Annotated in this window: 57 protein-coding genes, 3 pseudogenes and 1 riboswitch (2 of these 61 running past the window's edge); of the genes and pseudogenes, 55 read left to right on the top strand and 5 right to left on the bottom strand. The window is 47.0% G+C overall.

Annotated features, from left to right (window positions below; genetic code table 11):
• The 3 genes from ACFQ2I_RS06265 to ACFQ2I_RS06275 form a co-directional block, all read right to left on the bottom strand.
• Nucleotides 1-428: the 5' portion of a hypothetical protein gene (locus ACFQ2I_RS06265; RefSeq protein WP_377562831.1), read on the bottom strand. Its footprint begins 19 nt before the window's first position; only the first 428 of its 447 coding nucleotides appear in the window; the start codon lies at nt 426-428; its stop codon lies off the left edge, out of view.
• A gap of 22 nt (nt 429-450) precedes the next feature.
• Nucleotides 451-1080, bottom strand: coding sequence for an iron-containing redox enzyme family protein (locus ACFQ2I_RS06270; RefSeq protein WP_377562832.1), 630 nt, complete (start codon nt 1078-1080; stop codon nt 451-453).
• A 357-nt stretch (nt 1081-1437) separates the two neighbouring features.
• Nucleotides 1438-2241, bottom strand: a complete 804-nt coding sequence (locus ACFQ2I_RS06275; protein WP_377562833.1) for a helix-turn-helix domain-containing protein — start codon at nt 2239-2241, stop codon at nt 1438-1440.
• 120 nt (nt 2242-2361) lie between these two features.
• Here ACFQ2I_RS06275 and pyk point away from each other — a divergent pair, with 120 nt between their 5' ends.
• The 43 genes and pseudogenes from pyk to ACFQ2I_RS06495 all read left to right on the top strand — a co-directional run bounded on the left by pyk (nt 2362) and on the right by ACFQ2I_RS06495 (nt 40945).
• Nucleotides 2362-3780, top strand: coding sequence for a pyruvate kinase (gene pyk / locus ACFQ2I_RS06280; RefSeq protein WP_377562834.1), 1419 nt, complete (start codon nt 2362-2364; stop codon nt 3778-3780).
• Between the two features lie 72 nt (nt 3781-3852).
• A riboswitch (purine riboswitch) is annotated at nt 3853-3963 on the top strand.
• Nucleotides 3964-4111: 148 nt separating this feature from the next.
• Nucleotides 4112-5059 (top strand): EamA family transporter, encoded by a 948-nt coding sequence (locus tag ACFQ2I_RS06285; RefSeq protein ID WP_377562835.1) that lies wholly within the window; start codon nt 4112-4114, stop codon nt 5057-5059.
• A gap of 81 nt (nt 5060-5140) precedes the next feature.
• Nucleotides 5141-5773, top strand: coding sequence for an SGNH/GDSL hydrolase family protein (locus tag ACFQ2I_RS06290; RefSeq protein ID WP_377562836.1), 633 nt, complete (start codon nt 5141-5143; stop codon nt 5771-5773).
• Between the two features lie 420 nt (nt 5774-6193).
• Nucleotides 6194-6475, top strand: a complete 282-nt coding sequence (locus ACFQ2I_RS06295) for a CD3324 family protein (RefSeq protein ID WP_377562837.1) — start codon at nt 6194-6196, stop codon at nt 6473-6475.
• A gap of 793 nt (nt 6476-7268) precedes the next feature.
• Nucleotides 7269-8087: an ectoine/hydroxyectoine ABC transporter substrate-binding protein EhuB gene (ehuB, locus tag ACFQ2I_RS06300; RefSeq protein WP_377562992.1), complete on the top strand. Its 819-nt coding sequence runs from the start codon at nt 7269-7271 to the stop codon at nt 8085-8087.
• A 19-nt stretch (nt 8088-8106) separates the two neighbouring features.
• Nucleotides 8107-8742 carry an ectoine/hydroxyectoine ABC transporter permease subunit EhuC gene (gene ehuC, locus ACFQ2I_RS06305; protein ID WP_377562838.1) on the top strand — a complete coding sequence of 212 codons (636 nt, stop codon included), beginning with the start codon at nt 8107-8109 and terminating at the stop codon, nt 8740-8742.
• A gap of 4 nt (nt 8743-8746) precedes the next feature.
• Nucleotides 8747-9406 carry an ectoine/hydroxyectoine ABC transporter permease subunit EhuD gene (ehuD, locus tag ACFQ2I_RS06310; RefSeq protein ID WP_377562839.1) on the top strand — a complete coding sequence of 220 codons (660 nt, stop codon included), beginning with the start codon at nt 8747-8749 and terminating at the stop codon, nt 9404-9406.
• Between the two features lie 60 nt (nt 9407-9466).
• On the top strand, nt 9467-10312 hold the full coding sequence (ehuA, locus tag ACFQ2I_RS06315) for an ectoine/hydroxyectoine ABC transporter ATP-binding protein EhuA (protein WP_377562840.1): 846 nt from the start codon (nt 9467-9469) through the stop codon (nt 10310-10312).
• Between the two features lie 43 nt (nt 10313-10355).
• Nucleotides 10356-10937 carry a diaminobutyrate acetyltransferase gene (ectA, locus tag ACFQ2I_RS06320; RefSeq protein WP_377562841.1) on the top strand — a complete coding sequence of 194 codons (582 nt, stop codon included), beginning with the start codon at nt 10356-10358 and terminating at the stop codon, nt 10935-10937.
• Complete coding sequence (gene ectB / locus ACFQ2I_RS06325; RefSeq protein WP_377562842.1) at nt 10934-12247, top strand: diaminobutyrate--2-oxoglutarate transaminase; 1314 nt, start codon at nt 10934-10936, stop codon at nt 12245-12247. The genes ectA and ectB overlap by 4 nt, the downstream gene beginning before the upstream one ends.
• A gap of 47 nt (nt 12248-12294) precedes the next feature.
• On the top strand, nt 12295-12678 hold the full coding sequence (locus tag ACFQ2I_RS06330; protein ID WP_377562843.1) for an ectoine synthase: 384 nt from the start codon (nt 12295-12297) through the stop codon (nt 12676-12678).
• 54 nt (nt 12679-12732) lie between these two features.
• A complete protein-coding gene (thpD, locus tag ACFQ2I_RS06335) occupies nt 12733-13629 on the top strand; it encodes an ectoine hydroxylase (protein ID WP_377562844.1) in 897 nt (298 codons plus the stop codon).
• 2 nt (nt 13630-13631) lie between these two features.
• Nucleotides 13632-14153 carry a DUF2179 domain-containing protein gene (locus ACFQ2I_RS06340; protein ID WP_377562845.1) on the top strand — a complete coding sequence of 174 codons (522 nt, stop codon included), beginning with the start codon at nt 13632-13634 and terminating at the stop codon, nt 14151-14153.
• 231 nt (nt 14154-14384) lie between these two features.
• On the top strand, nt 14385-14879 hold the full coding sequence (locus ACFQ2I_RS06345) for a MarR family winged helix-turn-helix transcriptional regulator (protein ID WP_377562846.1): 495 nt from the start codon (nt 14385-14387) through the stop codon (nt 14877-14879).
• A gap of 97 nt (nt 14880-14976) precedes the next feature.
• Nucleotides 14977-16623: an MDR family MFS transporter gene (locus tag ACFQ2I_RS06350; protein WP_377562847.1), complete on the top strand. Its 1647-nt coding sequence runs from the start codon at nt 14977-14979 to the stop codon at nt 16621-16623.
• Nucleotides 16624-16734: 111 nt separating this feature from the next.
• On the top strand, nt 16735-18291 hold the full coding sequence (locus ACFQ2I_RS06355; RefSeq protein ID WP_377562848.1) for an ABC-F family ATP-binding cassette domain-containing protein: 1557 nt from the start codon (nt 16735-16737) through the stop codon (nt 18289-18291).
• Nucleotides 18292-18414: 123 nt separating this feature from the next.
• Nucleotides 18415-19545, top strand: coding sequence for a tyrosine-type recombinase/integrase (locus tag ACFQ2I_RS06360; RefSeq protein WP_377562849.1), 1131 nt, complete (start codon nt 18415-18417; stop codon nt 19543-19545).
• A 1322-nt stretch (nt 19546-20867) separates the two neighbouring features.
• The gene (locus ACFQ2I_RS06365; protein WP_377562850.1) at nt 20868-21455 is read left to right on the top strand and encodes an NYN domain-containing protein; all 588 of its coding nucleotides are present in this window, start codon (nt 20868-20870) and stop codon (nt 21453-21455) included.
• Between the two features lie 260 nt (nt 21456-21715).
• Nucleotides 21716-22417, top strand: a complete 702-nt coding sequence (locus ACFQ2I_RS06370) for a hypothetical protein (RefSeq protein WP_377562851.1) — start codon at nt 21716-21718, stop codon at nt 22415-22417.
• A gap of 834 nt (nt 22418-23251) precedes the next feature.
• Nucleotides 23252-23347 (top strand): competence inhibitor ComI, encoded by a 96-nt coding sequence (gene comI, locus ACFQ2I_RS06375; RefSeq protein WP_277345901.1) that lies wholly within the window; start codon nt 23252-23254, stop codon nt 23345-23347.
• Nucleotides 23348-24266: 919 nt separating this feature from the next.
• Nucleotides 24267-24782, top strand: a complete 516-nt coding sequence (locus ACFQ2I_RS06380) for a DUF6431 domain-containing protein (RefSeq protein WP_377562852.1) — start codon at nt 24267-24269, stop codon at nt 24780-24782.
• 37 nt (nt 24783-24819) lie between these two features.
• Nucleotides 24820-26169: pseudogene (locus ACFQ2I_RS23855) on the top strand (DDE-type integrase/transposase/recombinase).
• The gene (locus tag ACFQ2I_RS06395) at nt 26162-26665 is read left to right on the top strand and encodes an ExeA family protein (RefSeq protein ID WP_377562855.1); all 504 of its coding nucleotides are present in this window, start codon (nt 26162-26164) and stop codon (nt 26663-26665) included. Before ACFQ2I_RS23855 ends, ACFQ2I_RS06395 begins: the two are co-directional and overlap by 8 nt.
• Before the next feature lie 178 nt (nt 26666-26843).
• Nucleotides 26844-27972 (top strand): annotated as a pseudogene (locus tag ACFQ2I_RS06400) (IS3 family transposase).
• Between the two features lie 292 nt (nt 27973-28264).
• Entirely contained in the window at nt 28265-28414 is a 150-nt protein-coding gene (locus ACFQ2I_RS06405; RefSeq protein ID WP_377562856.1) for a hypothetical protein, read from the top strand.
• Nucleotides 28415-28657: 243 nt separating this feature from the next.
• Nucleotides 28658-28750 carry a type II toxin-antitoxin system RelE family toxin gene (locus ACFQ2I_RS06410; protein WP_377562858.1) on the top strand — a complete coding sequence of 31 codons (93 nt, stop codon included), beginning with the start codon at nt 28658-28660 and terminating at the stop codon, nt 28748-28750.
• Between the two features lie 188 nt (nt 28751-28938).
• A complete protein-coding gene (locus tag ACFQ2I_RS06415) occupies nt 28939-29397 on the top strand; it encodes an SRPBCC family protein (protein ID WP_377562859.1) in 459 nt (152 codons plus the stop codon).
• A 401-nt stretch (nt 29398-29798) separates the two neighbouring features.
• Nucleotides 29799-30041 (top strand): hydrogenase maturation nickel metallochaperone HypA/HybF, encoded by a 243-nt coding sequence (locus ACFQ2I_RS06420; protein ID WP_377562860.1) that lies wholly within the window; start codon nt 29799-29801, stop codon nt 30039-30041.
• Between the two features lie 4 nt (nt 30042-30045).
• The gene (gene hypB, locus ACFQ2I_RS06425) at nt 30046-30729 is read left to right on the top strand and encodes a hydrogenase nickel incorporation protein HypB (RefSeq protein ID WP_377562861.1); all 684 of its coding nucleotides are present in this window, start codon (nt 30046-30048) and stop codon (nt 30727-30729) included.
• The gene (gene hypF / locus ACFQ2I_RS06430) at nt 30672-33062 is read left to right on the top strand and encodes a carbamoyltransferase HypF (RefSeq protein ID WP_377562994.1); all 2391 of its coding nucleotides are present in this window, start codon (nt 30672-30674) and stop codon (nt 33060-33062) included. Before hypB ends, hypF begins: the two co-directional genes overlap by 58 nt.
• Complete coding sequence (locus tag ACFQ2I_RS06435; RefSeq protein WP_377562862.1) at nt 33022-33246, top strand: HypC/HybG/HupF family hydrogenase formation chaperone; 225 nt, start codon at nt 33022-33024, stop codon at nt 33244-33246. Before hypF ends, ACFQ2I_RS06435 begins: the two co-directional genes overlap by 41 nt.
• Nucleotides 33243-34361 (top strand): hydrogenase formation protein HypD, encoded by a 1119-nt coding sequence (gene hypD / locus ACFQ2I_RS06440; protein ID WP_377562863.1) that lies wholly within the window; start codon nt 33243-33245, stop codon nt 34359-34361. The genes ACFQ2I_RS06435 and hypD overlap by 4 nt, the downstream gene beginning before the upstream one ends.
• Complete coding sequence (gene hypE / locus ACFQ2I_RS06445) at nt 34354-35373, top strand: hydrogenase expression/formation protein HypE (RefSeq protein WP_377562864.1); 1020 nt, start codon at nt 34354-34356, stop codon at nt 35371-35373. The genes hypD and hypE overlap by 8 nt, the downstream gene beginning before the upstream one ends.
• 19 nt (nt 35374-35392) lie before the next feature.
• On the top strand, nt 35393-35656 hold the full coding sequence (locus ACFQ2I_RS06450; RefSeq protein WP_377562865.1) for a hypothetical protein: 264 nt from the start codon (nt 35393-35395) through the stop codon (nt 35654-35656).
• A gap of 35 nt (nt 35657-35691) precedes the next feature.
• Nucleotides 35692-36252, top strand: a complete 561-nt coding sequence (locus tag ACFQ2I_RS06455) for a cytochrome b5 domain-containing protein (RefSeq protein WP_377562866.1) — start codon at nt 35692-35694, stop codon at nt 36250-36252.
• Complete coding sequence (locus ACFQ2I_RS06460; RefSeq protein ID WP_377562867.1) at nt 36249-37145, top strand: hydrogenase small subunit; 897 nt, start codon at nt 36249-36251, stop codon at nt 37143-37145. The genes ACFQ2I_RS06455 and ACFQ2I_RS06460 overlap by 4 nt, the downstream gene beginning before the upstream one ends.
• Before the next feature lies 1 nt (nt 37146).
• Complete coding sequence (locus tag ACFQ2I_RS06465) at nt 37147-38553, top strand: nickel-dependent hydrogenase large subunit (RefSeq protein ID WP_377562868.1); 1407 nt, start codon at nt 37147-37149, stop codon at nt 38551-38553.
• The gene (locus ACFQ2I_RS06470; protein WP_377562869.1) at nt 38550-38999 is read left to right on the top strand and encodes a hydrogenase maturation protease; all 450 of its coding nucleotides are present in this window, start codon (nt 38550-38552) and stop codon (nt 38997-38999) included. Before ACFQ2I_RS06465 ends, ACFQ2I_RS06470 begins: the two co-directional genes overlap by 4 nt.
• A 168-nt stretch (nt 39000-39167) precedes the next feature.
• On the top strand, nt 39168-39518 hold the full coding sequence (locus tag ACFQ2I_RS06475) for a DUF3221 domain-containing protein (RefSeq protein ID WP_377562871.1): 351 nt from the start codon (nt 39168-39170) through the stop codon (nt 39516-39518).
• Nucleotides 39519-39533: 15 nt separating this feature from the next.
• Complete coding sequence (locus ACFQ2I_RS06480; protein WP_377562872.1) at nt 39534-39701, top strand: hypothetical protein; 168 nt, start codon at nt 39534-39536, stop codon at nt 39699-39701.
• An 89-nt stretch (nt 39702-39790) separates the two neighbouring features.
• Nucleotides 39791-39940, top strand: a complete 150-nt coding sequence (locus tag ACFQ2I_RS06485; protein WP_377562873.1) for a hypothetical protein — start codon at nt 39791-39793, stop codon at nt 39938-39940.
• Nucleotides 39941-40028: 88 nt separating this feature from the next.
• Nucleotides 40029-40484 carry a VOC family protein gene (locus ACFQ2I_RS06490; RefSeq protein ID WP_377562874.1) on the top strand — a complete coding sequence of 152 codons (456 nt, stop codon included), beginning with the start codon at nt 40029-40031 and terminating at the stop codon, nt 40482-40484.
• Between the two features lie 155 nt (nt 40485-40639).
• The gene (locus ACFQ2I_RS06495; RefSeq protein WP_377562876.1) at nt 40640-40945 is read left to right on the top strand and encodes an HD domain-containing protein; all 306 of its coding nucleotides are present in this window, start codon (nt 40640-40642) and stop codon (nt 40943-40945) included.
• 107 nt (nt 40946-41052) lie between these two features.
• On the opposite strand, the gene ACFQ2I_RS06500 is transcribed toward ACFQ2I_RS06495, so the two are convergent.
• Nucleotides 41053-41841 carry a helix-turn-helix domain-containing protein gene (locus ACFQ2I_RS06500; protein ID WP_377562877.1) on the bottom strand — a complete coding sequence of 263 codons (789 nt, stop codon included), beginning with the start codon at nt 41839-41841 and terminating at the stop codon, nt 41053-41055.
• Between the two features lie 217 nt (nt 41842-42058).
• On the opposite strand from ACFQ2I_RS06500, the gene ACFQ2I_RS06505 reads away from it, so the two are divergent.
• From ACFQ2I_RS06505 to ACFQ2I_RS06550, 10 genes and pseudogenes are all read left to right on the top strand, one after another.
• Nucleotides 42059-42838 (top strand): sugar phosphate isomerase/epimerase family protein, encoded by a 780-nt coding sequence (locus ACFQ2I_RS06505; RefSeq protein ID WP_377562879.1) that lies wholly within the window; start codon nt 42059-42061, stop codon nt 42836-42838.
• Nucleotides 42838-43905 (top strand): Gfo/Idh/MocA family protein, encoded by a 1068-nt coding sequence (locus ACFQ2I_RS06510; protein ID WP_377562880.1) that lies wholly within the window; start codon nt 42838-42840, stop codon nt 43903-43905. The genes ACFQ2I_RS06505 and ACFQ2I_RS06510 overlap by 1 nt, the downstream gene beginning before the upstream one ends.
• A gap of 126 nt (nt 43906-44031) precedes the next feature.
• Nucleotides 44032-44196, top strand: a pseudogene (locus ACFQ2I_RS06515) (glyoxalase); the annotation flags it as partial.
• A gap of 98 nt (nt 44197-44294) precedes the next feature.
• Complete coding sequence (locus ACFQ2I_RS06520; protein ID WP_377562881.1) at nt 44295-44654, top strand: DUF4830 domain-containing protein; 360 nt, start codon at nt 44295-44297, stop codon at nt 44652-44654.
• Nucleotides 44655-44716: 62 nt separating this feature from the next.
• A complete protein-coding gene (locus ACFQ2I_RS06525) occupies nt 44717-45043 on the top strand; it encodes a low molecular weight protein tyrosine phosphatase family protein (RefSeq protein ID WP_377562995.1) in 327 nt (108 codons plus the stop codon).
• 33 nt (nt 45044-45076) lie between these two features.
• Nucleotides 45077-45367 (top strand): antibiotic biosynthesis monooxygenase family protein, encoded by a 291-nt coding sequence (locus ACFQ2I_RS06530; RefSeq protein ID WP_377562882.1) that lies wholly within the window; start codon nt 45077-45079, stop codon nt 45365-45367.
• Nucleotides 45368-45682: 315 nt separating this feature from the next.
• The gene (locus ACFQ2I_RS06535; RefSeq protein WP_377562884.1) at nt 45683-46162 is read left to right on the top strand and encodes a glutathione peroxidase; all 480 of its coding nucleotides are present in this window, start codon (nt 45683-45685) and stop codon (nt 46160-46162) included.
• A gap of 296 nt (nt 46163-46458) precedes the next feature.
• Entirely contained in the window at nt 46459-49545 is a 3087-nt protein-coding gene (locus tag ACFQ2I_RS06540; protein WP_377562885.1) for a cadherin-like beta sandwich domain-containing protein, read from the top strand.
• A 370-nt stretch (nt 49546-49915) separates the two neighbouring features.
• A complete protein-coding gene (tyrS, locus tag ACFQ2I_RS06545; protein WP_377562886.1) occupies nt 49916-51178 on the top strand; it encodes a tyrosine--tRNA ligase in 1263 nt (420 codons plus the stop codon).
• A gap of 224 nt (nt 51179-51402) precedes the next feature.
• On the top strand, nt 51403-52980 hold the full coding sequence (locus tag ACFQ2I_RS06550) for a right-handed parallel beta-helix repeat-containing protein (protein ID WP_377562888.1): 1578 nt from the start codon (nt 51403-51405) through the stop codon (nt 52978-52980).
• Between the two features lie 15 nt (nt 52981-52995).
• Here the strand turns inward: ACFQ2I_RS06550 and ACFQ2I_RS06555 are convergent, their stop codons facing one another.
• Entirely contained in the window at nt 52996-55236 is a 2241-nt protein-coding gene (locus ACFQ2I_RS06555; protein ID WP_377562889.1) for a helix-turn-helix domain-containing protein, read from the bottom strand.
• Nucleotides 55237-55458: 222 nt separating this feature from the next.
• Between ACFQ2I_RS06555 and ACFQ2I_RS06560 the strand changes: the two genes are divergently transcribed.
• Nucleotides 55459-57168: an extracellular solute-binding protein gene (locus tag ACFQ2I_RS06560; protein ID WP_377562891.1), complete on the top strand. Its 1710-nt coding sequence runs from the start codon at nt 55459-55461 to the stop codon at nt 57166-57168.
• Between the two features lie 22 nt (nt 57169-57190).
• Nucleotides 57191-57671 carry the 5' portion of an ABC transporter permease gene (locus ACFQ2I_RS06565; protein WP_377562893.1) on the top strand. Its footprint extends 416 nt past the window's final position, so only the first 481 of its 897 coding nucleotides appear in the window; its start codon is at nt 57191-57193; its stop codon lies off the right edge, out of view.

The raw sequence follows: 57671 nt of genomic DNA on the forward strand, positions 1-57671 counted from the left end.
TCGTCAATAAGCTTATTATGTGTTGTTCCTAAGAACGCATAAGCTTCTTTAGCAGAGACGTCAAGATCATTGTTATAGAAGCTCTTAAGGGAAGAAATGAGGCCAGACTCCTTTGCTACCCGATCCATTTGCATTTTCATCATCATAGAGCTGCATAGAACTGCGACTTTCGATACTTTAGGGATGAGATATATTTGCAATTCGTTCCAAACTTTAGTGACATCAGCGCTAAAAACAATAGGTCTGCCATTCTGAACCATGTAACGATTATCGACCAAAAGAGAAACTTCCTTCTCCGGGAATCGCTCAACTTCTTCCTTGATGCTGGTAGAAGCTTGAATAGCGTCTTCTACCGTCATGTTTCCGCGAACCTGCCAACTAACTATCGCATTAGCCCTGTCAGTATAGTAAACTACTTTTTCAGACAAAATAATTCCCTCCACAATACTATTATTCAGCAAACCAAGAACGCTGCATCTGGTCAATGGCATATACCGTGTACTTAATGAGGTGCTTCGCTTCTTCTACTTGCTGCTCGTTCATATTTGATAGGTAATGATACACATCACTATGCTCTTCATCGGCTACCGTATGGACTTCCCAGTACGTTAGATTGGACATGCCCGAGTTTTGAAGCCGTTCCAAGACATGTACATACATCATGTGAGCGAATTTCTCAGCAGTACTGTTGATAATCAATAAGGACAAGTTATCCTCCATTACAGCCGCAGCACGATACAATGCCGAGATGAAGTTTTCTGTCTCATAGCTAGGACGAGAATGCACGGGATCTTTCAACCCCAAGCCTAGCATAAACTCTCGAAGCATTTCAGGATGGTCCTTCTCCTCCTGATAGTGAGTGGAGAAAACATCATGCGGTGCATCTTGGAAGCGATCCCAACGCACTTTCAACAGTTCAGCAAAGTGATGCGACAAATGATAAAGATGCGAACACCACGTTAAATCAGAAGGCTGGACTTTTTGTGGAAATTTAACGAAGAAAGGATTGGTCTCTTTCAAATGTTTCAATTGTCCTTCAATTATTTCATTGATTTGTTCAACATAAACTGCTGTTGTCACAGGTACTTCCCTCCCAATATGTGTAAGCTCTGTTTTGAAAGTCATGTCTAATCCGGCAATTTGATTGTGACGCAAGCCAATAACCTACATGTCGAAGCACCTCCATGACTTGAAAAAACAATAGGAACATGACTCACTTCTTTAGACTCTAAAATTATGAAGCTTCGACATAAATATGAAAAAGTAATATGTAAATATCAGTATTCAAATTTATTTGTAGTTTCACAATATTTAACTATTAGCAGTTCATCAATGTACCCATCATTATTTATCGGTATAAAAAAAGAAAAATTAACCTTTTTCTGAAATTTATCTGCAAATGATCTATCTATGAGAAGTCATCCTTTTTTTAATAGCTTATTGGGAGCTTCGCTCCGTGAGCGAGACAGACGGTGGATAACCGAACGTTCGCTTGAATATCCGCTGGAAATACGATACCTCGCTGTAGCCCAAATACTCTGCAATTTCCGTTATATTGAGCAGTGATTCCCGCAGCAAATATTGTGCTGTACGCATACGTGTATGATGGATATATTGGCTAATGGTCTGGCCGGTGCCCTGGCGGAATAACGATGCTGCATGATTCGGGCTCCTGCCAATACAATCCCCAAGCTCGATTTTCGTAATTTTATTCCGGTAGTGATTCGCAATGTATTGTTTCATACGCACTACGTGATTATCGCTCTTCATCGAAGACGAAGAACTGTGATCCAGCTCTCTGTTCCATAAGGCCAGTGTATCCACCAAGAATGCCTCTACTCGGGCTGACGCATATGGTGTACCGTCTTGCCATTCCTTCCACACCATCTTTAGACGATCCACGCACATTTCATATATCCCTGGTTTTGAGATTTTAGGAGAGGGAGTGGCTAACAACGGTATAGCATCTGTTCGCCCAATATTGAATTGAATGACATATTTTTCATGAAAGACAGTCGGTATACTTTTGCCGTAATACGAAAGTTGTGCAGGGATGAACAGAAAGTCACCTCGTTCTGCCAATGTCTTCTCCCCATTCAACCAGTACAGACACTTGCCATAAGTCATGATGACAAGTTGAGCGTATGTCGCGTGATTCATGAGTGATGAACTGTCAGTAGTGAATTGTTCTTCGTACCAGTTCATCCCCTGATGCTTGTTGATGGTGTTGATAGATAGCATAATCAGTTCCTCTTCTCTCTGAATACAATAAGACTATATTTCTCTCATCATACTATAATTCATATACGGTGTCCCTTAGATGCTCTACAATAATGACAGTTCAAGTTGGAGGGATAAGCAATGAGTCACACAAAAATGGTATGCACAATGGGGCCGTCGACCCATTCGATCTCGATTCTAAAGGAAATGATAAAAGAAGGCATGCATGTAGCCCGCTTGAATATGGCGCATGGCGAGCTCAACGATCATAGCGGAAGAATCGCAATGATCAGACAAGCAGCCTCCGAGGTGTCTTCAGTTGTAGCTGTCATGATGGATATTAAAGGACCTGAAATAAGAATCGGCACGTTGGAAGAGGGCTCCTACGCCTTAAATAACGGCGATCTAATCAAGCTTGTTACAGATGATATCGTTGGCAATGGAGAGTGCGTATCTGTTAACTATAAGGACCTGCCGAAGGTAGTAAAGCAGGGCAGTCGCATTCTCCTCGACGACGGATTAATCGAACTGTCCGTGGAGCTAGTAACGGATACTGAAGTGACATGCCATGTTGTGAATGGCGGCCTGTTGAAGCCGCGCAAAGGCGTCAACCTGCCAGGTATTCGCACAACGTTGCCGGGCGTGACGGAACGCGATGAGAAGCATATCGCATTTGGCGTGGAGCAAGGCGTCGACATGATCGCCGTATCCTTCGTGCGCAGGGCGGAGGATGTTTTGCAGGTGCGTCAATTGCTGGAGGAAGCGGGAGCTTCGCATATCAGCATTATCTCCAAAATCGAGAATGAAGAAGGGGTAGACAATCTGGATGCGATCATCGAGGCATCTGACGGAATAATGGTAGCCAGGGGAGATCTGGGTGTAGAGATTCCGGCGGAAGATGTGCCGATGATACAGAAGTCTATGATTGACAAATGTAATCAAGCCGGCAAACCCGTCATTGTCGCGACGCAAATGCTGGATTCCATGCAGGTGAACCCTAGACCTACACGCGCGGAAGTGAGCGATGTGGCCAATGCGGTGCTGCAAGGAGCCGACGCCATTATGCTGTCGGGAGAGACGGCCGCCGGCAACTACCCGCTAGAATCGGTGCGCATGATGAGGCAAATCGCGGAACGAGCTGAATCAACAATACATTACAACGACCAATTCCGAGTTCAAATGAATCTGCCCTCCTCATCTGCGACAGAGGCTATTAGTCAGGCCGCGGTAAGCGCATCGCTTCAATTGGACGCTGCGGCCATCCTGACGCCTACAGAGAGCGGATTCTCGGCAAGAATGGTATCCAAATATCGTCCGAAGGCACCGATTATCGCGATCTCGGCCCACGATTATGTTCTGAAGCGGCTTAGCCTGATTCGGAGCGTCATCCCTGTGAAGGGTGAAGCAACCGCTTCTACCGACGAGATGTTCCAGTCCGCCATCCGCAATGCCTCTCGAACGAATCTGCTGCAGAAGGGCGACTATGCCGTCATTACAGCCGGCGTGCCTAGCGGCAGATCGGGAGCGACGAACTTGATCCGAATTGTCGAGGTTGAATAATCATTCAAGACGTATTGACAATGTAATCGGATCAATTAAAATAGAAACTGTTATGATGTAATCATCAATCTTTTACAATCGGATATCCTTTTTCGTATAACCCCACATAACGGTTAATGGCACAGGGTGGGGGTTTCTACAGGGAGCCTTTACTTCCATGCTACGAACGATTGTCCTGTTAATGGCGGACATGACTTTCGTAGCTTTTTTTATTTATTGGGGAAAGTGGCATTCCAATCGAAATTGTCAATGATCAAGCATAGTCCGTTATGTCTTGCATGATCGACATGTGAGAGAAGTAAACTAACGGGGAGGATGAGGAGGATGTATGATGTTAAAACCATATGCAGCTGTATTTATCGGTGCGGCCAGTTACGGGGTACTGTCGACCTTCGTCGTGCTGGCATACGACCGGGGATACTCGCTGGGCGAAGTAGTGGGCAGCCAGCAGATGGTCGGATTTCTGCTGACGGCTATGTTCGCCTGGTACATTAGACGAAGAGAAAGTGCAGGCGCGTGGCGACGGAATGAGAACATTCGCTCAGATGAACGCGGATTGACCTCTCTGACCTGGACGCAGCGTCTTGTGCTTATGGCGGCAGGCATGCCTACGGCGATTACCGGTTTGTTCTATTACCAATCCTTGCGATACATTCCTGCATCGCTTGCCATTCTGTTGTTGTTCCAGTTCACCTGGATTGGCGTCGTTGTGCAAGCCGTCCGGCAGCGGAAGCGTCCCAGTCTGCCAGTATTAATCTCATTGCTCATCTTGTTCACGGGTACACTGCTTGCTGCCGGCTTGCTGGAGAAGGGGGCTGGAAGTTTCAATATGCTCGGTATTGCCTTAGGGTTCATGGCGGCTGTCAGCTACACATTGTTCCTGCTGCTCAGCGGGAAGGCCGTACCGAAGGCGCATCCGGCTTACCGCGGCATGTGGATGATGTTAGGGGCTATGCTCTTGGTATTCGCGCTCTTCCCGCCGCGATTCCTCTTCGATGGAGGTCTGTGGAGCGATCTGACCCTGTTCGCGCTGCTGCTCGGCGTATTCGGCGCATTGCTGCCTCCGGTGCTGTTCGCCTACGGTGTGCCTCATATCGGCGAAGGAATGGCCGCTATTCTTGGTGCAGCGGAGCTCCCAATGGCTGTTCTATTATCATCGCTCATATTAAGGGAGGATGTCACGCCGCTGCAATGGGGAGGCGTCGTCATCATTGTGTTCGGCGTTGCTTATCCGGAGCTTATGCGCCGAAGAGGGAAAGGGGCCGCCGCAGTCTCATGAAGCACTGCTTCTTGACAATAATGGTAGTGAAACGTAAAATGTGGAAAGATTTTATGCTATCAACGTATGGAGGGGAGCAGCTTGTCATTGATTAAAGAGAATGAAGTTGTACTATTTCAAGGGGACAGCATTACGGACTGCGGCAGAAACCGGGAAGACCGGGGCAGTCTTGGAAACGGTTACGCCAATATGACGGCCGGGATTTTCGGTTACTTGTACCCGGAGCGGAAGGTGACATTTTTAAACAGAGGAATTAGCGGCAATCGAGTCGTTGATCTGGAGAGGCGCTGGGAGGAGGACTGTCTCTCACTAAAGCCCGATTGGGTGTCGATCTATATTGGCATCAACGATACATGGCGCAGATATGACAGCAACGATCCTACCTCTACGGAGAGCTATTATGAAGGCTACCGTCGACTCATCCGAAGTACGAAGGAACGCCTCGACGCCAAACTTATATTGGTTGAGCCATTCGTCTTGCCGGTACCCGACGATCGGCGTAACTGGAGAGATGATCTGGATCCTAAGATTGCCGCGGTTCGCGCGTTGGCAGAGGAGTTCAAAACGTTGTATGTACCTCTGGACGGACTGTTCGCCGCACAAAGCATGCGTACCGGGGCAGCGTATTGGGCGGGAGACGGCGTTCATCCTTCGCCTGCGGGGCATGCACTTATTGCTGATGCATGGCTGAAGGCAGTCGGAGCACGCAGCTAAAGCAAACAGCGGGCAGGCCTTTTCATCTTGAAGAGGTAAAGTTTCTTTTAAAGCGTTTTTTCGCTATCCGCTTTCCATGGAATGGAAGTATAATGAGGGTGTCGGGCCGATGAATGAATAGCGAAAGGAGTTGAGTATGTTGATCAATTTTAAAGAGGTGGTCTTCGCTTAATAGCGAAGACCGCCATAACGGGGAGGCCGCAAGGCCTCCTTCCATTTTGTGAGGGAATCGCGAAAAAGCTGGGACTGCACTTGAAATGGAAATCCGGCGTTGTAGATGTATCTTATATTCAATATAATGGAACCAGGAAGTTAAAAAATACGAAAGAAAGGGAGGCATTAACATGATAGTCATTACACCGCAAGTCAAGAGAATGACCGAAGGCCACATTACGAAACTGTTCGAGGAGGATTTATACCGTGAACTACAGAAATGGAAGAGACGTGCTTCCCCCTAGTTTGCTTGCCGAGCTGCAGCAATATATTCAAGGGGATCTGATCTATATTCCCAAACCGTCCAATCAACGTGCGAGTTGGGGCGAGAAGAGCGGAGCCAGACAGCTGCTTGCCGAGCGCAATCGCGAGATCTATAAATGTTATGCCGATGGAGCCACGATTACGGAGCTTGAGCACAAGTTCCACTTGTCCAGCGAAAGCATCCGCAAAATCATCGTCAAAGTGAAATGCAAGTTGACGATATGAGCGACCAATAACAAAGAACCTCCCATGTGAAATGGCGAGGTTCTTTTTCCTGTCCCCTTAATGAAGAGCGGTGGCTGGCAAATCCAATTTCGTCCGCGGGTACTTGTAATCATCCCGGTAGCATCTGGTGTCGGCATCGTATGTGGATTGCGACAATCGATGTGAAATATCGAAAACGGGCAGATGAGGATTAACGTGCAGCGTCGACCCGTAGAAGGAACAGCCTTCAAAGTTAAAATCAAGGGTAGTGATCATGAGGACACAATTGGTGAAGACACAGTTTTTGAAGCTAAAGCCGTCAAAATTAATTGTTTCGTTGTTAAAGCATTCATTCATGATTAGTTTCATTCACAACTCTCCTCTGTAAATAGTGAACCGTGTAAGCGGCAAGATCAATGTTATCAAAGCGGCTATGAAATGTTTGTCGCAAACTGCTTGTCAGAGACAAAAAGTTATCGACAGAGTGTGCCTTTTTTCTCTATAAGAAATATTTATGAATAGAACTGAGATAATAGAGATTCATATTTATAAAAAATGCTTATATAACATACATCGGATGACATGTAAAATCTTCAATTCGCGAATATAAGGAAGGATACGGCAGGAATAAGGAGGACCCGCTCCGTCAGTCCGCCTCTCCTATAGTTAGCTATATATAACCTTGATTATGCCCTTTTACTGGAAATGACCTCAGCGCAGTTTGATGGTAGCCTTTTAAGTGTCCGAAAAAAAAGTGTTAGAAAGGTTGGGGTTCAAAGTGCGAAAGTTGTGGGTGTCGCTGCTTACCATTCCCTTGCTTCTACTAGGAGCATGTAGTGGAAATGAGCAAGTAACACTGAAGGATTTACAAAAACAAGGTTATGTAACTGTGGGGTTCGCTGGCGAAAATCCATATGCGTACAAAGACGAGAACGGCAAGCTCACCGGAGAAGCAGTGGAGATCGCACGCGTTATTTTGGAGCGGTTAGGCATTGATGAGATGAAAGGCGAATTGACGGAATTTTCAGGTTTGATTGCGGGGCTGAATGCGAAGCGGTTCGATATGATTACAGCCGGGATGTTCATTAACCCGGAACGTTGCAAATCGGTTAACTTCGCAGATCCGGAATACAGCATCGGCGAAGGGCTAGCCGTAAAGGCGGGCAACCCGCTGGGACTGAAGAGCTATGCAGACATTGCCGCGAATAAGGACGCCAAGGTAGCCGTTATGGCAGGCGCAGTAGAGATAGGTTATCTGGAAGCCTCTGGCGTACCGGAAGATCAGATGGTGTTCGTCAACAATCAGGACGATGCCATTAGCGCACTGCAATCCGATCGGGCGGATGCAATGACGATGACGGGTCCGGCGTTGCAATCCCGACTGGATGCGGCGGGCGATAGCAATCTGGAGCGTGTCATGGACTTCGAGCAGCCAACGGTGGATGGCGAGAGTGTACGCGGCTACGGAGCAAGCGCATTCCGTAAGGCTGACACAGAGCTGCGGGACGCATTCAACGCGGAGCTGGACAAGATGAAGGAAAGCGGAGAACTGCTTGAAATCCTCCAGCAATTCGGGTTCACTGAACAGGAATTGCCTGGCGATATGACGGCACAGCAGCTCTGCGAAGCGTAGAGAAGTGGACTTCCCGATAATGAAATGGCTGCCTTTCCTGGTGGACGGCGCCATTATCACCATTCAGGTGACGCTGCTCGCAGGAGTCGTATCCACCATACTGGCGTTCCTGTCAGGGCTCGGAAGGCTGTCGAATATTGCCCCCATTCGCTACGTATCGCGAACCTACATGGAGATCTTCAGAGCTTCGTCGTTGCTGGTCTTGTTGTTCTGGGTATATTTCGCTCTTCCCATGATCGGGCTGGAGCTGCCCAAACTGTGGGCTGCGGTGCTCGCGATTGGTCTTAACATCGGGGCGTACGGGTCGGAAATCGTTCGAAGCGCGATTGTGTCGATTCCGCAAGGGCAGTACGAAGCATCTACTGCGTTGAACCTGACACCGCTGCAGCGAATGGTGAAGATCATTATGCCACAAGCAATCGTTCGGATGCTGCCTCCGATGGGCAATCTATGGATCGAACTGCTGAAGTCGACATCGCTCGTTTATTTTATCGCCATGTACGACTTGACGTTCGAAGCGATGATTATCCGCAATAATAATCAATCTTACGAAGCTATTATTTTCGGCTTGTTACTGGTTATTTATTTCTTGTTGTCCACTTGTGTCACCGTCACGGTTCGCTTGCTGGAACGCAAATTAACCGCTTGGAGGTGATCGTATGTGGAACTGGAATTATGTCGTCGAGTTACTGCCAACGCTACTAGACGCTCTATTGGTATCGCTGTATGCCACCATCTGCGGATTCCTTCTGGCGGTCGTGTTGGGACTCGTATTCACACTTGGCAAGCGCTCGCCCAGACGTTGGATCAACCTGATAACCAACTCCGTTGTAGAATTCGTAAGACGAACGCCGCTGCTCGTGCAACTGTTCTTCTTGTACTTCGGAATATCCAAGATGCTGCCCGTGTCGATGACGGCGTTTCTGACCGGTGTAATCGGATTGGGGGTTCATTATGCGACCTACTTGTCTGAAGTGTACCGCTCCTGTATCGATGCGTTGCCTAAGGGACAATGGGAGGCGTCAACAGCATTGAACTTATCCAAGGCGAAGACTTGGCTGTTAATCATCTTGCCGCAGGCCATTCCTCCCGCGCTGCCGTTGATGGGCAACTATTTGATCGTTATCTTCAAAGAAACGCCGCTGCTGTCCGGTATCACGGTAATGGAAATGCTGCTCCGCGTGAAAAATGAAGTATCCAAGTCTTATCTGGTATTCGAGCCGTATACCGTCATTGGCGTCTTCTTCATCGTCATCAGCCTTGCGATGTCGCTGCTATTCAACCAGCTGGAGAAGCGAATTGAGAGGCGGCATTCCTAACAGAGATTGCTGGCGGCATGCCAGCAGAGATACGACAGCAAAGAGAAACGGAAGGAGTGAATGAACGTGAGTGCAGTGTTGGAAAAAGATGAAGAGGCCGACCGGAAGACAAAGGAGTCGCATTCTGGTCGGTTGCTGGGAGAGCCGATCGTACGATATGAGAATGTGACCAAATCATTCGGCGATCTGGAAGTGATTAAAGGAATCGATCTGACGATACATGCGGGTGAAAAGCTTGCGCTTATTGGGCCGAGCGGATCGGGTAAAACAACGCTGGGACGAATGTTGATGACGCTAGAGGAGCCTACAAGCGGCATGATCACAATTGATGGCGAGCCGTTATGGCATATGAATAATCGCCGCGGGCAGCTCGTCAGAGCGAATGAAAAGCATCTGCACAGGATGAGGGAGAAGGTGGGCATGGTGTTCCAGCATTTCAACCTATTCCCCCATCTGACGGTGTTGCGCAACGTGACGCTTGCGCCGACTACCGTGTTAAAAATGTCCAAGGAGGAAGCGCATGAGCGCGCCGTCACAATGCTGCGCAAGGTTGGGCTGGAGAGCAAGCTGGATGTGTATCCCGCTCAGTTGTCCGGCGGTCAGAAGCAGCGGGTGGCGATCGCCAGAGCGCTAGTCATGCAGCCGAAGGTGCTTGTGTTCGACGAAGTGACGTCTGCACTGGATCCCGAATTGGTCGGCGAGGTGTTAGAGGTGATTAAGGAAATCGCACAGGAGACCGATACGGCGATGATGCTCATCACGCATGAGATGGACTTTGCGAAAGATATTGCTGACACAGTCGTCTTCGGAGCAGAGGGGAGAATCGTGGAGCAAGGCTGTCCGACAGAGCTGTTCGACAATCCGAAGAGCGAGCGTCTGCGATCCTTCTTGAGCAGATTTCTATAGAGCAGGTGCATTGGGCTGGGAAGACAACGATGAGGAGGCATTTATGCAACAAGCATCAGCAACAAAGCAAGATGAGCAACAAAGCAGTGAAGATGGCAAGCTACTCTATCGAATGCCAAGCGTGGAAGAAGGAGCAAAGGCATGGGAGCTCGTCAGGGATTCCGGCGTACTGGATCTGAACTCCGCATATAGCTACTTGATGCTGTTCGACCTGTTCCGCGATACCTGCTGTGTAGCAGTGGAAGAAGGAGAACTCGTCGGCTTCGTCTCGGCGTTCCGCAAACCAACAGAGACCAGTACTCTGTTCGTCTGGCAGATCGGAGTATCTGCGAAGATGAGAGGCAGAGGCGTAGGCAAGGCATTGATCAGGCAGCTTCTGCAGCGTGTCGGTACTGCGAACGTTCAGTATATCGAAGCGACGATCAGTCCAGGCAATATGCCGTCTAGCAAGCTGTTCCAGTCAGTGGCCGACGAGTTGGGAGCGGAATGCGCTATTCGCGACTATTATTCATCGGAGCTGTTCCCTGGCGATGGACACCATGACGATGAAAGGTTATACCGGATCGGTCCATTCCGGCTTCAGGAGACGACTTGGAAACAATCATTAGAGGAGGCAGGCAAATGAAACAAGTACAAGAGAAGGCATCTTCATTACAAGTATTCGATCAGATGGAATCCGAGGTGCGCAGTTATATTCGGAGCTTCCAAACGGTATTCAAAAAAGCAAGCAACGCTAAATTATGGGATAAGAATGGCACGGAATACATCGATTTCTTCGCAGGGGCGGGTTCCCTGAACTATGGGCATAACAATGAAGGTATTCGCAACAAGCTTGTCCAGTATTTGATGGACGATGGTATCACGCATAGTCTTGACATGGCGACTGAAGCAAAGGAAACATTCTTGGTCCGCTTCAACGAGATCATATTGGAGCCTCGAAAGCTTCAATACAAAATTATGTTCCCAGGACCAACGGGGACCAATTCCGTTGAGAGCGCAATGAAGACGGCAAGAAAGGTGACAGGAAGGAAAAATATTATCTCCTTCACTAATGCGTTCCACGGCATGTCGCTAGGGTCGCTTGCGGCGACAGGAAATTCCTTCAAGCGCGGCGGTGCAGGTGTCAGCCTGCCGGATACTACATTCGTACCATATGATGGCTATCTAGGGGGTTCTGTCGATACGTCGATGATCTTGGATAAGCTGCTCGATGACCCGGGCAGTGGCGTAGACTTGCCGGCAGCCGTTATCTTGGAGACATTGCAAGGGGAAGGCGGTCTGAATGAGGCTAGTGTCGATTGGTTGCAGCGCATCGAAGCGATCTGCCGCAAGCATGGCATCCTGCTTATCGTCGACGACGTGCAGATGGGCTGCGGACGTACGGGCACCTTCTTCAGCTTCGAGGAAGCGGGAATCGAGCCGGACATTGTCTGCTTGTCCAAATCGATCGGCGGCTACGGCTTGCCTATGGCTTTAACGCTAATTAAACCTGAATACGATGTATGGAATCCCGGCGAGCATAACGGCACGTTCCGAGGCAATAATCTGGGATTCGTCGCCGCGACAGAAGCGCTCTCCTATTGGAAGGATGATGAACTAGAACGGAAAATCGCCGCTGATGCGGAGATAATTCGTACGGCGCTTCAAGGTCTGAAAGCCAAGTACAGCAGTCATATCGTGGAATTGCGCGGCAAAGGCTTAATTCAAGGCCTCGTCTTCAAAAAGGCTGATGACGCTTCACGCCTTAGCAAGGAAGCGTTCAAGCATGGCGTCATTATGGAAACGTCAGGTGCTCATGACGAGGTGGCCAAGGTAATGCCGCCGCTTACAATCGAGAAATCGCTGCTGCAAGAAGGGCTAGCGCGTATTGAAGAGGTATTGTCTGACATGTACGATTCCACCGCCAGCAAAGTACAGGCGAAGGCGCGAGCTTGAGAGCGAGACAACAAACTTAGGGATAGAAGCAGGGAGAGTGACAACAAGTGATCGTAAAACATTTGGACGATGTGGTTAAAACTGAGGATGATATTCAAGCAGAGACATGGAACTCCAGAAGGCTGCTTCTGAAGAAAGACGGTATGGGCTTCTCGATGCATGATACGGTCATCAAGCCGGGGACGGAGACGTTAATCTGGTATCGGAACCATGTAGAGGCCGTCTACTGCATTGAAGGGCAAGGCGAGATTGAAGTGATTGGCGGAAAGACGTATCCGATCGTGCCGGGCACATTGTATGCGCTCGACGGACATGAGAAGCATATGCTCCGTACGGAGATAGGGATGCGCATGGTATGCGTGTTCAATCCTCCGATTACCGGTAATGAAGTGCATGACAAGGATGGCGTGTATCCGTTAGTCGAGGAATAATTCAAAAACGAGACGTAATTAAAACTATTCGAAGAGAAGGAGATGTTGGCCAGGATGAAAATGGATCAAACAGTAGTGAAAACCAAGGAAGATGCATACCCGTCCCGAATTGCCGAGCAACCGGAGCTGCTGGAACGCAAGGACCCTGTCGTACACAGCGAATGGTCCCCGGGAGCCGCGCTTACGAAGGAGCAATCCGACTTCTACGACAAGAACGGCTACTTGTTCCTGGAGGAATTCTTCTCGCAAGAGGAGATAGAGGCATGGCGCAATGAGCTGGAGCGGCTGCAGGGCGCTTATCGCGATCAAGAAGCCGCCCATGTTATTCGCGAGCCCGGCGGTAAAGAAGTTCGTTCGATATTCGCGGTGCATGAGAACAACGACATCTTCAAGCAGCTCGCTGCGCATCCCAAGCTGGTGGCGATGATGGAATACTTGCTGGGATCGGAGACGTACATTCATCAATCCCGGATCAACTTCAAGCCTGGATTCAACGGGAAAGAATTCTACTGGCATTCCGACTTCGAGACCTGGCATGTGGAAGATGGCATGCCTCGCATGCGGGCGCTGAGCTGTTCGATCGCTCTGAGCGACAACCATCCCTTCAATGGTCCTCTGATGGTCATTCCGGGCTCGCACAAGAAGTTCGTAGCCTGTGTCGGCCAGACGCCGGAGAATCACTTTAAGGACTCTCTGCGCAAGCAGGAATATGGTGTGCCAGATCATGACAGCTTGACGAAGATGGCGGAAGAAGGCGGTATCGATACACCAGTCGGGAAAGCCGGTTCTGTGCTCCTATTCGATTGCAACGTTATGCACGGATCAAACAGTAACATCTCTCCTTACCCGAGGAGCAATGTGTTCATGGTGTTCAATAGTGTAGAGAACAAGCTGCAGGAGCCATTCTCCGGCCAGAAGCCTAGACCGGATTATATCGCTTCCAGAGACTAATCATGAGTCCAGCCCTCATTGTCGCTTTAATACTGGGGATCAATATTACGTATGTCTCTATCTTCACACTGCGATTAATATTGGTCATTAAGGGCAAACGGACGATGGCAGCTATGCTGTCCATGATCGAAGTGTTCATCTACCTTGTCGGCTTGCAGATCGTGCTGGATAACCTGTCCAGCCCGCTCTACATCGGCGCGTACTGTATCGGCTTCGGGATCGGCGTCTACATGGGCAGCCGGATTGAGGAAGCGCTGGCGCTCGGTTATTCCGTCGTGCAGGTGATCGCGGATACCGTGAACACAAGCTTGCCTGATCGACTCAGAAGCTATGGATACGGCGTTACAGTGTGGCATGCGGAGGGCCGCAACGGTCCGCGAATGGTTATGCAGGTGCTGGTTAAGCGCAGTAACGAGAAGCGGTTGCTTGAGCGAATCGCGGAGGAAGCGCCTAAAGCATTCGTCATCTCACATGAGCCAAGACACTTCCGCGGCGGCTTCTGGGCGAAGCTGCTGGAGCGTTAGCTGCAATTCGCAATATCATGTTGAGTGATCAAGATATTCAACTCTGCAAGCATTGATGGACTGATTAAACAGAGCAGCATTCTTTGCTTCCCCTACCATACATGGTGGGGGATTTTTCATGTTGTCCGTCGCTTTATGGCACTTGACAAATAGATTGTTTATTACTTAATATTTAAATAGTTTAAATATATAGTTGTGAAGTGAATTGGACGGATTAGGCGGGTGATGAAGGTGATATCGTATAATAGCCGATTTCTGCAAGCCATTACGATACTGAATCGGTATTACGGAAGAGAACTGATATACGAACTGGGTGAAGGGGTCACCCGCACGCAGCTGTATATGCTTCTAATGATTAAAGAACGAGGCAAGAGCAGGCCAACGGAGCTCGCGGAGAAGCTGGATGTGAAGCCCAGTGCGGTGACGGTCATGATCGACAGATTGGAGAAGGCCGGGTACGTGGCACGTACGTATGATCAGAAGGATCGAAGAGTGATTTTAATTGAACTAACAGATTCGGGTAGGCACATGCTGGATCGGGCGCTCGAAGTTCGCAAGGAAATGGTGGGCAAGCATCTGGCGCAATTAAGCGACGATGAAACGAAGGCGGTAACGGAAATACTGGAGAAGATGGTGCAATTCATATCGGACGACGGGCAGCACGGCACAGGGTGCGGTCATGGAGCTAAATGCAAGTCAACGGGGGAAGGAACGGAGAGAAAGTAGACGTTCCGGTCCAAGTAAGTGCGTGGGTGCCTTCGCAAACAAGCAGTTGTGAGAAATATATCGAGAAACAAATGTTTACAGGATTGGGGAGAATAATATGGAGCAATTATCAAATAAAAGAAAAGTTACGATTATGCTGGCGATTATGTCCGCGATGTTCTTCGCCGCCATCAATCAGACGATTGTTGGGACCGCTATGCCGCGAATAATCGCCGAGCTTGGAGGTATGCAATATTACAGCTGGGTCATTACGATTTACTTGCTTACTTCAACGATCGCAACGGTTATGGTGGGCAAACTATCGGATATGTACGGACGCAAGCCGTTCATGTTGATCGGCATCGTTATATTCATTATAGGTGGGCTATTGACAGGATTCTCTATGGACATAGCCCAACTAATTATATACCGGGGCGTTCAGGGAATTGGGGCCGGCATCATTATGGCTTCTGTATTCACCGCTGTCGGTGACTTGTTCTCGCCTAGGGAACGGGGCAAGTGGACGGGTATTCTTATGGCCGTATTCGGCTTCTCCAGCATGATCGGTCCTGCACTGGGCGGCTGGATCGTTGAGCATATGCCTTGGAGCTGGCTGTTCTGGATCTTCCTGCCGATCGGCATTATTGCATTCGCTATGATTCTGTTCTTGTTCCCTAAGGTGGACCAGAAGTCGGATGAGCGAATCGATTACGCAGGATCCATATTCCTAAGTCTTACGATTATCGCGCTGTTGACGGGCTTCTCACTGGTCGGCTCCGGAGACGGCTTCACCTGGACTTCGCCAGAAATTATCGCCTTATTCGCAGCAACAGTTGTATTCCTGATCGTCTTCATTATGGTGGAGCGCAAGGCGAGCAGCCCGGTTCTGCCGCTTAGCTTGTTCCGTAACGACATCGTGGTCATCTCCAACATCATCTCCTTCATTATTAATGCCGGTATGATTGGCGCATTGATCTATATTCCGTTCTTCATCCAGGGTGTCGAAGGCGTATCGCCATCTCAATCCGGATATGTCACTATGCCGATGTCGTTCGCAATGGTTGTCGTCAGTGCTCTTGTAGGACGTATCATTACGAAAACAGGCAAATATAAGCGTTATGGCATTATCGGCTTGCCGATTATGATTGGCGGAATGCTTGTCATGGCCAATATGTCCGAAGTGTGGCATGCGGTCACCGCTATGACGGTATTCGGCATCGGACTTGGCCTCAGCATGCCGATCTTCACGCTGACGGTTCAAAATGCGGTAAGTCCCCGTGAGCTGGGTGTTGCTACCTCCTCGTCGCAGCTGTTCCGCAGCGTCGGCGGAACGATCGGTATCGCCGTACTCGGTTCCATCATGCAGTCCCGCATGATGAAGGAAATGAATGAGCAAGCGGCAGCTGCAGGCGGCGGAGGAGCGCTTGAGGGAATGGATCCGAAAGTGGCGGAAGCACTCGCACCGCTGCAATCGCCGGAAATACTGCTGAACCAGCCAGAGCTGGAGAAGCTGCTTCATGGCTTGCCAGAGGCGGTTCAGCCGATTGCTAACGGCATCGTCGAAATGGTGCGCACAGCGATGGCCAACTCGCTTAGCACGGTCTTCCTGGTCGGCGCCGGACTAGTCGTCGTGGCTTTCGTGCTCGTGTTTTTCTTGCGCGAGATACCGCTTCGCACAAGCAATCACATGCCCGGGGAGGAAGTCGAAGAGGCAGCGGAGCGCGAGTCAGATAAGCTGCCATCCCATATGGAGGGCGCACATTAAGCTTGATTTGCGATTTTTTTGCCGCCCGAGACCGGATTTGTAGTTGAGCTTACCTCCTATAAACCTTTATAATAGAGCGTATATGAATTTTTATAGGAAAAGGTGCAATGAATGAGCATACTAAACGTAGAGAAATTAAGTCACGGCTTCGGTGATCGGGCGATCTTCAACGATGTGTCGTTCCGCTTGCTGAAAGGCGAGCATATCGGTCTGATCGGCGCCAATGGTGAAGGCAAATCCACATTCATGAATATTATTACAGGCAAGCTGCAGCCGGATGACGGCAAAGTGGAATGGTCCAAGCGGATGCGGGTCGGCTATCTGGATCAGCATGCGGTACTGTCCAAGGGAATGACGATCCGTGATGTGCTCAAGAGCGCATTCCAGTATCTGTTCGACATGGAGCAAGAGATGAACGACATGTACGGACGGATGGGCGAGGTGTCGCCTGAGGAGCTGGAGACGCTGCTGGAGGAAGTCGGTACAATTCAAGATACGCTGACCAACCAGGACTTCTATCTGATTGATGCGAAGGTGGAGGAGACGGCGCGCGGCCTGGGCTTGACGGATATCGGGCTCGACAAGGACGTGTATGATCTGAGCGGCGGACAGCGGACGAAGGTGCTTCTGGCCAAGCTGCTGCTGGAGAAGCCGGACATTCTGCTGCTTGACGAGCCGACCAACTATTTGGACGAACAGCATATCGAATGGTTGAGGCGTTACTTGCAGGAGTACGAGAATGCATTTATTCTGATCTCTCATGATATCCCGTTCCTGAACAGCGTCATCAATCTGATCTACCATATGGAAAATCAACAGCTGTCGCGTTATGTCGGCGACTACGATCACTTCATGCAAGTGTATGAGATGAAGAAGCAGCAGCTGGAATCGGCGTTCAAGCGTCAGCAGCAGGAGATTGCGGAGCTTAAGGACTTCGTAGCGCGGAACAAGGCGAACGTCGCAACGCGCAACATGGCGATGTCCCGCCAGAAGAAGCTCGACAAGATGGATGTTATCGAGCTGGCGAAGGAGAAACCGAAGCCGCAGTTCAATTTCCAGGAAGGTCGGACAGCCGGCAGGGTGATCTTCGAAGCGAGAGGGTTAGTGATCGGTTATACCGAACCGCTGTCCCGTCCGCTTGATCTGAGAATGGAGCGCGGGCAAAAGATCGCGCTGGTCGGTGCGAACGGCATCGGCAAAACGACGCTGCTTCGCAGCATCCTGGGAGAAATTCCTGCGTTGTCCGGCGAAGTGGAACGTGGTGAAAATCTGGAGATCGGCTACTTCGAGCAGGAAGCGAAGGACGCGAACTACAACACTTGTATCGATGAGATCTGGAATGAGTTCCCTTCATTGAATCAATTCGAGGTTCGCGCAGCTTTGGCGAAATGCGGACTGACGACGAAGCATATCGAGAGCAAAATTCAGGTGCTCAGCGGCGGGGAGAAAGCAAAAGTGAGGCTGTGCAAGCTGATCAACCGTGAGAGCAATGTGCTCGTGCTTGACGAGCCGACGAACCATCTAGACGTAGATGCGAAAGATGAGCTGAAGCGTGCGCTTAAAGCGTACAAGGGTAGTATACTGCTTATTTCCCACGAGCCGGAATTTTATCGCGATGTCGTGACGGAGACGTGGAATTGCGAGTCGTGGACGACGAAGGTATTTTAATATTAGCCATATATGCTTCCGGAAGAACTGGAGAATGGCATTGTCTATGAGGCAATGTCGTTCTCTTTTTTTGTAGGTGCGTCTGTCATAATTTTACGATAATGGTATAATGGGAGGGATTATGTGGAAATTAGAGTAAGTAAAAGGGATGAGCAGTGGTTAGGCATTCGAATAGAACCATTCTCCATGGCTGCTGTAGAAAAAATCAAATCCATAGCGGGGCGAAAGTGGGTATTGGCGGAGAAACTGTGGCTCATTCCTTACAAGCTTGCGACCGTTGCTCAACTGGCGGAGCTCTTCCACGAGGATGTCATTCATATTGATGAAGTATTGGAAGAGGAGTGCTTCTTCCTTCGTGAATGGTTGGATGCTAGCAAGAAGACGGCCGCACGTTCCTCGGGGCTTCTGAAGCAGTGGGATAATGGCCATCGACAAGAGATGAGCAATGCATTAGTGGCGAAAGGATACAGCTCTAAAACGGTGAAGGCCTATAACGGACACGTAAGGCGATTATTGATTCATGTGCTGGAGGAGCGAGGGAATTGCGATAAAATTGGAGAGACCGATATTCGTCAGTATTCACTTCAACTGTTACATGACAAGAAATCGCATGCCTATGTGAACCAAGCCATTAGTGCCATCAAATTCTATTGTGAGAGAGTGCTGCTGCTGCGAATGCGCGAAGCTTACGTTAGACTGAAGAAGGAAACTAAACTTCCTGCTGTATTCTCAATCGAGGAAGTGAAGACCATCATCCTAGCTCCGAGCAATGTTAAGCATCAGGCAATATTAGCGTTGACCTATTCGTCGGGGCTTCGGGTGAGTGAGGTAGTACGGTTGCAGTCGGAGGATATCGATATTGGCCGCAAGACAGTCCGTGTTCGACAAGGGAAAGGGAGGAAGGATCGATATAGCATCTTGTCAGGCTATGCGCTGGCCATTCTTCAGAAATATATGAGACTGGAAGCGCGGGGCAAGTGGTTATTTCCGGGTAGTGAAGCGGGAAAGCACTTGACGGAGCGATCTGTGCAGAAAATGTTCGAGCAGGCGTTAACGAGATCAGGAGTAGGGAAAAAAGGAAGTGTGCACAGCTTGCGTCATTCATTCGCCACCCATCTATTGGAAAGCGGCATAGACATTCGCTATATCCAGCAATTGCTGGGCCATGAAAGCTCTCGTACCACTGAGCGTTACACACGTGTGAGCACAAAGAGCATTAGCCGAATAAAGAGTCCATTGGATTCCTTGGAGTAAACGGAGTGCTAGAGAGCTTACTACAAAGATATCCATGATGAACTACGCAAATCCTCTCTTCTTCGCGATATTAATAAAATACGTAGATAGGATGTTATGTGAAACCGGCGAAAAACAATTAAAACAAAAAAGGACTAACCCATAAATTAAATTCCTTTTAATGAGGTGGTTGCAATTATCGTAGTCTGGATTATATTAATTGGGATTTTAATCACATCGATTCTCAGCCTGATTGATGGCCTCAGAAACAGATCGAGATTTAGTATATCTGAAAGAATAACATCGTATATCATGGCGCTAGTAATTGCTATTATTTTTACATTAATCATATCTATATCTTCTAATGAATCCGATATAGGATTGTTAATAACAGTGGCAATAATGTTGACTCTTATTTTCGGGAATATGTGGTATTACGTTAAAATCGAAAAAGTGAAAAATGTATTAGAAATGAAATTTAGAATGCTAAAGTACTTGTTATTGTCTATAGTATTATTAATTATAAATGTGATAGTTACAAGTGCAATAACGAATTGAATGAAAAAGATTTTGAATGATTTATCGAAGAGGACGCCGGCAACACATAACACCGTATTCACGCAGCGTCGCTATCGCTCCTTGGTCCGGCCGAAGCAGGAAGAAGAGGTTTCGAAGAAGCTTATTCAGTAGCAGGGAAGCCTATTCAGCCGGACAACCTTGCACTGCCTAACCGCGTCGCGGCCGTTCCCTCCGGTCACTTAAGGCAGTGAAGGTTCGTGAATACAAAAACGTTATCCGAAACTGCTAGATATTAAAGAAATGAAGTATGTTTTCCCCCACGTGAATGGAGACTAATGTTTCAGGAAAGCCCGACAATTCAAGGGAAATATCAAAGTGTATTCGGATCCGAAGCAAGCCCGACAGTTCAAGAGAAATATCGAAGCATATTCGGATCCGAAGCGAGCCCGACAGTTCAAGAGAAATATCGAAGCATATTCGGATCCGAAGCAAGCCCGACAGTTCAAGAGAAATATCGAAGCGTATTCGGATCCGAAGTTAGCCCGGCAGTTCAAGAGAAATATCGAAGCATAATCGGATCAGAAGTAAGCCCGGCAATTCAAGGGAAATTTAAGAGCTGAAGAACTATTTTTGAATGTATTTTCAGGAGGCCAGCAGCATCGGATAACACCATATTCACGCATCGGGCATTCGCCCTCGGTCCCAGAAGCGGCTTCGAAGAAGTGGTTGCTGTGGACACACCTGGCATTCGCCAGGCGTCGTGAATATACGAAACGTTAGCTGAAATTACTGAAATTACAAAAATATAATAGGAGTGTCTTGTTATGTGGATACAAGGTCCTAAAGATTTTACTAGCTATAGAAGAATGATGATTTTTATTGATGGTGAAAACATTACCATGAGATTTCAAGAACTTTTAAGTAAGGGAATGGTTCCGCGAGAATCTGTAAAACATTTAAAAGATGTTTATGCATGGGATGAAAATACAACCTCTATAATTGGAAAACATGAAGTAATTCGTGCAGTTTTTTATACTTACGCAGTAGGTGATAATCAAAAGATAGATGAAATAAACGAGTCTATCAAATCTTTTAATTACTTTAAGAACTATAATTCAGAGTTACCTAATAAACTTTTTCCGTGTGTGTTTAAAAAAGAAAATAGAAGTCGAAGTGGTAAAGGTGTAGACATTCAAATGACAGTTGATATCCTTCATCATTCACACAACGATAATCTTGATACTGTGTTTCTAATAACTGGAGACGGTGATTTTATGCCAGTAATTAATGAAGTAATAAGAGCTGGTAAACAAATATATCTTGCGTCATTTACTAGTGGGCTTAATCCCCAACTTAAGAAAAATGTAGATTATTATTTAAATCTAGACCCTGTTTTTTTCCAAACTGAATGAACTATAAGCTTATTCAAGATGTCAGTAACTTCAGCTAACACAGTATTCACACTTCGGGGCATTCGCCCCTCGGTCCGCCCGTGGCAATTCGGAGAGGATGATACAGGCGGACACATCTGCAAGACTAATCTCGCTTTGCGAACCGGTTGAAGGGCTGGCTGCGCCAATCCTGATCTGCCCTTAAGTCTTTCGACGTCGTGAATACAAGAACGTTAGACGCAATTATTGCAAATAGGCCAAAGAATTTGGAGGGTGTTTCAATGAAGTGGATTATTTGTTTATCCGGGGATGAAGCGGATCTTTATGAGCTTTCAAAATCACTAAATACAGAATATTTAACTGTATTTAAGGAAGGGGATCAATATTACTTAAAATCATCGCAAATCCTATCTACAGATGAATATAGGGAAGTTTCTGAGAAAGTTAAGGAGTTAGTCGACTTAATTAATGGCGCTACAAAGCTTGCCTTAGGAACTCGAAACACGATTGCTGTAACAGATATTTATGTACAGAAAGACGATGGGGGACGTATTTTATTTGGGTCAGCACATCTTTCTGCTTCAATACGAGTGAGGGCGAGCACTCAAATCATTAGAGCTGATGGAACAATTGAAATATGTAATCCTGCTGATTCTGTATCAAACTGGTTAGATTTATCTCAAAAAAATGAATTGATCAATAAAGTATTTAAGTTAATATCTCATGATAGTGACAGTTGGATTGGGCTATTTAAGATTTTTGAGGTAATAGACAAAGATTCTGGAATTAGATCCTTCTCTTCTGTTTCTTCTGAGAATCTCAAGAGATTTACCCAAACAGCTAATAGTTATAAGGCTGTGGGCATGGAAGCGAGGCATGCATTAGATTATGAACCTCCAAAGAAGCCTATGAATATCACCGAGGCGAGATCTTTGATTTATATAGTAGTTAACGAATGGCTTAGGCAGAAAGATGAGATGTAGGATATTCGAAGAAGGCAATAACAGCGTCTAACACCATATTCACGCATCGGGGCATTCGCCCCTCGGTCCGGCAGGAGATATTGGCAGGGAAGAGTTGACAGCCGGACACACTCGACTTCGTCGAGCGTCGTGAATATACGAAACGTTATACGCAACCCTTGAAACATATTAAAAATTGAAAAGCCTAAGCGAAAGTAAGCTTGAGTTTGAGCGTATATTTCATAACCAAGCAGATTTAAAAAGACTATTTTGAAGGTAGCTCATTATGGAGTAAATCTGAAAAGACTATTATGAAAGTGCCTCATTACGAAGCAGATTGAAAAGACTGTTTTGAAAGTAACTCATTACGAAGCAGATATGAATAGATTTTTTTTGAAAGTACCTCATTACGAAGCAGGTCTGAAGAGACTATTTTGAAAGTAACTCATTACGAAGCAAATTGGAAAAGCTATTTTTGAATGCCGCTCATTGCGAAGTGAATTTAAAAAGACTGCTCTGAAGGCAGCTCAATATGAAGCAGATTTTTTACGCAGTGCTATAGAAGAATGTGAATGATAAGTCAAGAAGCCAAGGGCAGCGTATAACACCATATTCACGCATCGGGGCATTCGCCCCTCGGTCCCAGAAGTAGCTTCGGAGAAGTAGTTGCTGTGGACACACCCGGCATTCGCTGGGCGTCGTGAATACAAGAACGTTATAGGAAATTCCGGCAAAGCGTATAAAACCCAAAAACACGAACAAACATTCTATTCATTACTTTGTCAATGTGGTAAGATATAGAAGTACAATTGAATCTTGGGTGGTCATAGTTTCCCTTCGAAAGGAGGTGGAGCTATGGAGGTTAAAGACGCATTGACAATCATGTTTTTATTCGGCATGTTTATCCTTGCCCTCTTAACATACATTAATTCCAACAACAAGAGAAAGTAAAAACCCACCCCAAGGTTTCGCGGCCAAAGGTGGGTTTTTATTTCCGATAAGGACTTAGAAGGGAATAAACCATCCAAGCCAATTGTATAGCCGAGTGTTAGCGCACTCGGTTTTCTTATAACGATCATAACACAAATTGGATTGAATGAAAACCATGAAAAGAGCTTAATTAAAACCTGTATAAAAACCTGTATAAAACATTATAACCCGTATGAAGGGATTTGAATGAAAGATCAAAGAAGGCCGGAACATCCTATAACACCGTATTCACGCTGCGTCGCTATCGCTCCTTGGTCCGGGCCGGAGTAGTAAGAAGAGGTTTCGAAGAAGATAATTCAGTAGCAGGGAAGCAGATTCAGCCGGACAACCCTGCACTGCCTAACCGCGTCGCGGCCACTCCCTTCGGTCGTTTAAGTCAGTGAGGGTTCGTGAATACAAGAACGTTATGTGCAATCGGGGTAACACTTTAAAACATATAGAGCCGTATAACCCACAAGATCGTAAAACCTAAGAGCCTAAAGAATTTGAGAGATTGTAATTGCTTGATGGATTTGAAAAACTTGAAGGTCTTGAAGAACTTGAACAACATGAATGACTTAAATGACTTAAGTGCTTGAATGACTTGAATGATTTGAAGGACTCGGTGACTTGAAAGGATAGAAAAATTTAAGAACTTTGAAGAGCGTAAGAGGACTTGAAGAACTTACAGTGTTTTAGCTGACCCCGAATGCCCGAAAGTTGACGTTAATGCCTGTCCGTAAACTGACCGATATAATGACCAAGAAGAATAACGAGGGGGGAAAAGAAAGACGCCTCTTTAGCGAGATACTGGTCCAACAGTATCACAAGAGGCGTCTCCTTACACTCAACATGGTCATTGTATCAAAATATACGCTCCTTGAAAAGGAGCCAAGAAGCGGTGTTTTTCGTTAGGAGTGCGGAGCAGATCGCGGCCCCTTGCTGCGGCGGTCCACTGGGTATTGTAGGAAGCCGTCCCCGGGTTTGGTACAAAAGCTCCGGGGAAAAGGCGAAGTTGGTCATCCGTCGTCTGTATTGTGAAGCTTGCGGCAAGATTCATCATGAACTGCCGGATCTGCTCGTACCGTACAAACGATACGATGCCGAAAGTATCGAAGCGGTGCTTTCAGCGTCGAACCGTACAGATGTGGCGGCCGATGAATCGACCTTGCTTCGCTGGAAATGCTGGTTTCTAGCCTGGGTGGTGTATGCAGCAGGTTGCTTGCAAGCGATCGCCATTCGCAGGGGGCTTTCTGTGGTCAGTCCGTCCACTGAGCCACAGTCCGCACTCCATTTGTTTGGGCGGTTAGTAGGCGATGCTGCCGGTTGGCTGAGTCGAGCTGTCCGGCCACTAGCCAATTCGAACTTATGGGTTACAGACCCGTTCTGCCTTTCTGTCCGCACCCCTTCGGGATAAACTCATGCTCATAGCCCAAAGAAATGGAGTCATGAGGATGGACAAACGAAAAGCGGAAGACATGGCTGCCCAGCGCGTTCAGCTCCTCTCTCCGCTATTAGCGGAGGGATTGGATGCGGCTAAGATGAGTCAGATCAAAGCCACACTCTGTGAACAGCATGGGATCAGCGAGCGTACCCTGCGCCGGTATTTGGCACGGTACCGGGAAGCTGGCTTTAGCGGCTTGAAGCCCCAGGCAAGGGGGAGAAAACCGACTGCCGCTGCCATTACGGAATCGGTGCTGGAGCAAGCGATCCTGCTGCGTCGCGAGGTGCCTGGTCGGAGTGTTCGGCAGATCATTCAGATATTGGAATGGGAAGAGCTCGTCAAGCCAGGCGAAGTGAAACGCAGCACGTTGCAGGAGAAGTTTGAGGGACGTGGATACAGTTCACGGCAAATGCGAATGTATGAAAACAAGGGAGTGGCAGCAAGACGCTTCCAAAAGCAGCGCCGGATGGCACTTGTTCAGTCAGACATCAAATACGGCCCGTATCTCCCCATTGGGCCAGGCGGAGAAAAGAAGCAGGTCTATCTCGTACTCTTTCAAGATGATGCAACGCGTTCGGTGTTGCACGGGGAATTCTACGCCTTATTCGATCAAAGCATTGTGGAAGATTGTTTTCGGAAAGCGATCCAGAAGTATGGGGTGCCGGAGGCGGTCTACTTTGACCAAGGCAAGCAGTACAAGACGAAATGGATGGCGAGAACCTGCGCGAAGCTTGGTATTCGGCTTCTCTTTGCTCGTCCGTACTCGCCAGAAAGTAAAGGCAAAATTGAGCGGCTTAATGGTGTAGTCGACTCGTTCCTAGGCGAAGCGGAACTAGAAAAACCGAAAACGCTGGAACAACTGAATCAGTGGTTTGAGGTATAGCTCAGCGAATGCTACCAAAACAAGTCGCATGCTTCGCTGGGAGGCAGAAGTCCAGAGCAAGCGTTTCGAAATGATCCGCATCCGCTTCGTTTTGTAGAGCCGCCCGTGCTGGCCAATGCCTTTCTTCACTGCGAGAGTCGGAAAGTGGACATATCGGGCTGCATTAGCTTTATGAATCGAAAATATGAAGTCGGATTGCTATTCATCGGTCGCACGGTGGAAGTCGTCTACGATCCTGCTGACATATCGGAAATCACCATTGAATATGAGGGACATGAACCTTGGAAAGCGCGTGAACTGGTGATCGGGGAACGATCTGGGAAACGTCCTACTCTTCCGGAACACTTGCAGCCGAAACCATCGGACGCCTCGCGATTGCTGCGCGGGGCCGAAAAGAAACATGATCAGCGCCGTGAGCAACAAATCCCCGCGATCTCCTTCCGAGCGATTCGCAAGGAGGGTGAAGGCCATGTTTGAAACGTTCTACAGCCTTCGTCGCACCCCATTCACCCGGGATCTACCGACCGATGAATTGTATCTGCCGGTGATGCTGGAAGAAACCCTGGAACGTCTTGCGTATGCGGCAGAGCGCCAATTGTTCGCTGTCGTTACGGGCGATTGCGGGACCGGCAAAACGACAACAATTCGTCGGATTACAGAGGTACTAAACGCCAAAACGTACAAGGTAATGTATCTATCGGACTCCAAGTTGACGCCGCGCCATTTTTATAAAGGTCTGCTTGAACAGCTTGGATGTGAAGCGAAGTTTTACCGTGGCGATGCCAAGCGCCAATTGCACCGGGAGATCGAACTCATGCGTGGGCTGCATCATCTGAAGCCCTGTGTTATTGTGGATGAAGCGCATTTACTGGATCGCGAGATGCTGGAGGAAGTGCGTTTTCTCCTCAATGTCCGAATGGACTCGGAAAGTCCGATGGCTCTGATCTTGGTGGGTCAGTTATCTGACTTCTGAGATAATTGCCCAATCAAGAGGAGGGCCAACGGCGAAACAGAATCCATCTGGAAGTTGGTAAGTTATGTGGTATTCCAGATAACTTTTCCTTATGCCGAAATCAACTTTATGCCGAATCGATTCCCTAATGAACTATCTTCTTCTTTCATTGAAATAAAGTGAGCACCTGTTATCGCAGATGCTCGGCATAATTAGAGAGATTCAAGAAAGGTTAGCAGAATTCAAAAAACAGATGGTGAAGCTCTATGAAAATGGGAAGTCCAGGGCAGCGATTGTGGAGGACTATGACCTCACAGCATCGGCTTTAGACCGCTGGATCAAGCAAGCTCAGAAAACGGGCTCCTTCAAGGAGAAGGATAATCGTTCGTCCGAAGAAGCGGAATTGATGGCGCTACGAAAAGAGAACCAGCGTTTGAAGATGGAGGTGGATATTTTAAAGCAAGCAGCGCTGATCATGGGACGAAAGTAGCTATCATCCGGAATAACCTTGATAAATACTCAGTATCAGCTTTGTGTAACGTCCTGCAAATCCCAAGAAATACGTACTATTATGAAGCCAAAGAACGACCGAGTGAAGATATGTTAACTGAGGCAATTGTGGATATCTTCCACAAGAATCGAAACGCCTACGGTACACGAAAGATCAAATCCAAGCTCCAGGAACAAGGACTCGTCGTGTCCAGACGCCGTATTGGCCGAATCAGCAAGAGCAGGGCCTGGTCTCCACGTATACCAGTATAAACCAGTATAAGCCCCGCAAAGCGGCCTGTAATGAGGCCGCAACGACGAATGTGTTAGATCGCGAGTTTGATCAGACTGAAGCTAAGCGCTTTGTGGTCAGTGATCTAACGTATGTGAAGGTAGGGCACCAGTGGCACTACGTATGCACTCTCATTGACCTGCTCAATCGAGCAATCAATGGTCATAGTACAGGTCCACATAAGGACGCTGCTCTGGTTTCGCGTGCCTTTTCTACGGTAGATGGCGATCTGAGCCAAATCCAGTGGTTTCATACGGACCGTGGGAGTGAGTTTAAAAATCAAACGATGGACGAGCTTCTGGATACCTTCGAGATCGGTCGATCGCTAAGCGGGAAGGGTTGTCCTTATGACAATGCTGTAGCTGAAGCGACATACAAGGTCATGAAAACGGAGTTCATCCATCAGATGGAGTTCCAAAACCTTCATCACCTGCAATTGGAACTATACGACTACGTCAACTGGTTTAACAAGCATCGAATTCATGGATCACTAGGGTACATGACTCCTGTTCAGTACCGCCAAGCAGCCCTTAAAAAAGCTGTCTGATTTACTGTTGACAATCCAAAAACAGGTGTAAGTAATTTCAAGAAGGGGACGACATCAGTTAACACCGCATTCACGCATTGGGCTGACGCCCTCGGTCCGCAGAAGTAATATTCGGAGAAGCTGATACTGCGGACAACTCCCTGAGTGAGTACGTGAATACAAAAACGTTATAAGAAATTAGCGCAAGCGCAAATATGAAAGTAAACTCAAGAAGTGTATAAAACCAACAAATTATGGAGCATCCTGATATATTGGAGTATAATAAAGATGAACTACCCGGAGGCCAATGCCAATGAGTACTTCGAAACATGATGATATCGACTATATTTTGAATCATCTGAACGATAAGAATAAAGTAGTAGCCAAAAGCTTTTTGTCATGGTTACTCGAAAATCAAGAGGATGAAGAAGATGAATATTTAACAAGTGAAGATGTAAAGTAAAGGCATTAGAAAGAGGTCGAATTGAATATCAGAACGGACAGACAAAATTATTGGAGGACTTGAAGCGTGAGTTCGAAATATAGAGTTGCATTTTCGAATGACGCTGAAAAAACACTTGGGAAACTAGATAAACCAATGATAAGGAGAATATTCCAAGCCCTTGATCTGTTGTGTGATGATCCAATAGGTTCTCCGAATGTAAAGAGAATGAAGGGATCTGAAGACCAAGTTTTCAGATTGTGAGTGGGAAATTTTAGAATCATTTATGAAATCAAAGATAATGAATTATTGATATATGTAGTGCGTATAGGACCAAGAGGAGACGTATATAAATGACATCATGCCCTAACAAAATCTGTTAGGGCATTTGATTTAGAGGGATTTTGAAGGTTATTCAAGGAAGGCGCAGACATCAGATAACACCGTATTCATGTTGTGTCGCCTCCTTGGAAAGGAATTAGGTGCTGGATAGAACAAGGAGAAAATAAATGTAGATATACATTTTCTGAGAAAGGGAGTATCTCATGACTTTATTTAAACAGGAACCGGTTGTAAAAACTGAAATGCTTATTAGAAAACCTGTCGAAGAAGTTTTTGAAGCCTTTATTAATCCAGAGATTACCTCAAACTTTTGGTTCACCAAAAGTAGTGGTAGGTTAGAAATTGGCAAACGCGTTCTTTGGGAGTGGGAGATGTATGGCGTTTCAGATGAAATTTATGTGAAAGATATCGAGAAAAATAAACGTATCCTTATTGTGTCGTCAGATGGAACTTTTATAAAATGGCTCTTTAACCAAACAACCAATAACGAGACTCTTGTTTCCATTGAAAACTATGGTTTTGTAGGAAATACTGATGAAGTTTTAAACCAATGTATTGACGCAATGGGAGGATATACGATAGTTCTATGTGGGTTAAAAGCTTTTTTAGAACATAAAATCGTACTAAATCTAGTGTTGGATAAAGCTCCTGATCTCATGTGAATAAATAGTTTAAAGTAGAGCTTCGCTTTTTAGCTCCTATTCAGACGTGGGTAGTACAGCTTTACTTAGATACAATGAAATCAAGTTGGGGTAACACGATATGACGAAGAAACTGTATGACTTAAACTATATGTAAACGATTGTTGCCAAGGGCAAAGCGATTGAGTATATGACAGCGGGTGCACATCAATATGAACTTGAAAATGACTTTCATTCAGGTTGCACAAAAATCGCTATCTTGAAGAGAACTTCTTTTTGAAAAATCAAGACAGCTAATTTGACTAACACCGTAGTATCAGAGCTTTTATCTTGCTACTCACCGATTGAGGGCTTCGTTCGTCATAACTGTCGATGCGGTTCCATAAACTAAGATATGACATATATTTCGACGAAGGTATGCTATGCATGAAGTCAGTCTCGTTCATGAGATTATGTTAATTGTGATGGAGGTAGCCGAGAAAGAGGGATTATCCAGAATATCAAAAATTAAGCTTCTGATTGGCGAGAACATGAGCGTTCTGCCGGATGCCTTGGAGTTTGCCTTTCAATACTTGAAAAGCGGTACGCTAATGGAACATGCCGTGTTGCGATGGGAGATTTGCCCCGGCAGGGAATTTACGATCTCCTATATCGAGGGGGAGTAAAACAATGAGCGCTCAAATTTCGATCCAGCGGGATGTTCTTCGCGGGAATGGAGAGTGGGCGGAGCGGAATCGTTCCTTCCTAAATGAAAGAGGAATGTACGTAATGAATCTGATGAGCTCTCCTGGTGCAGGAAAAACAAGCTTGCTGGAGCAACTCATTCCGAAGTTGCGTGCCCATATCAAGGTCGGTGTTATCGAAGGCGACTTGTGTACTACTATTGATGCAGAGCGGATTGCCAATCTTGGTATCCAAGCGGTTCAAATTAATACCGATGGCGCTTGTCATCTCGATGCGCGAATGGTGCACGATGCACTTCAGAACTTCAAGGCTCATAGAGTCGATCTTTTATTTATAGAAAACGTTGGGAACTTGGTTTGTCCAGCCGATTTCGACTTGGGGGAGCACCAGCGAATCGCAATGTTAAGCGTAACGGAAGGGGCGGATAAGGTCGAGAAATATCCGAATGTCTTTACATACGCCGATGCGTTGATTATAAGCAAAATAGACTTGCTCCCCTTTGTCAACTTTGACGAACAATACTATGAGACGGAGGCACGGCGATTAAATCCTGACGCTTCTCATTTTCGAGTTTCCGCCGTAACAGGGGAGGGGATCGACAAGTGGATGCGATGGATTCTAGGTATCGTGAGGGAATTCAAGAACGAACACGAGTCCAACTCGATGTGAAAGGAACGGTTCAGGGGGTCGGGTTCCGCCCGTTCGTGTACCGGCTTGCAGAACGGCTTGGAGTTAGTGGATTTGTCAGAAACATTATGGGGGAAGTCATCGTCGAAGCTGAAGGGACGAACGATCAAATTAAAGCCTTCGTTTATCAATTGCGCCACGATCCGACGCCTCCGATTCGGGTAAATCATATCCGGGTGACAAGATTGCCAATAAGCCATGATGCCTATTTTACGATTGAAGCAAGTAAGGAAGACGGAGCAGGCGAAGGCGGTTTCCCCACGGATCTTGCCACTTGCATGGAATGTATGCAAGATATTCATAATCCACACTCCAAATATTATCGCTATCCCTTCACCAGTTGCACCTCATGTGGTCCTCGATACTCCGTCTTGAGGAAAATTCCCTATGATCGAGAACATACGACCTTTAAATCGTTTCCACTTTGCGAATCATGTCGCTCAGAGTATATAGACCCATTCGATCGAAGATTTCATGCTCAGACCCTCACCTGTCCCCACTGCGGCCCTGCGATCGAGTACAGGAGTTCCGTTCGTTCGTTCGTTTCAAGCGAAGCGCTACTCGCTTCCTCGGAGGCACTTCGTGAAGGACGAATCCTTGCCGTTAAGGGAATTGGGGGATTCCATTTCATCTGCGACGCTACCCAAGAACAAGCGATACATAATCTTCGTATTCGCAAACGTCGACCTCGTAAGCCCTTCGCTTTGATGGCAAGGGATTTAAATGATGTAGAGAATCTTTTCGTTGTGACTGCGGCAGAGCGGCAAGCATTAACGGGTCCGGAAGCACCAATTGTATTATTAAAACCCAAAGAACATGCAAAGCAGTTGCTTCCTTTGCTCGCTATTGCGCCGGGGTTGATACGTATCGGCGTGTTTCTTCCATATACGCCGTTGCATCATATATTAATTTCGGAAGGTTCAGGATGGTTTGTGGCGACAAGCGGGAATGCAAGCGGTCATCCCATGACATACAGAAACGATGATGCTCTTTCAGGTCTTCGTGGTATTGCAGATGGCTTGCTTCTCCATTCACGGGATATAGCGGTGCCGATCGACGACTCCGTCGGACACGTCGTCGATCAGGAATTCCGATTGATTCGAAGCGCACGCGGATATGTACCTGTCCCGCTTCGAATCCCGTTGCCGCCAGCGTTATATGCTCATGGACACCCGGACGTCATTGGCATTGGGGCAGAGATGAAGAATACCTGCTGTCTTATTAAAAACGGAGTCGCGTATGTAAGCCAACACCTAGGCGACATGGACACAAACGAAGATTTGGTCTTTCATCGCCAGGTTCGCGATCATATGATGCAATTATTCGATATCAGTCCGGAAATCATTGCTTACGATCCGCATCCGAACTACGCCATTTCACAAGAGGGACTAACGGGGAAGCCTATTGATCAGTACCCCGTACTGCATCATCACGCTCATATGGCTGCTTGCATGGTGGAGAATGAACTCGATAATCCGGTCATTGGCTGTATATTAGACGGATCGGGGTACGGAGCAGACGGTTCCGTCTGGGGGTTCGAAGTGTTAACGGGAGATTTCAACAATTTTAGACGCATCCGTTCTCTACACCCCCTCCTTCTTCCCGGCGGTGAAGCAGCAATTCGAAATCCATGGATGATCGGCATATCCCTGATCGATGCAGCGACCCACGACCGCCATACGACACTGCGATACATTACGAAACGATTTCCGCAGTACAGCAAGCATTTCCCAATATTATTCGCTCAGCTTACCGGTAAACTCCCCTCGCCGCGTGTGAGCAGTGCCGGGAGGTTGTTCGACGGCGTCTCCGCAATCCTAGGCATTTGTATGGAGAGTACTTATGAAGGCGAAGCGGCGCTTCAACTCAGCGAGCTCGCCGATCCGTTCGCAGAACAACCTGGCGATGACGAGGACAGGGGCGATGTGTACCCATTCGAAATTGTCGAGGAGCGATGGGACGTTACTCCGACCATTCGATCACTCTTAATCGACCTCGATAACCGCTTGCCGACGTCATTGATCGTTCTAAAATTTCATCGCACCGTGGCGGCGATGGTGACGGAAGGCGTTCGAGCGGCTAGCAATGAAACCGGCATTCGTCAGGTTGTACTCAGTGGCGGGGTTTGGAATAATCGCTACCTACTATCCGACGCGAAGCGGCGATTACTTCGGGAGGGGTTTACTGTATATACCCACCGTACTATGCCTTCAGGTGACGGAGGGATATCCCTCGGCCAGGCCGTGTGCGGATTATGGAGGTGGGCGAAGGAGCATGTGCTTATCGGTACCTGCGATAGTGATCGAAGTAGATGAGTGGGAGAAGCAAGCCAAGGTGGATTATATGGGAAGTCGGTTCAGGGTAGGTATCGCGCTATTGGAGCATGTGGAGAAGGGGCAATATGTGCTGGTTCACGCCGGAGAAGCAATTCAAATCGTAGATGAAGAGAGGGCGCTGGACGGACTGGCACTTTGGAAGGAGATGCTCGGCGAAGAATGAACTTATGGATGAAACACAGGGACGCGGCGAATAGCAAGGAGTTGTACCGGCTGATCGAACCTTATCTCCGCCGGAATTGCGCGAGGGTTGGGAGGAAGCTTCGATTCATGGAGGTGTGCGGTACGCATTCGGTTGCCTTCAGTAAGACGGGAGTCAGGGACCTTCTAGCTCCATATGTTGAATTAATCAGTGGCCCCGGTTGTCCGGTGTGCGTCACGGATCAACAAGATATTGACCAGATGATCGCCTATGCGGGCCAGAAAGATGTGATCGTAGCGACTTTCGGGGATATGCTATGCGTTCCGGGATCGCGATCCACGCTAGAGCGTGAGAGGGCGAAAGGAGCGGACGTAAGAGTCGTGAACTCCGCTTCGCAAGCCGTTCGGCTTGCCGAAGAATTCCCTTCCCGCGACGTTGTTTTTCTCGGTGTAGGGTTTGAGACGACTGCCCCCGGCGTTGCGCTGACTCTAAAGGAAGCGGCGTTGAAGGGGCTGCGGAATTACTATGTATACTCCGCGCATAAGCGGACGCCCCCTGCGCTGGATTCGCTGCTTTCCGACGAATCGCATCGTCTAGACGGCTTCATTCTCCCCGGTCATGTGTCCGTCATAATTGGACGCAATGGATGGAGCCACTTGGAGAAGCGTAACGTACCGGCCGTCATTGGAGGATTCGATCCAATGGATTTGCTGCTATCCATCGGCATCTTAACGAGAGATCTGGAAAGGAAAAGGCGCACGGTGCGAAACTTATATCCACGTGTCGTGACTCAAGAAGGAAGCAGGACGGCTCAACAACTTCTATCCCAATGTTTCGAGGTTATAGATGCTCCATGGCGCGGATTCGGATCACTACAACAAAGTGGGTATGCCCTTCACCGGAATTACGCTGCGTATGATGCTTCAATCCATATTGAGGCGGCTGTATCCATGCCAACGGTAATCAAAGGCTGTCGATGCGGCGAGATCGTGAAAGGGAAGGAGTCCCCCTTCGACTGCAAGTTGTTCGGAAAAGCATGTACGCCGGTTCAGCCGTTGGGTCCTTGCATGGTTTCTTCGGAAGGAACCTGTTCGACCTATTTCCGCTACGAAAGGACGAAAAAACGTAATGCGTAGAAAAAGGCAATCGGGCAATATTGTACTCGCACATGGCGACGGAGGACAACTAACGCAGGATCTTGTAAAAGAGGTGTTTCTTCCTTATTTCGATGACCCGGCATTGCTCGAGCAGAACGACGCCACTTCGCTCACAATAGATACACGGCAAATATCAGTAAGCACAGACAGCTTTGTCATTCAGCCGTTGGAATTCCCGGGCGGGGATATCGGTAAGCTGGCGGTGGCTGGCACGGTCAACGATTTGGCGGTGAGTGGAGCTAGACCGGCTTTCCTTACGGTGGGGTTCGTTCTGGAGGAAGGTTTCGAAATAGAAACATTGAAGAAATTCGTATATTCAATGGCTATTACTGCGCATGAAGCGGGAGTGCGCATCGTGGCGGGGGATACGAAAGTCGTAGAACGAGGAATGTGCGGAGGAGCGATCATAAACACGACGGGTATCGGATTCATGGAGCATCCGGGAAAATTTGCGTATCGCAATATTCAAGCCGGCGACCGAATTGTCATCAACGGTGGAATCGCCGAGCATGCGATAACCATATTGGCCACCAGAGCAGAACTTGAATTTTCTCCTCCCGTCATGAGTGACTGCCAAGTGCTGCGTCCGGTCATCGATCGTGTTCTGGAACGCTTTGCAACGGTCCGCTTCATGAGAGATCCGACTCGCGGAGGCATCGCAACCGCATTGAAGGAGATTGCACTCCTTACAAATCTGGATATGACATTACAGGAAGAAGCGATTCCGATTCAGTCGGCGATTCAAGGGGCGCTCGAGGTCATGGGCATGGACCCGCTATACTTGGCAAACGAAGGAAAGGTCCTGTTTATTGTCGCGAGCAATGAAGCAGCAGAGCTAGTCGATTTCTTGCGCTCGATTCCAGGAAATGAACTGGCTTGTGAAATAGGTCATACCCAAGAAGGAAACGGAACCCTTTGGTTACAAACCGCTATTGGCGGAATGCGTGAGCTCGGCATGTTATCCGGGACGCCGTTGCCTCGAATATGTTGAACTGAAGGAGGGAGTACTTATGTGCCGAGTTAATCCTGGCGCCGTCGTGCCTGTCCATGTCGTCTTGCGTTCTATAAGCGATATGGTGCAACTGGTAACGATACAAACTGAACAGTTGAAAACGTGTTATCCGGATCACGATAAGGCTAAGCGATCGGAGCTTACGGAAGCATTGAACACGGCAGCATTGCTTCAGAAGCAACTGGTTGCCATTCAAGAAGGAATGGAGGAACCAGCGGTTCGCCGCGAATCGACGATAACCTTTTTCGACGTTAACGAATAAGATGCCCATAAAACACGTTATGGGAGGAAGTACCTGTGTCGAATCCAGCGCTTGTTCGGCAACAAAAGAATATATTATTTTCAGAAATTCAATACTTGATTCGACTATTGTACGTGACGCAAGATCCCGATATGAAAAACCTAACCTTAAATCAACTCTGGAATAAAGTAGATCAGCTCCAATTTCTTACTCATCTCGAGGGTTCTTCTTGCCCCTACACATCCGCTAGTTCACCCGGGGAAATGACTATGCCTACCGCGCTTCCAATGTCCGCAATGCCTGCTCAGCCACAGCTTCCTGCTGCTTCCTTGCCGAGTCAGGGAATGCCTCAGTCGCAAACGATGCCATCCAGTCCAAATCCGCAACAATCCTTCACTCGTGAACAACTAGCTCAATTCGACGGCAGAAATGGAAGGCCGGCTTATGTAGCGGTAAAAGGAATCGTGTATGACGTCACCAATAATGCGGCTTGGTCGGCCGCTTCTCATTTCGGCTTATCGGCTGGAAAAGACCTCACGCAAGAATTTGCTTCCTGTCATGCTGGGGAGCAGTGGATTCTAAATACACTTACACCGGTGGGGAGGTTAGTTGATTGACGGAACAAACAATTCTGCCGCCTGAGCCCGTCACCAACGAAGCGATCGCGAAACGACTCTTTGAAGACGCGAAGCGGAAGTTGGCCGTAGGGAACGCATCCAAACCGAAATTGGTCTGGCTAGAGCTTAACGGTTGCTCCGGGAATATTATTTCATTGCTAAACGGTCAAAATCCGGGCTTTGCGTACATGATGACTTCGATGGTTGATTTGGTATATAGCAACAGCTTGATGATTCCGGAAGGAAACCAAGCCATGGATCGGTTGTTTGAACTGCTTCGTTCAAACGAGCCGTTCATATTAGCCGTCGAGGGAGCCGTGTCACTGAAGAATAACGGCATGTACCAGATCGTGGGGAGCTATGACGGAAAACCGTTGACAGGGTTGCAAGCCGCTAAAATGTTAGGGGCCAGAGCGACGCATGTCATAGCTGTAGGAGCCTGCGCCGTTGATGGGGGACCGTCAGCTGCGAAGCCAAACCTCTCGCAGAGCGTAGGCTTGCAGCAAGTACTGGAGCGAAAAATAATCAAGCTGCCCGGATGCCCTTGCCATCCGGATTGGTTCTTGGGGACGTTATCTCACCTTATCGCCTTTGGAGAGCCCGCGTTAGATCGAAGAGACCGCCCGCTGTTGTTCTACAGTACCTTGATCCATGATCGCTGCCCGCGACTTGATTATTTTCACAAAGGAATTTTCTCCAAAACGCTGGGAGAGCCGTATTGCCTATTCAAATTGGGTTGCCGCGGCCCCGTTACTCGCGTAGATTGCCCGACGCGTCGTTGGAACGATCATATCAACTGGCCGATCGGGGCCAGTACTTGTATCGGTTGTTCCCAATACGGTTTTCCGGACCAGATGGCTCCGTTTATATCCTACGAGACGACGGAGGGTTAATATGACGAGACGAATCGTAATTAATCCTATTACGCGAATGAGCGGATTTATGGAGCTCGATGTTACCGTGGAGGGCGGGGTAGTAACGGAAGCCAAGACAAAAGGGACCATGTTTCGAGGCTTCGAGCAAATGATGGTGGGGAGGAGCCCCTTCGATGCCATCTATTTAACACAGCGTATATGCGGGATATGTTCCACGGCTCATTCCGTAGGGGCTTCGTTAGCGTTGGAGGATGCTCTGGGCGTGGTTCCTACGGAGCAAGGAAGGTATTTACGGGACGTCATTCACGCGAGTGAGTTTCTTCAAAACCATATTCGCCACTTTTACCAATACGGAGTGCCGGATTATGTAAGGATTCCGAAATTGAATACGATCTACGACTCGGAACACAACGATTTTCGTCTGCCGTCATCGGTTAACGATAGGATCGCAGCGCATTATTTCGATTCCTTGCCGATCAGCCGCTTGGCGCATGAATTGCTGGCGACCTTTGGAGGGAAAGCCCCGCACAACCACGGTGTGTTCGTGGGCGGGTATTCTACGCCGGCCTCGGTGGATCAGCTTGTTCGGGCAAAGTCCATTTTGAAACAAATCAGCCTATTTACGAATGAGAAGCTTATTTCGGATGCTTATTTGTTGGCGAAGTATTATCCCGACTATTTCCAGATTGGCCAAGGACATGGTAACTTGATGAGTTATGGCATTTTCTTTGATTATTCGGAACTCGGGACGTTATACGTTAAGCCAGGCTTATATCAGCACGGTTCCTACCTGCCATTCGATCCCGATAAAATAACAGAGTATCACGATCAGTCCTGGTACATCGGAAACAGCCCGAACCGTCCACTAGAATCGATGCCAGAGCCGGATATGGAAAAGCCAAATGCTTATTCCTGGGTGAAAGCGCCGAGATACGATGGTTTGCCTTTTGAGGTCGGTCCCCTGGCGAGGCTCTGGTTAAGCGGCAATTATCGAAACGGAATTTCGACTATGGATCGGACCCTTGCACGTGCATTAGAGGTTAAAAAAGTGATAGAGGTCATCGAAGTCCTGCTGGATCAAATCATACCCGGAACCGCTGTGCAAAAGCGATGGGATGTACCGGATCAAGCGATGGGCTCTGGACTGACCGATACGACCCGAGGGGCGCTCGGTCATTGGTTGAAGATTGAAGAAAAGAAGCTGTCTTTTTATCAAATCATTACGCCGTCCGGATGGGATTTCTCGGCCAGTACCTCTATCAACAAGGGCACGGCTGAGCAAGCGCTGTTAGGTACACAGATCGCGGATCCGGATCACCCTGTCGAGCTCGGAAGAATCCTGCGGTCTTTCGATCCCTGCATGTCTTGCGCTACGCATGTACATCGTCCAGGTCACCCTTCAAAAACGTTTCAGGTATTCGGATGAAAAAAGTACTTGTGCTGGGCATTGGCAATCGGTTGATGCGTGACGATGGAATCGGCGTTTACATAGCGGAGACATTACTGAAGGAGAATGAGTCAGGAGAAATTCAGTATTTGGTTGGCGAGACAGATATCGACTTCTGCTTGAGGGTAATGGAAGGCGTGGATCGATTAATAATCGTCGATGCGGTGAAGTCAGATCGAGAGGTCGGGGATGTATCGTGTCATCCCATTGAGGAGATTGGTTTCTTTCAATTAGGAATTTCGATACATGATCTTCATCTCTTCTCGATCATTCCAGTCATGTATCCGCTGCTTCATGTTACCGTCATTGGTATTGATGTCGAGTGTGTTGATTTCGGGCTGGGGTTAGGTCAGGTATTAGAGCTTCAGTTTCCTCGTATCGTTCATGATGTTCGGAGCATGGTCTGTAGCTTATTGGATGAATAACAAGGCCAAAAGCCTGGCATGCAGGCTTTTGGCCTTGTTATCGAGAATAAAAGAATAACGCAGATGTTCAGACTGAGTTGCCGTTGAGACTGTTCCGGATTCGAAATGGTTGTAGAACTGGAATTCATAGGCAAGTCGGTATTCAAAAATCCACAGAAAGGAGACAGAATGAAAAAAACGATTGTTATATCGCTCATTTTGCTCGGTATCTTAACTTTATTATTTATATTATTTGAAAGTACGAGAGGAGAGGCAGATCTGATTGGGAGAGTAGTCGATGAAGATGGAAGTCGGATACTGGTTATAAGCGGTATTACGAAAGAAGAGATAACTGGAGAGGTAAACGAAATCATAAATTCCGGTAAATATAAAGGTGCTTACTGGATAACTGTTAAAGGAATCCAATCCTTCAAGAGGTATGATATTGGTGATCAAGTCAAGGTATGGTTTACTAAGGATGTTGCGGATTCATACCCTGCCCAAACTGGAGCTGTAAAAATAGAAAAAATGAAAGAATGAGGAGGAGCGAGCGCTGTGTTAGCACTAAAATTCAGTGAACACTTGGTCGAAAGATGGACGGAAAAAGGGTTGTCACAAGCCGTTGTCACTCTCGTTGCTCGAAAAGGAGTTATCGTCAGTCATCAAGCGTATGGCTCAGCTATCTTGGATATGATGCCCGCTTTAGCAGCTATTGAAGAGTAAGCGGCGAGGCGCCAATATGGGATGAAGAAATCATTTCGAGGAAATACACTGACAACTGAATGACATTCAGCAAGCGAAAGGTGAGATTCATGATGGGCATGATCTTAATGATAATTATCTATTTTTTGCTAGGCGCATTAATTGTGAAGCTAGGTATTGATAACTCTAAAGCTACAAAGCAAACACAAGAAATAGTAGAAGAATTAAGAGAAATAAAAGAAATCTTAAAGTACAAATGAGAAATCAGCATGTCGTTTTATGAAAGCAACAGCTAACAGTAAACCTGATCGATATGATAACTGACTTATTTTAAAGGAGTGGAAAATCATGATTCACAATTTGTATGAAACACATTTGCAAGTAAAAGATCTTGAAACATCGATTGACTTCTATGTTAACCTAGGGCTTGAATTGGGTTTAAAGGTAGAGAGAAGAAGAGGAGCTTTTTTATACGTTGGTAAGGATCGTCAAATACTTGGTCTTTGGGAAGTACCAAAAGAAAATGAAATCAACAAAAGACATTTTGCTTTTGGTACGGATCTAGATCTGTTAAAGAAATCAATTGACTGGCTTAAAGAAAAAGGAATTCAACCCGTTGCGATGTTAGGAAAAGAACCAACTGAACCCATTGTTCATGCTTGGATGCCAGCGGCGGCTGTGTATTTCAACGATCCTGACGGCAATGAATTGGAGCTTATTTCTTGGCTGCCTGATGATCCGAGCGATAATGAAGGGGTAGTTTATTTAAGTGAATGGCAAGAAATGATGAAGGACACCAAGTAAAGATTGTGTGAATCACTTAGCTGGAGGGGGATAAGAATGTTGTCCTTTACTACACTTGAGGGGTGATGATGAATGGAAAGATGTGAAAGCCCGACTAGAACGGTTAATGGAGTGGGGCGTGATGATGATGGCATTCATCCTTAAGGAACACGCAAATGAAGAGGTTGATTTGTCGAATATTCGGCATACTCCCTGCAGAACAGAAAAATGAGTTAATGGCGCTTTGGGTTGAATTTGAAGAGCGAGAATCAGCAGAAGCGAAATATGCTTCAGCATTAGATCGGCTTCAACCAAACATTCATAACTTCAACAATAAGGGAGATACTTGGCAGAAATATGGCATAAAGAGCCGTCAAGTGTTACAGCGCAATGAAGGAATAGAAGATGGATCTAGAAGATTATGGGAACATGTACAGGACATAGTTCAGCAATCCATAAAGCATGGTTTTAATACAGAATAGCTGATTAGGGAGCAACGGTATTCGCCAATAGGCGGGAATTGTTGCTTCCTTTTCTAGATGGACATGACGACATAGCAGATTGAAGGGGAGTCTGATCGTTGAAGCGGCTAGAGGAGATGAGAAGCCTGCTTCTTATATTCACTAGGCGAGAGTTGGAAGCGGGAACGGAATATACGGTTGAAATGCGTGTAATTCGCGAATCCGCATTGATAAGCAATTTCTTGCAGTGTCATGCCGGGAAGTAACATTCGCTCCTTGGCGATCGACAAGCGAACATCGATCATATAATCCATGACCGATTGTCCAATGTTATCTCTGAAGAGCTGGGAGGCTCGAGACACGCTTAAGCCTACAGATGCTGCGATATCGGATAGATGCAACGGTTCGGTAGCGTGCCGTTCTATAAATACTTTCATACGGCTTGCAACAGATGCATCATAGGTCATGTCGCCCACGTCCTTGGCGAGAAGTCGCTTCAAATGCAACAGCAAACTGCGGGTCAAATTGGCGGCAATTTCCGGTTCGGTATTGTGCATCATTTGCTTCTCATAAATAAGATGCTTCCATAATGAGATCAGCATATCGTTCATGCCGATATGCTGATGAACAACAGCTCCATTGTCAGCCCACCACTGTGCTGCCCAATCGTCGTTCGGATCAAGTCCCAGATAATAATCGGCAGAAGGCGCTTTAGCGCTTCCCTTAATATCCAATTCATAACTATCGTTAGGCGAACAGAGCAATAAATCACCCGGACGATTGAAATAGGAATTGTCGCGCACAGCTGCTGTGCAGAAGCCTTCGGTCTGGAAGCGAATCAAGCAGAAGGGCTGTGAACTTCTCTTTCGGTAGAATTCGCGAGTATGTCTGGAATAACCTACACTCATAATGGCCATTGCTGTCGCCCCTTTCTCATTATAACGTTAAATAAGTCAATCAGAACTATCATCTCAGATATTCTAAACTTATTGTTATGCATAAGTAAAGCAATATTATATTTAAATTGTAATCGTAAAAAAAGTAAACTAATTCGGCAAAGAAGTTAACGACATATATGGGCAGAGTGGCTATACTTGGAACCAATAACATAACCATAGAGGAAAGGTGAGAGGCGTGAAAGTGATAAAAGAGAAGTTAGCAGTTCAGCTGTATACGTTAAGGGAGGCTTGCCAGATAGACTTCTACCAGGTGCTTCGGGAGTTGAAGGCAATGGGATGGGCGGGGGTTCAGCTTGCGGGTTATCATGGGCATGATCCAGTCAAGCTAGCTGAATATATCCGGCAACTCGATCTGCAAGTCGCCGGCATGCATGTGAGTCTTGTGCAAATTACAGAGGAGCTTGATAGGCTGGTAAATGAAGCAAAACTATTCGGAACGCGTGATCTGATTTGCCCATCCTTGCCGCCAGAATATCGCACTGTAGACGGCTTTCGCGAAGCCAGAGCACAGTTGAACAGAGCTGCTGAGAAGGTTAAGGAAAAAGGTATACGTATTAGTTACCACAATCATGCTTTCGAATTCGAAGAGCGCGTAAACGGTCAGTATGCGCTCCAATATATGCTTGAGCCGATCGAAAACAATTTGGTGCTCGCCGAATTGGATGTGTATTGGCTGAAGAAAGGAGGACAAGTGATCGAGTCCTTCCTCGCGCCATATGCGAATCGAATGCCGATTATCCATCTGAAGGATATGACAGCGGATGATAGACAAGCTTTCGCACCGATTGGAAGCGGGTCGATTGCGTTTGAGCCAATATTGCAATGGGGTGAGCAAAACGGGATTGAATGGTACGTCGTGGAACAAGATCAATGCGATGGCGATCCTATGGCAAGTGTGGCAAGCAGTTATCACTATTTGATGTCTTTAATCGATAAGATGGAGGCGAAGTGCTAATGAGTAGGAAGATTAGAATGGGTATTGTAGGAGCGGGCAATATTTTTCGAGCTGCTCACTTGAAGCCGTTGCTGGATCATCCCGAGGTAGAGATTATTGCAATATGCGATATTAATGCAAAACGTGCGGAAGAGGTTGCCCGCGAGAACGGAATTGCAAATTTCTACAGCGATTATCGTGAGTTGTTGAAGCGCGACGACATCGATGCTGTTGATGTCTGTACCTCCAATCTGTATCATTCCATCATATCGATTGCCGCATTGCAAGCAGGCAAGCATGTGTTCTGCGAGAAGCCTGATGCCGTTAATCCTGAGGAAGCGCAAAAGATGGCAGATGCAGCGAAAGCAAGTGGCAAAGTGATGATGACGATGCGCAACAATCGCTTCACGCCTGCGGCAAAGTTTTTAAAGCGCTTCATCGAAGAGGGACATATGGGTGAAATCTATACAGGTCGCTGCGGCTGGGTGCGCAGGCGCGGTATTCCGGGTAAGGGCGGCTGGTTCACGACGAAGGAGTTGTCCGGAGGCGGTCCGCTTATTGATCTGGGTGTGCATTTCATTGACTTGACGATGTGGCTGATGAACAACCCGAAGCCGGTAACGGTAAGCGGCGCTACGTATACCAAATTCGCTAATAATGACCTTGCTGATTCGGTCCACAGCAGCTTCGGCGAGAAGCAGGAGAATGGCACGTTCGATGTCGAAGACTTGGCAACAGGCTTCATCCGATTCAACAGCGGCGCCTCGTTGCAAGTCGAGTTCAGCTGGGCTTCCAATATCGGTGAGGAAATGAACTTCATCGAGCTGCGCGGGACGAAGGCAGGCTTCCGACTCAAGAACGGTGTCGTAGAGGTATTCTCGGAAACGTCAGGTCAATTGACGAACGTTATGCCGGTCATGAAGGGGACGCCCCCACAGCCGCATGGGGAACATATTAAACACTTTATCGATGTCGTACAAGGCAGAGTTGAACCGACGATAACGCCTGAGCACGGGGTAGAGATGATCAAGATTCTATCCGCAATCTATACATCTGCTGATACGGGACGTGAAGTCGTCTTACCATAATGTAAAGAAGTTGATGGAGCCCAAGGTTGATACGCCTCGGGTTTTTCCATTGTTCAACATGGTTGATCAGATGTATAATCATGGAAGAGGACCCAGCGTGAGCTGGAAGGGAAGGAAGGTATTTCGATGATCATTGGAATACATCATGCTCAGATTACGATTCCGAAAGGACAAGAAGAAGCTGCAAAGTCTTTCTATTGGGGAATCCTTCAGTTGAGAGAAATCCCAAAACCTAATTCTTTAGCGGGACGAGGCGGTTTTTGGGTGGAAGTGGGAAGGATCCGAGTCCATTCATAGCAAGGAGTGATCTTATCGAAAGGCAGCTTCTACTATTCATAGTGTTCATTATGTGCACGATAATGATGGTTTCAGCGTGCAGTTCCAAGAGTGTGCATAATCAAAGTCATGTGACATATTTGAAGAAATATGGTTGGACGATTAAGCAATTTTCCTCTGAGATGAAGTATGATGCTGGTTCATTATCCTCTTATGAAGAGCGGATGAGACAGGTTAAAAATGAAGCGCAGCTCGATTTATCGCCTTATCGCAATAAGGCTGTGACGGAAACGGCTTACGTGCTTCATGAGAATATCAACGGTTATAATCATGTGAAAGTTTATATTTTTGAGAGTGATCATACAATTATTGGTGCTTATCTAGCTCTAAATCATGAGAGATTAGATAATGATAAGTACAAGATTATTGAGGGAGAAATTCTGCCGATGAATGCATTTAGGGGTGGGAATTGAGAAAGCATTTTAACATTGGGAGAGCTCTCGTTTGAAATTCATTACTGATAGAAGGTGGGCATATTAAGGTATTATTTATCTGCAGCAAAAATAAATGGAGAAGCCTGACAGCCGAAAAGATATTTGAACGAAATCATAATTTCCACGTGCGCTCGGCCGGAACTGAAAACGGTGCGAGAATGAAGGTGAACTCCGGGCATATCGGATGGGCGGATGTCATTTTTGTCATGGAGAAGAAGCACGAAAGAAGATTGCAGCAGAAATTTGGGCAAGAGTTGTACGGGAAGAAAATGATTAGGCTCGATATTCCTGATGATTACAGTTACATGGACGAAGAGCTTATCGAAATGTTGACAAATAGAGTTTTTGAGTATATCGAAATTGACTGACCAAGAATAATCCAAACTGAAGGGACTACGAAAATGATACTTGAGGTAGCTATGCTGCAAGTAAAGCCAATGATGACCGAGCAATTTGAGCAATCTTTCAAGGAAGCTTCACTCATTATTTCGAGCATAAAAGGTTATATTGATCATGAACTTCATCATTGTATGGAGGACAGCAATAAGTACGTCTTATTTGTGAAGTGGGAGTCGCTTGAGGATCATACAATAGGATTTCGTCAATCATCGGAGTATCTGGAGTGGAAGAAGATGCTTCATCATTATTATGAACCGTTTCCGACTGTTGAGCATTTCCAAAGAATCATTTAGTCTCTTAACATTAGAGATTGCTAGTGATTTGATCGTTCACTATATCATCCTTTGGTATTCTTCTACTCATTATTGGATTTGTTCTTCTGGAATTGATTAAAGCTAATCGAACAGAATTAAACCAACTAAGACTTGAAAATGTTGAACTGAGAAAAATGCTTGATGAAAAGGGAAACAAGGACGAAATGAAATGAATGAATCAGTATGCTGTATGCAGTCGTCACACAGGAGCTTTTCTGAATTGTAAGTTTGCTGGGTCTTCGGTATATTTAAGGTGTAGTTCACCTATTCTAATAGAAAAAGGAGCCCTGACTAATGAGCGTATATGATTTTTCAGCTGAAACGATAACTGGTGACGTTAAACCGCTGTCAGACTTTAAAGGCGACGTGTTGCTAATTGTAAATACAGCCAGCGAATGCGGTTATACGAAGCAATACAAAGGCCTGCAGGAAATGTATGAACGATTTCAAGAACGGTCATTCCAAATACTTGGTTTCCCATGCAATCAATTCGGAGCGCAAGAGCCGGATTCCAACGAAGCCATTGCCGCTTTCTGTGAACGCAACTACGGCGTAAGCTTCCCGATGTTCGCGAAAGTGCAAGTGAACGGAGAAGATGCTCACCCACTGTTCGCCTACCTGAGAGAGCAGGCACCAGGCGAAAACGGAGTAGATGATATCAAATGGAATTTCACAAAATTTCTAGTGGATCGTCAAGGAAATGTGGTGAAACGTTACGCTTCAGGTGAGACACCGGAGCAAATCACGAGTGAAATTGAACAGCGATATTTTTAAATACTTACCCTATTAGAAGCATTGTACCGGAATATGGACAATGCTTCTAATCATTTTCCAGTACATTAGCAAATTCCACCATGCCATATCCCCTGTTTTTACAGGTTTTTCGTACAATTATTTATCTTATATGTGGTGTTTTTTAACATGTCTGAGAAAATGCTGAATTTACTTGGTATGCAACTGTGGCTTACATTGTCTGTTGTAAGTTGCGTTTTAAGAATAACGAAAAAGGGAGTGAACTGTAAGCGCTTTAAAAAGGATTGAAAATCATTTGGAGGAGGATGATCGATTTTATGCTCAGTTTGAAACGTACTGTCAGATACCTTCTACTCGTTGGCTTGCTCGTTACCTTATTCCCTTTGCACTCCATTGCTGCTGTAGAAAGATTCGTTCCATTGATTAACCCGGGTTTTGAGCAAACCAATACAGATGGTACAGTACCCGGCTGGTCGCAGACTTACGGCAACGGAGGGATATCCGTGACAAGCGAGGTGGCGCGATCAGGACAATTCGCATTGAAGATTGTAGATCCGGATCAAGCCAACTACGGGTATAGCACTTCACTCATCCCTGCTACAGAAGACTTAACCTATGTAGCTACCGTATACGTGCAAGCTGCTTCACAGAATGCATTCCTGTATCTACAGTTTCACGATGCCGATGGTGTGCGGATTGGTCACAAATCTGTTGCTGGAGGACAAGCAGAGGGATGGACGGCAATAACCGCAACGTTGAAGGCACCTGCAGGCACCGCATCGGTATCTGTGCTGCTCTATTCCGGCTTATCGGCAACTGGTGTAGCATACTTCGATGATGTGATATTGTTAGAGCAAGATGATAATGCAAATACACAGCATGTGGTCAGATTAGGCACGGCGATTAATTCCGTCACCATTCCCCATGCCGCATATGGTCAAGGACCGAATGGTAAAAATTATATTTACACAACTAGCATAGGCAATCCTGCCGTTCTCACAGTGATGAGTTCTGAGACTGGAGAAAGAGTCGCAACATTTCCATTGCAAAATGCTGGATATTCTTGGGGCAGCGTCGTTGCGCCGAATGGTCATGTCTATATTGGTACACAACGTAACGGCTTGCTGTACAGGCACATACCCGGCAGCGGAACTGTTGAAAATGTAGGCAAGGCAATTGATTCGGAATCTCATATTTGGCGTGTTGCTTCAGATGAAGCAGGCAATATATATGGAGGTACATATCCCAATGGCAAGGTGTTCAAATATGATGCCACTTCAGACACCTTTACCGATTACGGTCAGATGGCTGCCGGGGAGAAGTATGTTCGTAGCATCGCATACGGCGGAGGCAAAGTATATGCAGGCACAGGGGCTGTTCAGGCGAAAATCGTTGAACTGGATCCTGCCACCGGGCAAAAACAGAATATCCCGCTGCCTGCTGCATATTCAGCACATAAGGAAGTGTACGATCTAACTTACACCGATGGCTTATTATTTGCCCGAATGACTTACTCCGATCCAGACAGTCCATTGAACAATGTTACACTAGTCTATGATGTTAGCGAAGGGGAGTGGATCCATGAACTGGAAGGCACGATTGGATTGGACGTATCGCCTGTTGGTCCAGACGGGAAGGTTTACTTTGTTCAGAATGGCATGCTAACTTCTTATGACAAGGCGACAGGCGATGTTCAGCCAACATCGTTCTCATTCAACGGTGCAGCAAGCAGGGGCTTCGGTTGGCAGGTGTTAAATCTATCGGGTTGGAATGGTCCGAGTTTAGTTACGACTACATCTCGAGGCTCAATTCACGCCTACAATCCAATTGCAAATGAAGGGATCACCATTCAAGGAGATCCACTGGGATCGGCTAATTCCATCAGATCCATTAGCAAAGGACCTGACGGCAATATTTATGTGGGTGGCTACTTGTCTCCCTCATCCATGACCCGCTTTCGACTGGACACATTCACCATGGAATCATTGAGAGGAATATCCCAAGTTGAAGGAATGGGCGTATTCCAGGACGAGCTTTACTTGGGGGTTTATCCCGGTGCGACAGTCTATAAGTATGACCCCGAATTGCCGTATGACAGCACCAAGCAGTCGAACCCGATAGCGCTTGATCTCGATCTGAGCGTTTACAATCAGGATCGTCCGTTTGCCTTTTCGGATGCCGGTGGCTTGCTGGCAATCGGTACTGTGCCAATAGTAGGCAAGCTCGGCGGCGCTATTTCCATTTATGATCCACAAACAGATTCTGTTGACGTCTATCCGCAGATTGTCGAGAATGAGAGTCCTATGACATTAGCTTATAAAGACGGTTTCTTATATGGTGGAACAACGGTGTGGGGAGGCATCTCCGCTGAACCTGTCGAGCATAATGGGACATTGTTTATCTTTAATATGAACACACGTGAGAAGGTGTTCGAAGTCGAGCCGCTTCCGGGAGAGAGAGCTATTACATCATTGACGTTCGGACCTGATGGTATGCTCTGGGGATTAACGAATGGTAAGCTGTTCACATTCGATCCGACCACACGACAAGTCGTACAGTCCAAAGAGTTATACCCGTACACATGGACGGATATTGTACTCGCTGGAGGAACACTAAATTTCCATAGCGACGGATATCTATACGGGGAAGCGGCTGGCCGCATTTTCCGATTAAATCCGCAGACTTGGGAGCATGAGACACTCGTTAGCGGTGCGAATTATTTTGCACAGGATGAATTTGGCCGCATATTCTTCACAGGTAATTCTATCGATTTGCACATGTATGATGACATACCGCCTGCATTCCATAGTGGGGAAGAGATTCAGTTCGAACGAAAGGCTGATGGCAGACTGAAGTTGTCTTGGCAGGGTAATGCTGATATGAAATCGTTTAAAGTAATGCGTGACGGGATGGAGATAACAGCTAGGGGTGTATTGACCACCGATCCGATTACCAGATATACTTCATTTGTATTGCCAAGCGAAGATGCTCAAGCGGGCGAGTATACGGTGACACCAATTGATTATGCAGGTAACTCAGGAAGCCCACTATCGGTATGGGTAGCTACAACGGATTTAGCACTGTCTAGTCTTTCCATTAACACAGGAGAACTGTTCCCTGCATTTTCTGCTGACGAGTCTTCATACGTATGGCGGGTATGGCCATCCCTCAAATCGGTCACTCTGACTGCAGCTCCGCAAGATGCGAACGTTATTATGACAGTGAACGGAGCTCCGGCAGGAGCGGGAATGCCTATAGACATTCAATTGGATAAAAAAGAACCAACACGGGTAACTATCCAATTATCTGCCGCTCATCTTGAAGAATCAAGGGAAGTGACATTAGATATCGTAAAATGCAAAGGGCCAAAAGAGGGCTGCGGCGCGCCTCCTGGACACCAATAGTGAATCCAACAGTTGACAATGCCATTTTTATTTTCTATACTGTTCAATAATCTCATATGCAACATACGATGAACGAGTCCAGTAGCTGCTTAGTCCCTGTTCCAGAAAGCCGGGGGATGATGAAACCCGGTACACATTAAGCTAGTGAATTACGCTCTGGAGTGTCCCGGGTAATGCCGGGCGGCGTGGCGAACGATATCTCGCTGTAGAGTGGCACGAATGGTTATGCGATGATTAGCAATCGCCTATAACTCCATAAGTGCAAGCTGGGTGGTAACACGGTTAATGAATCGTCCCTATGTCTCCAAGAGAGACTAGGGGCGTTTTTTTGCTTTGTATTTCTGAGACAGGATGAAGGAGAGGATCTATTGTGAACATTATTGATGAACTGGCATGGCGCGGCGCTATTAACCAACAGACTGACGAAGAAGGATTGCGCGAGCTGACTAATGAAAAATCGATTTCCTTATACTGCGGCGTCGATCCGACCGGAGACAGCATGCATATCGGTCACTTGATTCCGTTCATGATGCTGAAGCGATTCCAGCTGGCGGGACATCGTCCCGTAATCCTGATCGGCGGAGCAACAGGCACGATTGGCGATCCTAGCGGCCGTCAATCCGAGCGTTCCTTGCAGACGCTTGAGGAGATTCAGAAGAATGTTGAAGCGCTGACCAATCAGATGAAGAAGCTCTTCCTTACGGAAGGCGATACCGGCATGCGCATCGTGAACAACTACGATTGGACGCATAAAATCAATGTGATCGAGTTCCTGCGCGACTACGGTAAAAACTTCAATATCAATACGATGCTGGCGAAGGATGTGGTGGCGAGCAGATTGGATAGCGGCATCTCCTTCACGGAGTTCTCTTATCAGATCCTGCAGTCTCTGGACTACTTGCATCTGTACCAGCATGAAGATGTGCAGTTGCAAATCGGCGGTTCCGATCAGTGGGGCAACATTACGGCAGGTCTGGATCTGATTCGCAGAAAAGAAGGCACAGAAGCGAAAGCATTCGGCTTGACGATACCGCTTATGTTGAAAGCTGACGGCACCAAATTCGGCAAAACAGCAGGCGGCGCAGTATGGCTTGACCCTCAGAAGACTACGCCATTCGAATTCTACCAGTTCTGGGCGAACACGGACGACCGCGATGTGGTGAAATACTTGAAGTACTTCACCTTCCTGTCCAAGGAACGCATTGAAGAATTGGAAGAGAAGGTACAGACTGAGCCGCATTTGCGCGAAGCGCAAAAAACACTTGCCGAGGAAATGACGCGCTTCGTTCATAGCGATGAAATGCTGGAGCAAGCGAAGCGCATTACGGCAGCGCTGTTCACTGGCGACATCAAATCGCTAACGGCTGATGAGATCGAACAAGGCTTCAAGGAAATGCCGACGTTCGAAGCGACGAAGGAAGCCCAAAATATCGTAGATTGGCTTGTTGCCCTCGGCATTGAGCCATCCAAGAGACAAGCTCGCGAGGATATTACGAACGGCGCTATCTCGATGAACGGCGAACGTATTACGGATCTGGCGTTTGAAGTGAATGAGACTCATGCGATCGGCGGACGCTTCATCATTATCCGCAAAGGCAAGAAGAAGTACAGCTTGGTCAAGGTTGGCTGCTAATATACTACGATTAAAGCAAGTGCCAGGGGAATAGTAACCTCGACACTTGCTTTTTTTATCAAGACTGTTGTTTTCCGAGGCTCAACCTATTTTTCGTTCATATGCGATTTTACGGACGAATGAAAAGTTGCATACATTGGCAATAAGCGTGTCTATCCCGCTTCTTCATATTCTTCTACGATATAAACGAACCAACCATTAACGACTTGAAGGGAGCGTTTATATTGAATCGAAAGAAGACAAGGGTAAGACTGTCGCAGCTGGCGATTATGCTAATTGTGCTTGCGCTGTTCGCAAGTCAATCATTTGCTGCAGGTTCAATGGGATCTACGGAAGATGCACTTGCGCAGGACAATCAGGAAGAGCAGGTCATGAAGAAGGGGGAGGATGAGTCCTCTGTAAACGAAAATAAACTTTGGCCCGGTATGTCTGGTTCAACGCAATGGATGAATATGCTGCAAGGACAATTGGGATTGAATGATCTCGGCTATGTGTCTGTTAAATTATTTGGCGCAAAAGGGGACGGAGTGTCTGATGATACAGAAGCCATTCAATCAGCGATTGATTATGTAGGAGAGCAAGGTGGCGGGACCGTCTTCTTCCCGGCTGGCACATACATCGTGAAGCGGGCAACTCCGGCGCAAAATTACAATTATTGTCTGATTATTAAGGACAGCAATATCTCGCTTCTAGGCGCCGGGATGGGAGCGACGACAATCAAGATTGCCGACGGCGAGAATGCAACGATTCTCCGTACCGTCATTAACAATACGAACATTGACGGTGAGCTGGCCAAGCCGTTGAAAAACATAAAAATCGCCGATCTGACGATCGACGGCAACTGGGAGAACATTACTTGGGCCGGTCCGACGGGTCTAGAGAGTGAAGGGATATACGATCAGAACGGGATCAGCATCTTCACCACAACTGACGGAAGAGTGGAAAACGTGCACGTTAAACATATTGGCCAGGACGGCTTGTCCGGAGGCTCTAACCGGAATATCGTGGTGACAGGTTCGGTCGTCGAACATACGGGCAAAAACAATATTGCCTTCTTCCAATCGACGGGAATGAAAATTACGAATAATACCGCTCGCAACGCTAATGATTCTCCGGACGGAGGAGCGGTCAAGCCTTACTACAACACGTCCAGCAGCAAATATTCCAGCATTGCGTTCGCTTATGCGCCTTCGCCGTTATTTGTCGGCACGACACGGAGTCTAAACATTGCCAGCGGCAATACGATCTATACGGAGACTGGCCGCGGCATTAGCGCGGATTCGGGAGCGAACCATCTGATCATTGCGAATAATATGATCGAAAGCTCATCCGGCCGTCACCTTATTAGCTTACTGATGCCGAGCTCGATCATGCCTTCCGGCTTTGTCGTAAGCGACAACATCTTGCGCAACGATGCAGAGAGCAACGGGGACAAGCGGGATATCAGCATTACGAATGTCCAGGACGCTGTCGTAAGCGGCAATACCATCTTCGGTGGAGGGATGGCGATTGTGCTCGACAACACGCACCATGCAGTCGTCACCGACAACCTGATCCGGGAAGTCGGGAATGACAGCGCCACAGCAGCCGGCATCAATGTCAGGGGAAGCAGCAACCTTCGTCTGCATGATAATTTACTGAGCGATTCCACGGTCAAATTCACGAATCGACCATCAGACGAGATCAGCCTGCAGAGCAATAAGCTGACAGCAACACCAACAGGACTCAATCTCGTCAACAACTTGACCTCTTTCAACAATGATGGCTACGATCCCTTTGTCCCCAATCAGGAAGCTTCATAGCAAGCCATAGCGATACTACAGCGATTGTTCCTTTACAAGCTGCATTTTACGATATTCGCCGGGCGGAAGCCCGGTCATTTTTTTGAACATGCGGATGAAGGAGTTGACGTTATAGTAGCCAAGCTCATTAGAAATCTCATGAATCTTCAGCTCATTGTCGGACAACAGCTGCTTCGCTTTTGTTATGCGTACTTCATTTAATATTTGACTGAAGTTTTCACCCGTTTTTTCCTTAATAAAATTAGACAAGTAACTAAGTGACAGGTTTAAGCGATCTGCGATGTTCTCCAAAGAAATATCCTTGTTGTAATGACAGTGGATATATTCCATCACAAAAGCAATGACCGGGTCATCGTTCCCGGTTTTCTTTTCTTTTATTTTATGACAAGCTTCAGACAGCAATAGACGGAACAATTGATTATAATGTTCGGGAAGCGTGCATAACTTCATCCTCTCGAACGGAGAGCAATTCTCAACCATGGAGCTGATTTCAATCCCGTTAGAGACGAGAATCTTCATCGTCTTATTGATGACTTCCCTGGCAAATTGCTTGTATTGGTAAGCGGTAGCCCTCTTGTTGCACATCTTGTCTAGACGCCGTTGAATCATCGCGATAACATGTTCAGCGTTGCCTTGCTGCACATTCGTGGCGAATTCATCTTCTTGAGCGGGGGAGAGCAGTAGATGATGGTACTCATCATTCATTGCGTTAATCATCTGCGTCTCTCCCGTCAACACGCGATGCTCCAGAAGCTGGGCCGTATCCTCGTATGCATGGGTGAACTGGGAGGAATGATGCAATGCTGTCCGGTAAGCAATGGTGACATAACAATATTCCTTATCCCAGTCCAATAGCTCTTTCAATCCTGTCAGCGCTGCTCCTATATCTTTTTCGGAGGATTCTTGCCGGACAAACACGAGCGACAGTATTTGTGCTCTTTCGGTTTGTATGGTCACAGAGTCCGGGAATAGGCGCGACAAATGAACATGAATCATTTCCTTAATAAAATAGGCTGCTTTATGCTGCTCGACATCAGAAAGTTCATGATATCGATCTGTGAAATGCAACTGATACATGAGCAAGTAATACGGTTTTGACGTTTCCAGCATTTCTCCAACATCTTGTATGTTCAAATAGATGTTTTTTAGCTTGACCATATATCCGTAGTTCTTCAGCAAGGAAGAGGCTTCTATCGTACGGTTGATATTATCTTGAATCGTTGTGAACTCGCTTATGCTGTCAGATGGCCGGATGGCGTGTTGATTCTGGATGGATTCAATGATCGAGCGAATGGGTTTGTTAATTTTTGACGCGAGCCAGAATGAAATGAATAAACTAATCGCGATTGTCAAGAGGAGCAAACTAATCAGGAGCAAGCTAAGACGAGATACTTGAGCGTTTATGTGATCAATCGGAATGACATGCATGTAAGTCAAGCCGGAGCTTTCACCCCTCTGAATGAAATAGAAATGATCATCTTGTCTCATGTAACCGCTCTCAATATGGTGCGAGGGAAGCTGATTGAATTGCTCTGTACCTGCTCCTGCATGAAAAACAGTGTGCTTCTGCTGATCAAGGATATAGAAGGAGTTGCTTCCATCCGGCTGGAAGTTGTTGTACAGTGAGTCGGCACGAATAAATGCAGTAATATAGTAATCGCTTTGAATGCTGTTCTTCATAATAAACGGAATGAGATTACCGCGGGAATACGATGTGTTATCCGATTTGACATGAAAAAAAGCTGAAGCGGGAAATGCCCTCATCAAGTAATTCTCTTTGAACTGCGATTGCCAAAAGCCGGGAGAATACATGTTGCTGATATAGTACTTCATAAACATTTTCTGATCTTCCGTAATCCCCTCTTTGTCCAATACGGCCGACCGGTTTTTATAGTACACGATCATATTCTCGAGAGAAAGCAGGTCATTGGCTGTCATCGCTTCCAGCATATCTCCCGCTTGTTGAATGACCAAATAATCGTCCGGTTGAGGATCGCCCTTCAGTAAATTTATTTTGTCGTCAAAATACAAGTTGATCGCTAAATTCTGAATATACTGCAGGTGCTGCTCGTATCTGTCAACTGTATTTTGAAGGTGCAGGCTGTTAGAGCGTACCGTGCTCTCATGAATGTTGCGTTGGAAGAAAGCAAAGGACAAAAAGTTAAATGAGACGAGCAGGATGATAATGGCGATAAAGCCTAGCATCAATTTCATAAACAAAGATTTTCGTTCCAGCGGGAAGCGGAGAAGCTTCATATTCGCAATCACACTCCTTCTTCTTCATTTAACCATAGGCAGCCAGAGCGGCAACACACCGCTTTTATGGAAGTATGCTTTTTTTGGGGTGGAGGGAAATAGGCACATCAACGCAAATATAACGTCTACCTTCACCATTCATTTTCTAGTAATTTCATATTAGCATATGATTCATGAAATCACTTGCCAAATTCATACATTCGGAGAAAGGGGTTGTTTATCTTGATAAGCCGTTATTTCAAGACAGTATGGATTGCCATCATTGTCATTTGCATGGCATTGACGGGATGCTCGAAAGAGCAGCCTGGCGAAAGCGAGAAAATGTCTGGAGGGACGGAAGTTGTAAAGCAGACTCCCGGGAAAGATAAAAACGGGGGCGACATGGAAAAAAATGCTTCCGGCAATGATGAAGCTGCTAAAGCCGGCAGCTTACCGGACAAATATGATCCTCCGATCGAATTGTCGACCGTGATGTTCAATTTCAACTATCCCAAATTCGATGAAGGGGATGATCTGAACAATAATCGATGGACCCGCCATATTGAAGAGCAATTCGGCATCAAAGTAGATACGTGGTGGGACGTGCCGAGCGGTCAATATCAGCAGAAGACGAATCTGATGATCGCTTCGGGCAAAATTCCGGATTTCTTCGCCGTCACGCCTACCCAATTCAAGCAGCTGTATGAAGCAGATTTGATCGAAGATCTAACGGATGTCTATCGAGACTATGTCACCGACAAAACAAGGGCAGTGATCGAAGGGGCAGGTCAAGAGGTGATGGCCTCGGCTACACTCGACGGCAAACTGATGGCCATCCCATGGAGCGGTCTTGTGAAAGAACAAGTTCCGGTCATATGGATTCGCAAGGACTGGATGGAGAAGCTGGATATGTCCCCTCCGACAACGATGGATGACGTTCTCGCAATATCGGAAGCATTCACAACCAAGGATCCAGATGGCAACAGCAAAGACGATACGTTCGGCCTCGGCATGTACAAGGAGCTTGGTTACTTGTTTACCGGATTCGTCAACGCCCATCATGCCTATAAAGGGATATGGATAGAGAAGAATGGCAAGCTCGCCTATAGCAGCATTCAACCTGAGATGAAAACGGCGTTGGAGCAAATGCAAAAGCTTTACCAATCAGGCCAGATAGATCCGGAGTACGGAGTGAAAACAAACGAGAAGTTCCGGGAAATGATTGGGGAGGGCAAGATTGGCATGTACTTTGGAGGTCTGGGCGATCCCAACGGCTTCTTGTATAAAGTAACGCCGGACATCGAGTGGCTGCCGTTCGCTGTGCCTTCCATCGACAATGAACCGGCCAAGCTGCAGCATGGACTTAACATTTTCAATTATTACTGGGTCGTGAAGAAAGGAACGAAGCACCCCGAGGCGCTGTTCAAATTAACGGATATGTGGCTGTATTACTTCTACGAAACCATGTCTCAGCAGGAGTATGAGGAGTACGTCGCGGTAGATCGGTTAGGCTATTGGATGAGTGCGCCAATGAAAATCTATCGTCCAATACGAGCGGATGATACGACAGCTATTATAAAGGTGCTGAACGGCGAGCTCAGTGTGGACCAATTGGCCATGCGGCCGAAGGGGACATACGAGAAAATCGTCAAATTCATGGAAGGGGATATGAGCCAGTGGAGTCATCGTTGGCAGTTCGGGCCAGATAGCTCCGGTGCGATCGCGATTCAATACGACGAGAACAATCAGTATAAACCGGATCAGTTCATTACGACTCCTACTCCGGCTATGGTCAAGAAGAAGCCGACACTCGAAAAGCTTGAAGATGAAATGATCCATAAAATTATGCAAGGCGCTTCACTGGATGAATTCGATGAATTTGTAGCGAAGTGGAAGAAGCTTGGCGGAGATGAAATAACGGAGGAAGTAAACGAATGGTACGAAAGCCAGTGACCGGCTGCGAGGAGAGATAGCAATGAGAAGAGCTTCCACAGCAACCCTGCCGTTGCACTTGATGCTGCTGCCTGCCCTCATTCTTGTGTTCATCTATCACTACATTCCGATGGCCGGCATCATCATGTCATTCCAGGACTATGTGCCGGTCAAGGGCATCCGGGGGTCGGATTGGGTCGGTTGGGATAATTTCAGTTATGTGTTCAGTTTGCCGGATACGATCGAGGTATTCTGGAATACGTTGTTTATTGCCACGATGAAAATAATTGCCGGCACGATTGTTCCTATTAGCGTCGCCTTGCTCTTGAATGAATTAGGCAATCGCATCTTCAAAAGGAGTATACAGACGCTTATCTATATTCCACATTTTCTATCCTGGATCATTCTTGGCGGCATCTTGCTGGATTTGCTGTCTCCTTCGGAGGGGATGGTCAATCGTGTGCTGATGTGGATCGGTCTGGAGCCTATTTTCTTCCTGGGTGATAATAACTGGTTCCCTTTCA

The sequence above is a fragment of the Paenibacillus chungangensis genome, assembly GCF_042675905.1.
GTDB lineage: Bacteria > Bacillota > Bacilli > Paenibacillales > Paenibacillaceae > Pristimantibacillus > Pristimantibacillus chungangensis.

Bases quoted from the DNA above. Each gene is read 5' to 3' on its own strand.
- ACFQ2I_RS06275 (WP_377562833.1), bottom strand. From the start codon at position 2,241: ATGCTATCTATCAACACCATCAACAAGCATCAGGGGATGAACTGGTAC.
- pyk (WP_377562834.1), top strand. From the start codon at position 2,362: ATGAGTCACACAAAAATGGTATGCACAATGGGGCCGTCGACCCATTCG.
- ACFQ2I_RS06285 (WP_377562835.1), top strand. From the start codon at position 4,112: ATGTTAAAACCATATGCAGCTGTATTTATCGGTGCGGCCAGTTACGGG.
- ehuC (WP_377562838.1), top strand. From the start codon at position 8,107: ATGAAATGGCTGCCTTTCCTGGTGGACGGCGCCATTATCACCATTCAG.
- ehuD (WP_377562839.1), top strand. From the start codon at position 8,747: ATGTGGAACTGGAATTATGTCGTCGAGTTACTGCCAACGCTACTAGAC.
- ehuA (WP_377562840.1), top strand. From the start codon at position 9,467: ATGAACGTGAGTGCAGTGTTGGAAAAAGATGAAGAGGCCGACCGGAAG.
- ectA (WP_377562841.1), top strand. From the start codon at position 10,356: ATGCAACAAGCATCAGCAACAAAGCAAGATGAGCAACAAAGCAGTGAA.
- ectB (WP_377562842.1), top strand. From the start codon at position 10,934: ATGAAACAAGTACAAGAGAAGGCATCTTCATTACAAGTATTCGATCAG.
- thpD (WP_377562844.1), top strand. From the start codon at position 12,733: ATGAAAATGGATCAAACAGTAGTGAAAACCAAGGAAGATGCATACCCG.
- ACFQ2I_RS06340 (WP_377562845.1), top strand. From the start codon at position 13,632: ATGAGTCCAGCCCTCATTGTCGCTTTAATACTGGGGATCAATATTACG.
- ACFQ2I_RS06350 (WP_377562847.1), top strand. From the start codon at position 14,977: ATGGAGCAATTATCAAATAAAAGAAAAGTTACGATTATGCTGGCGATT.
- ACFQ2I_RS06355 (WP_377562848.1), top strand. From the start codon at position 16,735: ATGAGCATACTAAACGTAGAGAAATTAAGTCACGGCTTCGGTGATCGG.
- ACFQ2I_RS06365 (WP_377562850.1), top strand. From the start codon at position 20,868: ATGTGGATACAAGGTCCTAAAGATTTTACTAGCTATAGAAGAATGATG.
- ACFQ2I_RS06370 (WP_377562851.1), top strand. From the start codon at position 21,716: ATGAAGTGGATTATTTGTTTATCCGGGGATGAAGCGGATCTTTATGAG.
- comI (WP_277345901.1), top strand. From the start codon at position 23,252: ATGGAGGTTAAAGACGCATTGACAATCATGTTTTTATTCGGCATGTTT.
- ACFQ2I_RS06395 (WP_377562855.1), top strand. From the start codon at position 26,162: ATGTTTGAAACGTTCTACAGCCTTCGTCGCACCCCATTCACCCGGGAT.
- ACFQ2I_RS06405 (WP_377562856.1), top strand. From the start codon at position 28,265: ATGAGTACTTCGAAACATGATGATATCGACTATATTTTGAATCATCTG.
- ACFQ2I_RS06415 (WP_377562859.1), top strand. From the start codon at position 28,939: ATGACTTTATTTAAACAGGAACCGGTTGTAAAAACTGAAATGCTTATT.
- ACFQ2I_RS06420 (WP_377562860.1), top strand. From the start codon at position 29,799: ATGCATGAAGTCAGTCTCGTTCATGAGATTATGTTAATTGTGATGGAG.
- hypB (WP_377562861.1), top strand. From the start codon at position 30,046: ATGAGCGCTCAAATTTCGATCCAGCGGGATGTTCTTCGCGGGAATGGA.
- hypF (WP_377562994.1), top strand. From the start codon at position 30,672: ATGGATTCTAGGTATCGTGAGGGAATTCAAGAACGAACACGAGTCCAA.
- ACFQ2I_RS06435 (WP_377562862.1), top strand. From the start codon at position 33,022: ATGTGCTTATCGGTACCTGCGATAGTGATCGAAGTAGATGAGTGGGAG.
- hypD (WP_377562863.1), top strand. From the start codon at position 33,243: ATGAACTTATGGATGAAACACAGGGACGCGGCGAATAGCAAGGAGTTG.
- hypE (WP_377562864.1), top strand. From the start codon at position 34,354: ATGCGTAGAAAAAGGCAATCGGGCAATATTGTACTCGCACATGGCGAC.
- ACFQ2I_RS06450 (WP_377562865.1), top strand. From the start codon at position 35,393: ATGTGCCGAGTTAATCCTGGCGCCGTCGTGCCTGTCCATGTCGTCTTG.
- ACFQ2I_RS06465 (WP_377562868.1), top strand. From the start codon at position 37,147: ATGACGAGACGAATCGTAATTAATCCTATTACGCGAATGAGCGGATTT.
- ACFQ2I_RS06470 (WP_377562869.1), top strand. From the start codon at position 38,550: ATGAAAAAAGTACTTGTGCTGGGCATTGGCAATCGGTTGATGCGTGAC.
- ACFQ2I_RS06475 (WP_377562871.1), top strand. From the start codon at position 39,168: ATGAAAAAAACGATTGTTATATCGCTCATTTTGCTCGGTATCTTAACT.
- ACFQ2I_RS06485 (WP_377562873.1), top strand. From the start codon at position 39,791: ATGATGGGCATGATCTTAATGATAATTATCTATTTTTTGCTAGGCGCA.
- ACFQ2I_RS06490 (WP_377562874.1), top strand. From the start codon at position 40,029: ATGATTCACAATTTGTATGAAACACATTTGCAAGTAAAAGATCTTGAA.
- ACFQ2I_RS06495 (WP_377562876.1), top strand. From the start codon at position 40,640: ATGAAGAGGTTGATTTGTCGAATATTCGGCATACTCCCTGCAGAACAG.
- ACFQ2I_RS06500 (WP_377562877.1), bottom strand. From the start codon at position 41,841: ATGGCCATTATGAGTGTAGGTTATTCCAGACATACTCGCGAATTCTAC.
- ACFQ2I_RS06510 (WP_377562880.1), top strand. From the start codon at position 42,838: ATGAGTAGGAAGATTAGAATGGGTATTGTAGGAGCGGGCAATATTTTT.
- ACFQ2I_RS06530 (WP_377562882.1), top strand. From the start codon at position 45,077: ATGATACTTGAGGTAGCTATGCTGCAAGTAAAGCCAATGATGACCGAG.
- ACFQ2I_RS06535 (WP_377562884.1), top strand. From the start codon at position 45,683: ATGAGCGTATATGATTTTTCAGCTGAAACGATAACTGGTGACGTTAAA.
- ACFQ2I_RS06540 (WP_377562885.1), top strand. From the start codon at position 46,459: ATGCTCAGTTTGAAACGTACTGTCAGATACCTTCTACTCGTTGGCTTG.
- ACFQ2I_RS06555 (WP_377562889.1), bottom strand. From the start codon at position 55,236: ATGAAGCTTCTCCGCTTCCCGCTGGAACGAAAATCTTTGTTTATGAAA.